Here is a 56,168-nt window from a genome sequence, read left to right on the forward strand (position 1 = left end):
GGCCGAATCGCGCTCCGATCGCCCCTCGGTAAGCTGACGGCATGACAGGACAAGTGCGTACCGTCGACGGCCGCGTGGCCGGCCGACGAGGGCAGGCGACCCGGCAGAAGCTGCTCGACTGCCTCAGCGAGATGCTCAGCTCGTCGCCCTACCGGGACGTCAAAGTCATTGATGTCGCCCGGAAGGCGGGGACTTCACCCGCGACCTTCTACCAGTACTTCCCGGACGTCGAGGGCGCCGTCCTGGAGATCGCCGAGCAAATGGCCAGCGAGGGCGCCACATTGACGCGCCTCCTCGAAGGCCGCTCCTGGGTCGGCAAGGCCGGCTGGCAGACCGCCCAGGAACTCGTCGACGGCTTCCTGGACTTCTGGCGCAAGAACGACGCCATCCTCCGCGTCGTCGACCTGGGTGCCGCCGAAGGCGACAAACGCTTCTACAAGATCCGTATGAAGATCCTGAACTCGGTCACCAACTCCCTGTCGGAGACGGTCTCCGAGCTGCAGGCCAAGGGCCGCGTCGACAAGGACGTGAACCCGGCGGCCCTCGCCGGTTCCCTCGTCGCGATGCTCGCCTCGGTCTCCGGGCACCAGAAGGGCTTCCAGACCTGGGGCGTCAAGCAGGCCGAACTGCGCCCCAACCTGGCACTGTTGGTCCACCTGGGCATCACCGGCAAGAAACCCATGAAGTAACCAGGAGCACCCGGGCACGCCCCCGGACGCGATTCCTGTCACGCAGACGGCACCCTCGGCCGAGGAGTGCCGCCTGCCGCGTTCAGGGGGACTCGAGGGCCGGGGAGATCACCGGGGCCAGGGGAGATCACCCGGGGGGCAGGCCGCGCCGCCGAACAGCCGCGCACGAGCGCGGGCCGCGGGCGCGGGCGCGGGCGCGATTCACCGCCGTACGATCCTGAACACCCGTATCTCGCGGTCCACCCGCGCCTGATACGTCGAGTACGGCGGCCAGAACCGCAGCAACTCCTTCCAGACGGCCGCCCGTTCCTCCCCCGCCAGCAGGTGGGCGGTGACGGGGATGTCCTGCCCCTTCCAGTTGATCTCGGCGTCGGGATGGGCCAGCAGGTTGGCACTCCAGGCCGGGTGGCCGGGGCGGCCGAAGTTCGACCCGATGAGCACCCAGCTGTCGCGCCCCTCCTCGGGCATACAGGCCAGCGGGGTACGGCGCGGCTCCCCGCTGCGTGCGCCGGTCGCGGTCAGTACGACACCGGGCAGCAGCTGCGCGCTGAGCAGGACCCGCCCCCGGGTGGCCCGGTGCACGGCCCGGTCCAGCACCGGTATGACGTGCGGCGCGACCCGGGCGAACGCCGGAGCCGAGGACACCTTCTGCACCAGCCGCACACCCATGTCCTTCACGGCCGTCACGCCCTTCCTGTTCTTCCCGCCTTTCACGCCCTTCGCCGCCCCTGCCGTCGACCCGGCCGCCCTCTTCGAAGCCATCAGCCCCGCACCACCCTCCGCTCGCCCGGCCCGTCGGCCGTGAAGATCCCCGCCATGTCGGCCGCCCGCCCCCGCAGCCGGTGCACCGGCCCGAAGAGCGCCTCGTCCCCCGCCGCCCGCTTGAAGTACAGGTGCGCCTCGTGTTCCCAGGTGAACCCGATGCCCCCGTGCAGCTGGATCCCTTCCCCGGCCGCCACCCGCAACGCCTCCAGCGCCTGCGCGAGCGCCAGCCCGCCGACCCGCTCGCCGCCGCCCGCACCGCCCTGACCGCCGGGCCGCGCGGCGGCGGCGGCCCAGGCGGCGTAGTACGCCGCCGACCGGGCCGCCCGCACCCGCACATACACATCGGCGAGCCGGTGCTTCACCGCCTGGAACGACCCGATCGGCCGCCCGAACTGCTCCCGCTGCCGCGCGTAGGCGACCGTCCGCTCCAGCACCCGGTCGGCGGCGCCCACGGCCTCCGCCGCGAGCACCGCGGCGGCCGCGTCCCCGACCCCGGCCAGGGCCGACAGCACGCGGACGTCGGCGCCCGCGCCGGCTCCGGCCGCCTCCCCCAACAACTCGGCCTCCACGTCACGGAGTTCGAGCCGGGCCACCGGACGCGTCTCGTCGATGGAGGTCTGCCGCACCCGCCCGAGGCCCCCGGCAGACCCCGCCTCCCCGCGCGGCACCCGTACGAGAAACAGCAGCGTCCGCGACCGGGCGTAGCCCCCGGTGTGCGCGGCCACGAGCAGCAGCCCCGCGCTGTGCCCGTCGAGAACCTGCCCGACCTCCCCGTAGAGCCGCCACCCGTCCCCGACGCGTCGGGCCTGGACTCCGCCGGCCCGGCCGCCCCCGGCCCACGTACCCCCGTTGTCGCAGGTCAGCGCCAGCGCGGCGGCGAGGGCGGTGCCCGGTACGGCGAGGGCGGCGGTGAGCCGGCCCGCGGCGAGGCGGGGCAGCAGTGCGGCGCGCTGCGGCTCGGTGCCGAGGGCGAGGATCAGGGGAGCGACGAGGACGGCGGTGGACAGCAGTGGCGAGGGAGCCAGGACACGTCCCAACTCCTCGCTCGCCAAGGCCAGTTCGGTCGCGGAGCAGCCGACACCGCCGTACGTCTCGGGGAGTGCGAGCCCCGGCAGCCCGAGCTGTTCGGAGAAGGCGAGCCAGAGGCCGGCGTCGTACCCCTCACCCGTCCGCACGGCGGACCGGACCTCCTCCGGACCACAGCGCTTGAGCAGCAACTCCCGTACCGTGCGCCGGATCTCCTCCTGCTCGGCGGTGAAGCGGGTGTCCATGGCGGTCCCCCTTCCACTCCCCATCGTCATGCTGATCTGACGGTCCGTCATATTAGGCCGGAAGACCGTCGAAGCACAGGGTTGCCGACCCGCTCATCTGATGTACCGTCAGATCCATGACCGCTGTGCCTGCTCCACCCGGATCCGGTGGCCCTCGTGACGCGGCACGGCGAGGCGGCGGCCGGAAGGTCGCGATCGTCGGCGCCGCGCTGTCCGACTGCGGCCGGGTGGACGACGCCACCCCGTACGCGCTCCACGCACAGGCCGCCCGCCGGGCCCTCGCCGACGCGGGACTGGAGCACACGGCCGTCGACGGCCTCGCCTCCGCGGGCCTCGGCACGCTGGCGCCGGTCGAGGTGGCCGAGTATCTGGGCCTGCGGCCCACCTGGGTGGACTCCACCTCGGTCGGGGGCGCGACCTGGGAGGTCATGGCGGCGCACGCGGCGGACGCGATCGCCGCCGGGCACGCGAACATCGTCCTCCTCGTCTACGGCTCCACCGCCCGCGCGGACATCCGGGCGGGCCGCCGCACCGGCGACCTCTCCTTCGGGGCGCGCGGCCCCCTGCAGTTCGAGGTCCCGTACGGGCACACCCTGATCTCCAAGTACGCCATGGCCGCACGCCGCCACATGCACGAGTACGGGACCACCCTGGAACAGCTGGCCTCCGTCGCCGTACAGGCCCGGTCGAACGCGGCGGCCAACCCCGAGGCCATGTTCCGCACGCCGATCACCGTCGACGACGTCCTCTCCTCCACGCCGATCGCCGACCCGTTCACCAAGCTCCACTGCTGCATACGTTCCGACGGCGGCGCGGCGGTCCTGCTGGTGGCCGAGGAGTACGTACGGGACTGCCGGCCGGCCACGCCCGTCTGGATCCTCGGCACCGGCGAGTACACCTCCCACACGACCATGTCCGAGTGGCCCGACTTCACGGTCTCCCCGGCCGCGGTCAGCGGCCGCCTCGCCTTCGAACGAGCGGGCGTGCGCCCCTGCGAGATCGACTTCGCCGAGATCTACGACGCCTTCACCTACATGACCCTCGTGACCCTGGAGGACCTCGGATTCTGCGCGAAGGGCGAGGGCGGGGCCTTCGTGGAGAAGGGCCGCCTGACCCTGACGGGCGACCTCCCCGTCAACACCGACGGCGGCGGCCTCTCCGCCCAGCACCCCGGCATGCGCGGCCTGTTCCTCCTCGTGGAGGCCGTACGCCAGCTGCGGGGCGAGGCGGGCCCCCACCAGATCCCCACCTCCGACGGCACCCCGCCCCGCCTGGCCGTCGCGTCGGGCACGGGCGGCTGGTTCTGCTCGTCGGGAACGGTGGTGCTGGGGCGGGAGTGAGGCCGGTCCGAGGGTCTTCGCCCGGTGCATGCGCCCCGACGTGGGTCTCGTCCGACCCGGGCACGGTGTGAGACCGTCCCACCCATGATCGAACCTCCCGCCCAGCCGCGGCCCGCGTCCCCGGCCCCCGCCCCGCCGTCCGGTCTCGTCCAGGCCCTGCGGGGGCTGCGGGTCTGGGATCCGCAGGTCAGCGCACTGCCGTTGTTCGACCCGGCGGCGGCACCCGCCGAGCCCGTGCCGCTCTTCGCCGCCTGGTTCGGCGAGGTCGTGGCGGCCGGGGAGGTGGAGCCGCACACGATGTCGCTGGCCACGGCGGACGCGGAGGGCCGGCCGGACGTCCGTACGGTGATGCTGCACGACGTGGACGCGCGGGGCTGGCACTTCGCCTCCCACGCCGGCAGCCGCAAGGGACGCCACCTCGCGGCCCGCCCGTACGCGTCCCTCGGCTTCTACTGGCCCCTCCTCGGCCGCCAGGTCCGGGTGCGGGGCAGCGTCACGGTCCAGCCCGCCGAGGTCGCCCACGCCGACCTGCACGCCCGTTCGACGGGCGCGCTGGCCGCCGCCCTCGTGGGCCACCAGAGCGAGGTGCTGCCCTCGTACGAGGAGTTGGAACGCGCCTCGCGGGCCGCCTGGGAACGCGCCGAACGCGAGCCGGACGTGGCCGTGCCCTCCTGGACGGCGTACGTCGTGGAGCCGGACGAGGTGGAGTTCTTCCAGGGGGACGCGCGACGACGGCACGTACGGCTGAACTACCGGCGGGAGGGCGACGGCTGGGTAACGGAGTTGCTCTGGCCGTGACGGATGGACGGGCGGACGGACGGGCGGGCGGACTCGAGGACGGCTAGGCAGACGGGCGGACGGACGGACAGGCGGGCAGGCGGACGGGAAGGCGGGCGGCCGGGAAGAGGCAGCGGAGGCCCTGGGGAGCCGCGGAGGCTGTGGGGAGCCGCGGAGGCTGTGGGGAGCCGCGGAGGCTGTGGGGAGCCGCGGAGGCTGTGGGGAGCCGCGGAGGCTGTGGGGAGCCGCGGGAGCCCTGGGGAACCAGGGGAGCCCAGGGGGAACCGCGGGGGCGGGGCAGCCCCCTCAGACCTTCTCCCACACGGACACGTGCCTGGTGCTGTCGTTCGTGAACGGCTCGCCCTTCCATCCCGCCCAGCGGTTCCGCAGCCGCATGCCGGCCAGCCGGGCCATCAGGTCCAGTTCGGCCGGCCAGACGTACCGGAAGGGGATCGACCGGTACACCGGCCGCCCCTCGACGAGGACCATGTGGTGCGACCGCATTCCCTGCGTCGCCACGTCGTACGTGTCGAACCCCAGCCGCGTCGGCCCGACATGGAACGGCACCGCGTTCTGCCCCGGCGGCAGCCGCCGCAGGTCCGGCACCCCGACCTCGATCACGAAGCGGCCGCCGGGCAGGAGATGCGCGGCGGCGTTGCGGAAGCAGTCCACCTGGGCGTCCTGCGTGGTGAGGTTGTTGATCGTGTTGAAGACGAGGTAGGCGACGGTGAAGCCGGGACCGTCCACCCGGGTCGTGGCGAAGTCCCCGATGGTGACGCCGATGTCCGCGCCCCCCGGCTTGGCCCGCAGCCGCTCCACCATGGCCCGTGACAGGTCGATGCCGTGGACCGGCACACCGCGCCGGGCGAGCGGCAGGGCGATCCGCCCGGTGCCGATCCCGAACTCCAGCGCCCGCGCGTCCCCTCCGGGACCGTCCGCGAGCCCGGCGATCAGCTCCACGGCCGGGTCGACGGCCTCCGCGCCGAACCTGGCGGAGGAAGGGTCGTCGTAATGCGCGGCGACGGCTTCACCGAAGTAGCCGTCGGGGTCGTCGACGTTCTCGTACTCGAAGTGGTCGTCCGTGCTCATGAGATCCCTTCCGGTGCCGGGTCGGTGGCCAGTCGTGCGTGCAGGTGAGCGTCCCGGAAGGCGTCGTGGCGCCCCTCCTCGAACGACGCCCCGCGCATGGTCCCCTCGTACGGGAACCCGCACAGCTCGGCGACACGGCAGGACGCGGCATGGCCGACGACGTGGTCGAGTTCGAGCCGGTGGATGCCGAAGTCGGTGAGGGTCCAGCGGGCGGCGAGGTCGAGGGCGCGGGTGGCGACCCGGCGGCCGCGGGCCTCGGGCAGCACCCAGTAGCCGACGACGGCCCTGCGCATGGACATGTCGATCCCGCTCAGCCCGACCAACCCGAGCGTCACACCGCTCTCCGCGTCCGCGACCCGGAAGGAGACGGTCTTCCCCTCCGCGTCGGACTCCGCCCGCAGGCGCAGGGACTCCCGGGCCCCGTCGAGATCCTCGTCCACCGTCATGGGTGTGTTCCACCGCCGGTAGTCGGGGTCGGCCCGCCCCCGGAACCACGCCTCCACATCCGCGTCGGACTCCGCGTCCCACGCACACAGCCGCAGGCCGTGCCCGTGCGGCAGCTCGCCGGAGGACGGCGGGGACGGATCGGGGTACGGATCGGGGTACGGATCGGCGGATCGCTCATCAGTACGGCTCACGCCCCCATTGAAACGCGCACCCCCTCACGGACGCGCGCGAAATACGGGGACCACCACACCTCCGCCCTCCCGGAAGACGACCTCCAACGCCATCCCCATCCGCAGCCCTCCTTCCGGCGCCCCCGCCTCCCGCACCACCTCGGTCATCATCCGCGGCCCCTCGGCGAGATCGACGACCGCGGGCACGTACGGCGTCCGCTCCCCGAAGGGCGGCAGGTCGTTCCGGTGGACGACGGACCAGGTGTAGAGCGTGGCGCGCCCGGACGCCTCCTCCCACCGCACGTCCTCGCTCCAGCAGTACGGGCAGAACTCCCGCGGATAGTGATGAGCGCGCCCGCATCCCGCCGCCCCGCAGCGCCGCAGGAGCAGCCGCCCGTCGGCGGCGGCGTCCCAGTACGTACGGGTGAAGTCGTCCGCCTCGGGCAGATCGAACCGTGCGCCACCGCCCCCGCCACCGCCACCGCCACCGCCACCGCCGCCACCGTCACTCATCCGTCGCACCCTCCCTGCGCCCCCCTTCTGACCTCAGAACAACCCCAGCGCACTGTCGACCGACCACGTCTGCCAGGACATCCCGAACAGCCCCACCACCGAGATGAGCGCCATCATCGAGTTCTGCCCCTGCTCGGCCCAGTCGTGGATCATCAGGACGAGATAGAGAAGGTTGAGCAGCAGCCCGCCCACGAGCGCGACCGGCGTGAGGAACCCGAGGATCAGCCCCAGCCCGAGGGCGAGTTCGGCGTAGGCGACGACGTACGCCATCGCCTTGGGCCGCGGCTTGACGACCACGTCGAACCCGCCGCGCACCGCACCCCATCGATGCTTCTCCGCCACCCCCGCGGCCCACTCGATCCCGGCGCCCTCGAACCACGTCCTCTTGTCCTTGTGCCGCCAGCTCTCCAGCCACCACAGCCCGAGCCCGATACGAAGAACGGCCAGCCATTCGGCGCCGCCGAGCCAGATCGTCTCCATGCACATCGCCACCCTTCCGCGCCCGCGCGGGGTTTCTGACGGTACGTCAGTTCAGCGGATGGGGCGAGAATGCACAAGAGACCCGGGCGGGCCGACGGCGCCCAGGGCACGAAGCCGATCGGCAAGGCCCGCCCGTGGAGTCAGCCGGGACCGATCAACAGCACGCCGCCTTCCTCCCACGCCCACGCGTACCGGCCCGAGTTCGCCCTGCCGCTGCCTTCGGCGCTCGCGAAGTGCTGCTCCGGGTCACCGCCGTCGACCGGGGCCTCGGCGGTCACGGCGTCCGACGGCGAGCGGCTCCTGGAGAGCTGCACGCGCCACCTCGCCCGCCCGGGCCCGCCCGCCCGCCGAGGACGTGACGTCATGGCGGCCCGCCGCTCCCGGCGCGGGCGGCCGCGCAACGGGGGTGTGGACGAAACGGTCGGAGGCAAGGAACCGGGGCCGGACCGCGCGCCGTCACCACGCACCTCGCCACCTCACCCCCACATTCCAAGAGACCTACGCCACAGGCCCCACGCACGTCTCCTACACCCGTGATCAATCCGCAACCAATTCCGGGCTTGACCGAGACCCAACAAATGAGGGCGTGAATACGCTCAGGCGCATGGCCGACTCCAGAGCTTCCGTGACTCCCGCCCCCTCCGACCGCCCCGCCTATGTGATCGGCGGCGGCCCGGGTGGGCTGGCCGTCGCGTACGCGTTGCGGGCTCGGGGGGTGCGGGCCGTGGTGCTGGAGAAGGCCGACGGGGTCGGGGCGTCCTGGCGGCGGCACTACGACCGGCTGCACCTGCACACCACCCGCCGTCTGTCGGCGCTTCCCGGGCTGCCCATGCCGCGCAGGTTCGGGCGCTGGGTGTCGCGGGACAACGTGGTGCGCTACCTGGAGAAGTACGCCGAGGTGCACCAGCTGGAGATCGTGACCGGCGTCGAGGTGTCCCGTGTCGAGCGGACCGCCGACGGTACCGGCTGGCTGCTGCACGCCACCGGGGGCCGCGAGCTGACCGGCGGCGCGGTCGTCGTCGCCACCGGCTACAACCACACGCCCCACATCCCCGACTGGCCCGGCCGCGACACGTACACCGGCGACCTCGTGCACGCCTCCGGGTACCGCAACCCCGAGTCCTACGCCGGCCGTGACGTCCTCGTCGTCGGCATCGGCAACACCGGCGCCGAGATCGCCGTCGACCTCGTCGAGGGCGGGGCACGGCGCGTACGGCTCGCGGTGCGCACGGCCCCGCACATCGTGCGCCGGTCGACCGCCGGGTGGGCGGCCCAGTACACGGGCGTCCTCGTACGGCGACTGCCCGTCGCCCTCGTGGACCGGCTGGCCAAGCCGATGGCGAGGCTCAGCGTCCCGGACCTGTCCGCACACGGCCTGGCCCGGCCCGACACCGGCCTCTACTCCCGTGTGCAGGAGGGCGCCGTCCCCGTGCAGGACGTCGGACTCATCGACGCCGTACGGAAGGGCAAGGTCGAGATCGTCGGCTCGGTCGAGGGGTTCGAGGACGGCAAGGTCGCCCTCGCAGACGGCACCCGGATCGAGCCCGACGCCGTGATCGCCGCGACCGGCTACCGCCGCGGCCTGGAAGGGCTCGTCGGACACCTCGACGTGCTCGACGAACGAGGGAAGCCGGTCGTGCAGGGGGCCCGCTCGCCGAGGAACGCCCCCAGCCTCTACTTCACCGGCTTCACCAACCCCATCAGCGGCATGTTCCGCGAACTCGCCCTCGACGCCGAGAAGATCGCCAGGACGATCGCGAAGACGGGTGGCGTCACCATGCGCGACGCGGTCACCGTACAGATCCGCACCACCAACTGAGCGAACGACCGGACGACGGAAGGGCCGCGCGACGGAACGACCGGACGACGGAATGGCCGCGCGACGGAGGGGCCGGGCGACGGAGGGGGCCGGGCGACGGAACGACCGGGCGAGCGGCCGACCCCGCCCCCGTTTCCCCCTCCCCTCCCCCCTCACCCCCCTCCCGCCCCAGACCCACCCCCTCCCACACGTCTGACCGTCCCCCCGCACGGGTACAACCTCCTTACTGCCGCGTAGCTTTGCCCGCACAACCATTCCTGACACAGCGTCAGTTCAGTAGTCTGAAATCTGACGTGTCGTCAGAAACGTGAATGCGTCACGTCACTGAATTGGCTGTCACACAGGAGCGGGCGGACCGATGCTTGGATCAACCCACGGCACCCTCACCACCGACTCCCGCCGGGCCCGGGCCATCGCGTGCGGGGAGCACCCCACGCAGGTCGTGCACGGCAGGCCCGCCGAGGCCGGCGACCTGGACGTCAGCGGGCGTCCGCTGTACGCCGACGTCCCCGATCTCGACCGGCTCTTTCGCCCGGAATCCGTGGCCGTCGTCGGCGCCTCGGACACCGAAGGGCGACCGAACACCGGGATCACCCGGCAGTTGCTCGCCTGGTCCGAACGCGTCGGCGCCCGGCTGCACCCCGTGCACCCCACACGGGAGTCGGTCTTCGGCATCCCCTGCGTCCCCTCCGTCGCCGACCTGCCCGAACAGGTCGACCTCGCCGCCCTGCTCCTCTCCGACCCCCTCCCCGTGATCGGCGAACTGGCCGAGGCCAAGGTGAAGTTCGCCGTCGCCTTCGCCTCCGGCTTCGCCGAGACCGGCGCGGAGGGCGCCGCCGCGCAGGAGCGGCTCGCCGCGGCAGTGGCCCGCGCCGACGGTCTGCGGCTGCTCGGCCCCAACACCAACCTCAACGCCTTCGAGCGCTTCCGGGACGACCTCGACGGCCCGGCGATCGCCCTGATCACCCAGTCGGGCCACCAGGGCCGCCCCGTCTTCTCCCTCCAGGAACTCGGCATCCGCCTCTCCCACTGGGCCCCCACCGGCAACGAGGCCGATCTGGAGACCGCCGACTTCATCTCCTACTTCGCCGAACGCCCCGAGGTCGGCGCCATCGCCGCCTACGTCGAGGGCCTGAAGGACGGCCGCGCCTTCCTGCTCGCCGCCGACCGGGCCGCCCGGCGCGGTGTGCCCGTCGTCGCCGTCAAGGTCGGCCGCACCGAGACCGGCGCCCGCACCGCCGCCTCCCACACCGGCAAGCTGACCGGCGCGGACGCGGTGGTCGACGCGGCGATGCGGCAGTACGGCGTGATCCGCGTCGACGGTCTCGACGAACTGCAGGACACGGCCACACTCCTGGCGCGAGCGCGGCGGCCACGCGTCACCGGGTCGGCCGGCCCCCGGCCGGAGGGTGTCGTCGTCTATTCGATCTCGGGCGGGACGGGCGCCCACTTCGCCGACCTGGCCACCGAGGCCGGGCTCCCCCTCCCCACCCTCTCCGGCGCCAAGCAGGCCGAACTGCACCAGTGGATCCCGGACTACCTGAGCGTGGCCAACCCCGTCGACAACGGCGGCCACCCCGTGGGCGACTGGCGCGGTCCCCGCATCCTCGACGCGATCCTCGACGACCCCGCGGTGGGCGTGCTGATCTGTCCCATCACGGGCCCCTTCCCGCCGATGAGCGACAAGCTGGCCCAGGACCTGGTGGACGCCGCGGAGCGGACGGACAAGCTGGTGTGCGTGGTGTGGGGGTCGCCGGTGGGCACCGAGGCCGCGTACCGCGAGACGCTGCTCGGCTCGTCCCGGGTGGCGACCTTCCGCACCTTCGCGAACTGCATCACGGCCGTCCGCGCCCACCTCGACCACACCCGCTTCACCAGCGCCTACCGCTCTCCCTTCGACGAGGCCCCGCGCTCGCCCTCCCCCTCCTTCCGCAAGGCGAAGGCGCTGATGCGGCCGGGGCAGCAGCTGAGCGAGCACGCCGCCAAGCAGCTGCTGCGCGCCTACGGGATCCGCGTGCCGCGCGAGCAGTTGGTGACCAGCGCGGCGGCGGCCGTACGCGCGGCGAGCCTCGTGGGCTACCCGGTGGTGATGAAGGCGTCCGGCGCCAGCATCGCCCACAAGACGGAACTCGGCCTGGTGAAGATCGGTCTGACCTCCGCGAGCCAGATCCGGGACGCCTATCGCGAACTGACCGACATCGCCCGCTACGAGGACGTCTCCCTCGACGGGGTGCTGGTGTGCCAGATGGTCGAGCGGGGCGTGGAGATGGTCGTGGGCGTCACCCACGACGACCTCTTCGGGCCCACCGTCACGGTCGGTCTCGGCGGTGTCCTCGTGGAGGTCCTGCGCGACTCCGCCGTACGCGTGCCCCCCTTCGCCGAGGACCAGGCGCACGCCATGCTCGCCGAACTGCGCGGGCGGGCCCTGCTGGACGGGGTGCGCGGGGCTCCCCCCGCCGACGTGGACGCCCTCGTGGAGGTCGTGCTCCGGGTGCAGCGCATGGCGCTGGAACTCGGGGACGAGATGGCGGAGCTGGACATCAACCCGCTGATGGTGCTGCCGAGGGGGCAGGGGGCCGTGGCACTGGACGCGCTGGCGGTGTGCCGCTGAGCGCCGCCGCGGCGGCGCACCCAGGACACCCACGACAGCCAGGACAGCCAGGTCAACCAGGACACCCAGGACACGTAGGACACCGAGGACGGCTGTCACTCCGCGTAGGAACAGGAGCACCCACATGTCCGCTTCCCCCCATGAACATCCCGAAAAATCCCGTGACTCATTGATACTTCACGCCACTGACAACGCCGTCTCGTGGATCACTCTCAACCGCCCCGAGGCGATGAACGCCCTCACCCCCGACCAGCGTGACCACCTCATCCGGCTCCTCGCCGACGCCTCCGGGGACCCCGCCGTGCGCGCGGTCGTCATCACCGCGACGGGCCGGGGCTTCTGCACGGGGGCGGATCTGCGCGGCGCGTCGGTCGACGGGGAGCGGGTGGCCGGCGACGTGGCGCGCACCATCCGGCTCGGCGCACAGCGCCTCGTCGCGGCCGTCCTCGACTGCGAGAAGCCGGTGATCGCGGCGGTGAACGGCACGGCCGCCGGTCTCGGGGCGCATCTCGCCCTCGCCTGCGACCTCGTGCTGGCGGCCGAGGAGGCCCGCTTCATCGAGGTGTTCGTGCGGCGCGGCCTCGTCCCCGACGGGGGCGGCGCGTATCTGCTGCCCCGTCTCGTCGGGCTCCACCGGGCGAAGGAGCTGATGTTCTTCGGGGACGCCCTGTCCGCCGTGGACGCGGAACGCCTCGGCCTCGTCAACCGCGTCGTCCCCGCCCCGGACCTGGAGAAGACGGCCCGCGAGTGGGCCGAACGCCTCGCCGCCGGCCCGACCCGCGCCCTGGCGCTGACCAAACACCTGATCAACACCTCCCTCGACACCGACCGAGCCGCCGCCTTCGCCGCCGAGGCCGCCGCGCAGGAGATCAACATGACGACGGCGGACGCCCTGGAGGGCGTGGCGAGCTTCGTGGAACGACGGACGCCGCGTTACGAGGGCCGCTGAGGACCTCTCCGCGCGCCACGGAGGAACCGGTGCGGGACTTTACCGAACCTCCCTTCACTTCTGACGGACCGTCAGTTTCAATGGGGAGGTGATGGGACATGCGGGAATGGCGGCCGCCGCCGTCCGCTATCTGAGGGCGGACCCGGCGGACAGTGGCCGTAGGACGGCGCATCCGGAACCGGTCGTCGAGGCGCTGCCGCGCCCCGAGCTGCGCTGCGTCGGCGAGAACGAGCGCGCACCGGTCGACCAGGCGGAGTTCCGCCGTGTCCTGGGCGCCTTCGCGACGGGCGTCACGGTGATCACCGCCCCGGCACCGGCACTGCCACCGGCGCTCACCGCGCCGGCCTCCGCCGAACCCCCCGCCGGCTTCGCCTGTCAGTCGTTCTCGTCCCTCTCGCTCGATCCGCCGCTGGTGGCGTTCATGGTCGGCCGTACGTCGACGACCTGGCCCCGCATCGCCCGCGCGGGCGTCTTCTGCGTGAACGTACTCGGCGCGGACCAGGGCGAGTTGTGCCGGCGGTTCGCGGTCAGCGGGGCGGACAAGTTCGCCGGAGTCGCCCACACCCCGGCCCCCGTCACGGGCTCCCCCCGCCTCGCCGGCGCCGCCGCCTGGATCGACTGCGCGATCCACGCCGTGCACACCGGCGGCGACCACCTGATCGTGGTGGGCCGGGTGGAGGCGCTGGCCACGGACGACGAGACGATGCCGCTGCTGTTCCACCGGGGCCGGTTCGGAGAACTCAGGACCTGACGGCAGGCACGGTCGCCCCTCAGGCCGCCAACCCCACCCGCCCCACCGGTGGCCTCCGTATCACCAACGCCATCAGTGCCGCCGCCGCGCACAGCGCGCCCGAGGCGTACCAGACGACGTCGTACGAGCCGAAGACGTCGCGGGCCAGGCCGCCGAGGAAGGCGACGAGGGCGGCGCCGAGCTGGTGGGAGGCGAGGACCCAGCCGAAGACGATGGCGCTGTCGGCACCGTAGTCCTCGCGGCACAGGGCCATGGTCGGCGGGACGGTGGCGACCCGGTCGAGGCCGTAGAAGACGATGAAGAAGATCATCGGCAGGTGGACGGCGGGCGCCGGCAGGATGGGGAGGAAGAGGAGCGAGACGCCGCGGAACGCGTGGTACACCGCCAGCAGCCGCCGCGAGTCGAAGCGGTCCGTGCACCAGCCCGAGGCGATCGTGCCGAGGACGTCGAAGATCCCGATGACGGCCAGCAGGGAGGCCGCCGCCGTGATCGGCATGCCGTGGTCGTGGGCGGCGGGAACGACGTGGGTCTGGACGAGGCCGTTGGTCGAGGCACCGCAGATCGCGAACGTGCCGGCCAGCAGCCAGAACGGCCCCGTCCGCATGGCCGAGAAGAGCACGCGCAACGCCGCTGCCCGAGCCTCGCTCGTCGACGACCACCGGATGCGGCAGCATCTGCAGGGCGCGCCGGGGGTGACCCCGACGGCGTACCGACAGACGTTCAAGGCGCGGGGGGCGACACGTACGGCGGGGCCCGGCCGCGCGGAGCGGACCGGGCAGGAGCCGAGGCCGGTGGCCTAGAAGGTGAGCACCGCCCGCGCCACCCGCCCCTCCCCCGCGTCCTGCGCCGCCTTCGCGAACTCCTCCACCGGGTAGGTGGCCGTGACCAGTTCGTCCAGGAGCAGGCGGCCCTCCCGGTAGAGGTCGGCGTAGAGCGCGATGTCCCGTTGCGGGCGCGAGGAGCCGTACCGGCAGCCGAGGATCGACTTGTCCAGGTAGAGGGAGGAGACGAGGAAGGACGCCTCGGCGGTCGCGGCCGGCACACCGAGCAGCACGGCCTGGCCGTGCCGGTCCAGCAGATCGATCGCCTGACGGATGAGCTCCACTCGGCCGACGCACTCGAAGGCATGGTCGGCGCCCGTGGGGAGGATGTCCCGTACGCCCGCGGCGGAGGTCAGGAAGTGGGTGGCACCGAACAGCCGCGCCACCTCCTCCTTCTCCGGATTGGCGTCCACGGCGACGATCCGTGTCGCCCCCGCGATCCGCGCGCCCTGTACGACGTTGAGCCCGATGCCCCCGGCTCCGATCACGACGACACTGTCCCCGCGGTCGACGCGCGCCCGGTTGAGCACCGCGCCGACCCCGGTCAGCACTCCGCAGCCGATCAGCGCGGCGGAGGTGAGCGGAATGCCGTCCGGTATCCGCACGGCCTGCACGGCCTTGACCACCGTCCGCTCCGCGAAGGCGGAGTTCGCGGCGAACTGGAACACCTCCCGCCCGTCGCGCGAGAACGGCCGGGCGGGCCGTCCGATCGCCCTGCGGCACATGGTCGGCCGCCCCCGGTCGCAGTCGGCGCAGGTCCCGCAGTTGGCGAGGGTGGACAGGGCCACATGGTCCCCGGGCCGGACGTGCCGGACACCCGCCCCCACCGCCTCGACGACCCCCGCCCCCTCATGTCCCAGCACCACCGGGACCGGGAACGGAATGGTCCCGTCCACCACCGACAGGTCGCTGTGGCAGAGCCCGGCGGCGGAGACCGCCACCAGTACCTCCCCGGGACCCGGGTCCCGCACGACCAGATCGTCGACGACCTCGGCCCGCTTCCCGTCGAACACCACTCCGCGCATGGCCTTCACCCCTCAGCTCAGCCTCTCGGCTCCCTCGGCAGACCGAGCACCCGCTCGGCGATGATCGTGCGCTGCACCTCGTCGGAACCGCCGTAGACGGTGTCGGCCCGGCTGAACAGGAACAGGTACTGGAAGGGGTCCAGGGCGTACGGCTCCGGCGCCGACCAGTCCCGCGGCCCCAGCACCGCGTCCGCGCCCCGCACCTCCATCGCCAGCTCGCCGAGCCGCTGGTGCCACCGCCCCCACAGCAGCTTGGCCACGCTCGGCGCGCCCGGCTCCGCCCCGCCGCCGCCCGGTCCGGACGCCTGGCCCCTGGCGTCGCCCTCCGGTCCCTCCGAACCGCCCAGCGTCCGCAGGGCGTTCCACCGCATCACCCGCAACTCGGCCCACTGCCGTACGAGCCGGTCGCGGACGACGGGATCGTCCGCCGCCCCGCTCGCCACGGCCGCCCGTACGACGTCCCCCAACTCCCGCTCGAAGCCGATCTGCTGGGCGAGGGTCGACACCCCCCGCTCGAAACCGAGGAGGCCCATGGCGACCCGCCAGCCGTTCCCCTCGCCCCCGACGACGTGCTCCGCGCGGGCGTGCGCCCCGTCGAAGAACACCTCGTTGAACTCGCTCGTCCCGGTCATCTGGCGGATCGGCCGCACCTCGACGCGCCCCGGCTGGTCCATGGGCACGAGCAGCAGCGACAGCCCGTGGTGGCGCTTCGACCCCGCCTCGGTACGGGCGAGCACGAAGCACCAGTCGGCCTCGTGGGCGAGCGAGGTCCAGATCTTCTGCCCGGTGATCCGGTACGAACCGTCGTCCGCGCGCTCCGCCCTGGTCCGTACCCCGGCGAGATCCGATCCGGCGCCGGGTTCGCTGTACCCCTGGCACCAGAGCTCCTCACCGCGCGCGACCGGCGGCAGGAACCGCCGCTTCTGCTCCGGGCTGCCGAACGCGATCAGGGTCGGCGCCAGCAGCTTCTCCCCGATGTGCCCCGACCGCGCGGGCAGCCCGGCCCGCGCGTACTCCTCGGCCCACACCACCTGTCGGACGAGCGTGGCCGTCCGGTTCCCGTAGCCGCCCTCGCTCCAGCCGAGCCCGATCCACCCGGCGGCGCCCAGCGTCCGTTCCCAGGCCCGCCGGTCCTCGCCCGCCCCGGCGTGCGCCCCCAGCCAGGCCCGCACCTCCGCCCGGAACGCCTCGTCCTCGTCACTGAACCCGAAGTCCATGCCACCTCCCGATGAGCGCCGCGCGGATGTTGGAGTGGAGTGTTCCGGCTGCGGGTGAGGGCTTCTGCGCAAAGCGCGGGGCGCAGCCCTGCTTTTCAGAGGCCCGGGGAACCGCGCGAGAACCCCCACCGGGCCCCCACCGGGCCCCCACCGAGCCCCCAGCCGCCCGCGCACTCACGCCCCTCACGCCCCCGTGCCCCACGCCCCTCACGCGTTCGGCCGCTCCCCGGCCGCCGCCGCCCGGGCCATCGCCTCCACCCGCTCCAGCAGCGGCATCGGATCCACCCCCACCGCCCCCGGCAGCACCTCCGCGATCCGTTCCGGGGTCCACCCCTGCGCTTCGTACGCCGAGCGCAGCTCCCGCGGCTGCGCCCATACGGCGATCTTCGGCCCGGCGACCGTGTAGACCTGCCCGGTGATCCGCTCCTCCCGGGCCCGGTCCGACAGCAGGTACACCACGAACGCGGCCACGTCCTCCGGCTCACCGATCTCGGTCAGCTCCGTCGGCACACCCGCGGACATCCGCGTACGCGCCACCGGTGCCACCGCGTTGGCGGTGACCCCGTACCGGTGCAGGCCCAGTGCCGCGCTGCGGACCAGGGAGATGATCCCGCCCTTGGCCGCGCTGTAGTTGGCCTGCGACACGGACCCCTGGTGGTTGCCGCTCGTGAACCCGATCAGGGTGCCGGACCGCTGCTTGCGCATGACGGCGGACGCGGCCCGGAACACCGTGAACGTGCCCTTCAGATGGGTGGCGATCACCGGGTCCCACTCGTCCTCGGCCATGTTGAACAGCATCCGCTCCCGCAGGATCCCGGCGACGCAGACGACCCCGTCGATGCGCCCGTACGTCCGCACCGCCGTGTCCACCAGCCGCTGTCCGCCGGCCATCGTGGAGATGTCGTCGGCGACGGCGACGGCCTGGCCGCCGGCCGCCTCGATCTCCTTGACGACCGTCTCGGCGACGGAGCTGGTGGGTTCGGAGCCGTCGACGGAGACGCCGTAGTCGTTGACGACGACCCGCGCGCCCTCGGCGGCCGCGCCGAGGGCGACCGCCCGGCCGATCCCCCGCCCCGCTCCGGTGACGGCGACGACCTTGCCTGCCAAGAAGTTTCCCACCCCGGCCCCTTCCCCTCATCGCGGTGTCTGACGGACCGTTATCTGATGCACCATTATCTGACAGGCCGTCAGATCTGCTCGTACGGCGATTCTACGGCCCGCCGGACACACCCACACAAGCCCCGGGGAGGGCCGATGTCATTGCCCGTGGAGTTCCACGACATCGCCAAGCGCGTGAACAACTGGGGGCGTTGGGGGGTGGACGACGAGATCGGCACCCTCAACCTGATCACCGACGAGGTCGTCCGGAAGGCCGCCGCCTCGGTCCGTTCCGGGCGCCGGGTACCGCTCGCGCTGCCCCTCCAGCAGGACGGCGTGCAGACGGGGATGATGCCGGGCCGGGTGAACCCGCTGCACGCGATGGTGCAGATCAACCAGGAGATCTTCGGGCCGGGCACGGTCGCGTGCAGCGACGACGCCGTGACCATGGGGCTCCAGGCGGCGACCCACTGGGACGCGCTCACCCATGTCTCGCACTCGGGCCGGATCTACAACGGCCGCCCGGCGGACACCATCACCCCGCACGGCGGCGCGGCCTTCGCCGGCATCGACAAGGCCCGGCACATCGTCTCGCGCGGGGTGCTGCTGGACGTCCCGCGAGCCCTGGGACGCGACGACGACCGCCTGTCCGGCGACCACGCGGTCACCCCCGAAGACCTGGACGCCGCCGAGGAGTTGGCGGGCACCCGGGTCTGCGCGGGGGACATCGTGCTGGTCCGCACCGGGCAGATCCGGACCTACCTCACCGGCGACAAGCACGCCTACGCGTTCCCCTCACCAGGACTCTCCCTGCGCACGCCGGAGTGGTTCCACGCGCGCGACGTCGCCGCCGTCGCCAATGACACGCTGACGTTCGAGATCTTCCCGCCCGAGATCGAGGACCTGTGGCTGCCGGTGCACGCGCTCGACCTGGTCGAGATGGGCATGCCACAGGGGCAGAACTGGAATCTCGAAGAGTTGTCCACAGCCTGTGGACAAGTTGGGCGGTACGAATTCCTGCTCTCGGCGATGCCCGAGCCGTTCGTCGGCGCCACGGGTACGCCGGTGGCGCCGATCGCCATCCTCTAGGCGCGCCGCGCCACGGGGACCTGAGACGTGGAGACCGCTGAGCCGGCTGGCGGCGCGCCGCTGCCCACCCCGAGCACGGCGCCGCGCGCCGCCATCCGGCTTCGGCGGGCCCGCTCCGCCCCCGGACCCCTGCGCGAGCCGACGCCGAACACGACCCACGCTCGTCGAGGACCTCCGTCACCGAAACCCTCGTCGTCCCCTCGCGGCGAATCGCTGGACACAAGCGTGATCAAACGGACACGGCACGTCAACACCCGTTCGGGCGCCGACCGCGCGGAACCGGCATCGCGGCGGTGCGTACGGAAGCACATCCCGGCGCGCGGACCGGCCCCCGCCGGTCGACCGCCCCGCGCCGCGCGCTCGCGCGCAGGCGCGTGCGACGCACAGCCGGGCGACCGCGCGCGCCTGACGGACCGAAGGCCGGGCCCGGCGTGCCGTCGCAGCCGGCACGCGGCCGATCACACGCCTCCCCGCACCCCGGCGGCGGACCAGTCGCGCCCACGAGCCCCCGCCTAGACCACCTCGTACGCCATCCCCTCGCGCGCCCGGCTCTCCCGGGCCACCGCCGCGACCCCGGTCACCGCGCTGCACGCCGGATAGACCGCCGGCGCCGGCACGCCACCGCCCGCCGTCGGCGCGCCACCCGACGCCCCCGAGAAGCCGACCGCTCCGGCGAGCCCCGGCACCACCCGGTCCAGCTCGCACCAGATGCGCTTGCCGACGCCCTCGTATGACCAGCCCCACCGGTCCGCGAGGACCTCGACGAGGGCGAGGCCGCGTCCACCCGTCTCGTCGCCGTCGGCGCACCTCGGAGCCGGCGGGCACGCGCTGGTGTCGGCGACCTCCAGGCGAACCTTGCCGACCGCGCCGTCACGCAGGCCGGACAGCACCAGCCGCAGCACGGCCGGACGGCCGGTGTGGACCACCGCGTTGGTGACCAGCTCGGAGACGAGGAGGATCAGCGTCTCGGCGAGCGGCTCGTCGTCCCCTATCCCGGACCCGGCGAGCCGTGAACGGGCCCATCTCCGTGCGCGACCCACCTCTGCGGGGTCGGGCCGGATCTCCAGCTGCACTTGAAGCACCTGCACCGCTCACACCATCCGAACCGGCGGACACATCGCCGCACGCCCCTCGGGGGCCACGATCGTGGTCATCTGCTGTCTGGCCGACGCCACCGCCATCGACACCGTCGGCACCGGGATCACGGAACGTGATCCCCTTACAGGACAGCATGGTTGACGTACAGTCACCCCAACAAGCGCTTCGGGCATATTCCAGCGCGAAGGAGTACGCGTACGGCATACTGTGCGACGCTCGTCGCGGGGAGTCGAACAGACCGGGGCCGCGAGACTCCGGCCCACTTCACGAGTGCCGCGCACCGCCGGATCCGGGGCCGCCACAGGGGCAACACCGGCTCGGCTCGACCTCGGAACCACTCGCATCCCCCAGAAGGTACCGGAGCGGGACTCCGACTCCAGGCCGTGACAAGTCACACCTAGGACACAACCCGGTATCAACGCTCGGTAATTCCGGTATGCCACGTTCCGCGACATTCGCGGACCCCGGTGCCACACCTTTCCGCTCCGCACCTGGTCAGCGCGGTCAGATCGCCTCGATCAGCAGTTCCCCCGCCAACAACTCTTCACTCTCCGTGATCGATCCGCCACGTTCCGCCCGCACCCATGCCCGCTTCAGACACAGGTGTACGTCGGCCTCCCAGGTGAACCCCATGCCGCCGTGCACCTGGAGACAGTCCCGGGCCCCGCGCACCGCGGCCTCGTCGGCCAGCAGCCGGGCCGCCGCGATGTCCACCGGATCGACGGTCACGGCCGCCGCGTACACCGCCGCCCGCGCCACCTCCACCCGCACCAGCAGTTCGGCACAGAGATGCTTGACCGCCTGGAACGCCCCGACCGGCCGCCCGAACTGCTCCCGGGTCCGGGCGTGTTGCACCGCGGCCTCACAGGCCCGGACCGCCGTCCCCAACTGCTCGGCGGCGCTGAGCAGTACGAACAGATCATCGGGGCGGGCGGCCGAACCGCCCCCCGGGACCCGGTGCAGCGGCGTCAGCGGATCGACGGACCGCACCTCCACCGCCTCCCGAAGATCTCCGGCCTGCCGCAGGTCTCCGGACCCTCGCAGGTCTCCGGACCCTCGCACGTCCCCGGTCTCCCGCATCTCTCCGGACCCTCGCACGTCCCCGGTCTCCCGCATCTCTCCGGACCCTCGCACGTCCCCGGTCTCCCGCAGGTCTCCCGCCTCCCGCACCTCTCCGGCCTCTCGCCCGTCTCCCGCCGCGCCCACGACGACGTCCGCCTCCGCCAGCCACTCCACCAGCCCCCCGCCCCCGACGGCGGTCACGACGGCCTCCCCGGTCGCCGCTCCCGGCACCGTGCCCGCCGCGAGATGCGTGGCCACGAGGGGTCCCGGCAGCAGGGCCCGCCCCGCCTCCTCGAACACCAACACGGCCTCCGGCAGCCCCAGACCGACCCCGCCCTCCGCCTCCGGCAGCCGCAACGCGAAGAAACCGGCCGTCCCCAGCTCCCGCCAGAGCCCCCGGTCCAGGCCGGGCCGGCCGACGGCCGCCCGAAGCGCCTCCTGTCCGAAACGCCGCGCCAGAAGCTCCCGAACGCCGTCCCGCAACGCCCGTTGATCCTCCGTGAGTCGAAACCGCACAGCCGACCGCCCCTCATCGACACCGAGTACGAGACAGCACGCGCCCGTCACCCCTTGGGCAGCCCCAGAATCCGCTCCCCCACGATGTTCCGCTGGATCTCGGAGGTCCCCGCGGCGATCGTGTACGACAACGAGCTGAGCCGATCGAGGACCCACGGCCGCCCGAGGTCGACCGCCCCCGCCCCCAGCACCTCCCCCGCCGCGTCGAACAACTCCTGCCGCGCGCGCGAGTACCTGAGTTTGAAAACCGAGCCTCCCGGCCCCGGCACCCCTCCGGACGCCTCCGCCGCGCTCACGTTCCACTGCGTGAGCCGCCACAGGGCCCGGAACTCCGCGTTCAGCCGCCCCAGCCGCCGCCGCACCGAGGAGTCGTCCCAGCGCCCGTTCGCCCGCGCCTCCCGCGCGACCTCCCCCAACACCCGTCGGCAGGCGACCACTTCGCCCACGAAGGCCGTCCCGCGCTCGAACGACAGCGTCACCATCGTCACGCGCCACCCGTCGTTCTCCTCGCCCACCCGGTTGGCGACCGGCACCCGCACCTCGTCGAGGAAGACCTCGGCGAACTCGGTGGAGCCGGCGAGGGTACGCAACGGCCGTACCGTCACCCCGGGCGCGTCCATGGGCATCGCCAGCCAGGTGATGCCCCGGTGCTTCGGCGCGTCCGGGTCGGTGCGCACCAACAGCTCGCACCAGTCGGCGACTTCGGCGTGCGAGGTCCAGATCTTCGACCCGCTCACCACGTAGGTGTCGCCGTCCCGGCGCGCGCGGGTGCGCAGCGCCGCGAGGTCGGACCCGGCGTCCGGTTCGCTGAACCCCTGGCACCAGACCTCCTCGCCCCGCAGGATCGGCGGGAGCCAGCGCGCCCGCTGGCCGGGGGTGCCCTCGGCGGCGATCGTGGGCCCCGCGTGCAGCAGCCCCACGAAGTTGGCGCCCACGTACGGGGCGCCCGCCCGCTCGGTCTCCTCCAGGAAGATCAGCCGGGTGGTCGGCGAGGCGTCCCAGTGGACGTCGGCGTACCCGGCGTCGTACAGCGTCCGCTGCCAGCCGAGGTCGTAGGCACGCCGCCCGGGCCAGTCGTCGGGGGACGGCTTCGGCGGCAGCGCGGGAAGCGTCTTCGCCAGCCACTCCCGCAGCCGTGCGCGGAACTCCTCCTGCGCCGGGCTGTACGCGAGGTCCATCGCCCGGGGTCCCTACTTGCCGAGGTGGCGGTCGAAGTCCAGGCCGAGCATGCGGATCGCGTTGCCGCGCATGAGCTTGTAGACGGTCTCGTCGTCGAGGCCCTTCACATGGTCGAGGGCGACCTCCTTGGTGTGCGGGAAGGTCGAGTCGACGTGCGGGTAGTCGGTCTCGAAGGTCGCGTTGTCGCGGCCGACCACGTCCAGCGAGGCGATCCCGTGCTTGTCGCGGAAGAAGCAGCAGAACATCTGCCGGTAGTAGTACGTCGACGGCGGCTCGGGGATCAGGTCGCGCACGCCGCCCCAGGCGCGGTGCTCCTCCCAGACGTCGTCGGCGCGTTCCAGGGCGTAGGGGATCCAGCCCATCTGGCCCTCGCTGTAGGCGAGTTTGAGGCGGGGGAACTTCACCAGGACCCCGCTGAACAGGAAGTCCATCATCGAGGCCATCGCGTTGTTGAAGGAGAGCGAGGCCTGCACGGCGGGGGGTGCGTCGGGGGAGGCGGCCGGCATCTGGGAGCTGGAGCCGATGTGCATGTTGACGACCGTGCCGGTGTCCTGGCAGACCGCGAAGAAGGGGTCCCAGTAGCCGGAGTGGATGGAGGGCAGGCCGAGGTAGGTGGGGATCTCGGAGAAGGTGACGGCCCGGACGCCCCGGGCGGCGTTGCGCCTGATCTCCTCGACGGCTAGGTCGATGTCCCACAGGGGGATCAGGCAGAGCGGGATGAGCCGGCCGCCGCTGTCGCCGCACCACTCCTCGACCATCCAGTCGTTGTACGCGCGCACGCAGGCGAGGGCGACCTCCTTGTCGTGCGCCTCGGCGAAGGTCTGGCCGCAGAAGCGCGGGAAGGTCGGGAAGCAGAGCGAGGCCTCGACATGGTTGAGGTCCATGTCCGCCAGCCGGGCCTTCGGGTCCCAGCAGCCGCGCCGCATCTCCTCGCGGGTGATGCCCTCCAGGGTCATCTCGTCCCGGTCGAAGCCGACGGCCGCGATGTTCCGTTTGTACGGGAACTTCAGGTCCTCGTAGATCCACCAGTCCGTCGGCTGCCCCTGCGGGTCCATCGTGATCTGGTACTTGCCGGCGACGTACGCCAGCTCGCCGATCCCGGCGGTGAGGGGCTTAGGGCCCCGGTCGCGGTACTTCTCCGGCAGCCAGGTGTCGAAGAGGTGCGCGGGCTCGATCACATGGTCGTCGACGCTGATGATGCGGGGCAGTTCGGTCATGGATCCCCCACTCAGTTATCTGATGGACCGTCAGATCCTCGTGAGCAGGTTAGTGGCACACCCCTGGACCGACAAGGCGCCCCGGCCTACGCTCTGGCCACGATCTGACAGTTCGTCAGCTTCTTTCGGCAGGGGGCCCGCGCTGTGAATGACACCGCCCACGCACTCGGCACGTCCCGCACGCTGTGGGAACTCCTCGTCCGCCGCGCCGGCCTCACCCCCGACCGGCCCGTCCTGCTCCAGGACGACCGCACCCTGAGCTTCGGCGAACTGCGCGCCCGCGCCGAACGGGTGGCGGCCGGGCTGTACGACAGGGGCGTACGCCCGGGCACGGTCGTCGCCTGGCAGCTGCCCACCCGCATCGAGACGGTCCTGCTCTCCCTGGCCCTGGCCCGCCTCGGCGCCGTCCAGTCCCCCGTCATCCCCTTCTACCGCGACCGCGAGGTCGGCTTCGCGCTGCGGGAGTCGAAGGCGGAGTTCTTCGCGGTGCCGGGCGAATGGCGGGGCTTCGACCACACGGAGATGGCCCGGCGGCTGGCGGCGCGCGGCGTCTTCGAGGCGTACGACCGGCTCCCGGAGGGCGACCCCTCGGTGCTCCCCGCCCCGCCGGCCGACGGCACCACCGTCCGCTGGATCTACTGGACCTCGGGCACCACCTCCGACCCCAAGGGAGTCCTGCACACGGACCGCTCGCTGATCGCGGGCGGCTCCTGCCTCGCCCACGCGCTGCGGCTCACCCAGGACGACATCGGCTCGATCGCCTTCCCGTACGCGCACATAGGCGGCCCCGACTACCTGGTGATGCTCCTGCTGTACGGCTTCCCGGCGGTGCTGTTCGAGCACTTCGCGCTGCCGGACGCGCTGGAGGGCTACCGCCGGCACGGGGTGACGGTGGCGGGCGGGTCGACGGCGTTCTACTCGATGTTCCTGGCCGAGCAGCGCAAACAGCCGGGCGTGCCCGTCGTGCCCACCCTGCGGCTGCTCGCGGGCGGCGGGGCGCCGAAGCCGCCCGAGGTCTACCGCGCGGTCGTCCGGGAGATGGGCGTACAGCTCACCCACGGGTACGGCATGACGGAGGTGCCGATGATCACGATGGGGGCGCCGGACGACTCGGCGGAGAACCTGGCGAAGACGGAGGGGCGGGCACCGGCCGGGATGGAGATCCGGATCGCGGCGGACGGGGAGGTGCGGTTGCGGGGGGAGGCCGTCTGCCGGGGCTATCTGGATCCGGCGCAGTCGGCTGCGGCCTTCGACGCGGACGGGTTCTTCGTGACGGGCGACCTCGGGTACCTGACCGGCAGCGGCCACCTGGTGCTGACCGGCCGTTCGAAGGACGTCATCATCCGCAAGGGCGAGAACATCTCGGCGAAGGAGATCGAGGACCTGCTGCACGGCCACCCCGAGGTCCGGGACGTGGCGGTGATCGGACTCCCCGACGACGAACGCGGCGAACGGGTCTGCGCGGTGCTGGAACAGCCTCCGGCGGCCGAGCCGCTGACGCTGGAGGCGGTGGTGGCGTACCTGCGCGCGGAAGGGCTCTCGGTCCACAAGCTGCCGGAGCAGGTGGAGGTGGTGGACGCCCTTCCGCGCAACGAGACCCTGCGGAAGGTCCTCAAGTACAAGCTGCGCGAGCGCTACTCGGGCACGGTGAAGTAGCGGGCGAACGCGGTCACGACCTCCACCTCGTCCACCTTGCCGTCGGCGTCGGTGTCGAGCGTGGCGGCGGCCGCGGCGGCCACCTCCTCGGGGGCGCCGAGGGCCTTGAGGACCCGGGCGGTCTCCTCGACCGTCGCCCTGCCGTCCCCGTCGGTGTCCGCGACGGCCAGGGCCGCGTGCAGGAAGGGGCGGGCGATCTCGGCGAAACGGTCGGGGTTGTCCCGCAGCCGCTTCACCGCGCCGTTCACGAACTCGTCCCGGGTGATGCGCTGGTCGCCGTCCCGGTCCGCTATGCCGGCCATGCCCTGCCAGAAGGCCTCGGCGCCGCCGTACAGGGCCTGGCCCTTGTCCGAACGGGCGGTGGTGCCGAACTCGTTGAGAACCGCCTTGCTCGCCGCGCTGAAGTCCTCGCGGTCGATCCAGCCGTTGCCGTCCTGGTCGAAGGTGGCGAACCGGGCGGCGATCCTGCGCTCGTACTCGCTGCTGACCATGTTTCTTCGGGCCCGCCTTACGTCATGTGGGGTGCTTCTCGGACGGAGCGTACGACGTCAGAGGCCCGGACGGTGCGGGAAAACAGCGCTTGTACCAAGACTGCGGGAATTCCGGGACACCTGTGTGGCCGCCGATGCACCACCGTGTGCGACGGCTCCTCCGCGCGTGCCGCTCATCGGGAGGGTGCAGGAGGTCAGGCCGACAGGGGGCCGGCCTCGTCGTCGGGCTCCGGCGCGACCGCCGAGGCGACGTCCGGGTGGACGTCGAAGAGGCGACGGACGCCGAGGGCGGCAAGGACGCGGTTGACGTGGGCGCCCTCGGACGGGCCGCCGCCCGCGTGGCCGTCGGCGGGGAGGATCAGCCGCAGCCGTCCCCGGCAGGACCGCATGAGCCGGCGGGTGGCGACGAGGACCCCGACGCCGCTGGAGTCGCAGAAGACGACGTCCGTGAGATCGAGGACGAGACTGCGGCGGCCGTCGGCCACCGCCTGGTGCACCCGGTGACGCAGCTGCGGCGAGGTGACCAGGTCCATCTCACCGGACACGTGCACCACGACCCACTCGCCTGCCACGCCTTCGCCCTGTACGCCTTGCCCGCCTTGCCCGTCCTGATCGCCGTCGGTCACCTGGAACGTCACCGCGATGCCTCTCAGTCGCCGAACCGGAAGCCACTGCACCGCTTCCTGCTGCGCGGCTGCCCCGCCGTCGTTCCATGAAACACCCCCGGCCCGCCGAAAGCGCGGGGTAAGCGAGCCAATTCAGGGGCCTTTTCGGTGCGATTTCTATCGAGTACGGTCACATGTGATCGACTATTGATCGCGAATAGATGCGGATCGGACATCTACCGGCCAGAGACAAGCAGATCCGGCCACTCGGAGAGTCGTACAAGCATACGAAAGGCGGGCGGACGCCCACGTGGGCGGCATGGAAACGGCTTGCGTCGGCGGTCATACCACCTCCGGCCCCAGGAGGGGCGCACATTGCCATAAAGGGGCGTGCGCGGTCAGCGGTGCCGACTACATTCGGGACGGCAGTGCACGGAGGCCGGAAAGCAGGACCGGGGACGAGACGGGCGGACACCGCGTCCGCGGTCCCGTGATCCGGCGGCCATCAGGAACGGCGCAGGTACGAGCAGGGTTAGGGGGGTCGTATGGCGACGAAGGACGCACCGCCCCGCTGGGACCGCAAGATGCAGCAGCGGCTGGCACGCGGCGAGGCGGCGGCGCTCGGTGAGCTGTACGACCGGTTCGCGTCCCTCGTGCACGGGCTCGCCCACCGCGTCCTCGGCGACGAGCGGGGCGCCGACGGCATCACCCGCGAGGTGTTCCTCCAGCTCTGGGAGAACCCCGAGGCGTACGACCCCAAGCACGGCCCCCTGCGCTCCTGGGTGGCGGCGCTGACCCACCGCCTGGCGGTCCAGCGGCTGCGCGCCACCGAGACCGCCGCGCTCGGCCGGGGCGACGGCGGCACCGCGGAGGACCTGGAGCGCAAGGTCCACCACGCCTCGGTCGCCGCCCGCGCCGACTACATAGTGCAGGCGATGCCCACACCCTTGCGGGCCGCCCTGGAGCTGGCGTACTTCCAGCGCCGCGACTACCGCCAGACCGCCGCCGACCTCGGCGTCACCGAGGACGAGGCCCGCCGCCGCCTCCGCCTCGGCCTCCAGCTCCTGTCCACCGCCCACGACACCCGCCCCTCCGGCACCCCGCCCGAACCCGGGGCCACGGCGTGACGGGCGGGCCGACCCCGTTCGAGGGGCCCGGCGGCCGGGGGAACGGCTCCGGCGGACCGTCCGGACCCGACGGCCCCCGCGAAGGTGACGGCGACGAGCCGGTCGGACCGCCGCGCATACCGCTGCCGCGCTCCTCCGTCGAGGACACCGGACTGCCGCTGCCGGACCCCGCGCCGCCTGCGGTGCCCGCGGCGCCCCTGGCGCCCCCGGCGGCCCTCGTGCTGGAGCACCATGTGCTCAAGGCCCTCCTCGGGGCCTGGGCGCTGGCCGCGTGCTCGGCGCAGGAGGCGCTGGCCGTCGAGGAGCACCTCGGAACGTGCGGGGCGTGCGCGGACGAGGCCCGGCGGCTGCGGGAGGCCGTGGGCCTGCTGCATCCCCCGGAGAGCCTCGACCTGGACCCGGCGCTGCGCACCCAGGTGCTGGACGTCTGTCTGGGCCGCCGCCCGCCGCGCATCCCCGTACCGCGCTGGGCCGCCCCGTACGACGCGGAGACGGCCCGGCTGGACGCGCTGCTGCAGGACATCGGGGCCGCCGACTGGCACGCGCCCGTACGGCTGCGCTGGTTCGAGGGCGCCGGGCCGGTGAGCCGGCGTACGACCGTCGCCGGGGTCATCGCGCATCTGCTGAGCGTCGACGGACTGGTCGCGGCGGCGCTGGGCCTGGACGACCCGCTCGACCAGGCGGCCTCCGAGGACGACAAGCCCGTCGACGGTACGCCCGCGGCGCGCACCGAGGCGTACTGGAAGGCGTCCCACTTCCCGCCCGGCCGCGCCCTGCGCGCGCCCTGGCGGCAGCAGAGCCACGACATCGTCCGCACGACGTCGTTCACGGGCGGCGGCGGACGGGACGGCTCCGACGACTCGGGGCGCCTGGCGGTCTCGTACGGCGGCTTCGAACTGCCCCTGCGGGACGCGATGCTGGACCGGGCCTTCGAGTGCTGGATCCACGCGGAGGACATCGCGGAGGCCGTGGACTACCCGTACGAGCCGCCCTCCGGCCGCCATCTGCACGGGATGATCGACCTGGCGGCGCGCATGCTGCCCGTGTCCCTGGCCGAGCGCCGCCGGACCGGGCTGGCGTCCCCGCCCGCGCCCGGCCGCCACCTCGTACCCGCCGGCACGCCCGGCCGCAGCCTCCGCCTGGAGATCGAGGGCGCCGGCGGCGGCGAGTGGCTCATCCCCCTGGACTCCCCCGCGGCCCTCGGCTCCGCCGACCACGAGGTCGCCCACGTGGCCCTGGACGGCGTCGAGTTCTGCCGCCTCGCCGCCGGCCACGTCCCCCCGGAGGAGGCGGCCGCGGGCCAGGCCGGCGACCGCGAGGCCATCAGAGACGTCCTGTTCGCTGCAGCGGCCCTGAGCCGCATGTAGGGAGACACGCGTCCGGTGTCAGGGGCGCCTCCCCGCCAGGGGCGCAACCCGTCCAGGCGCGCGGGGAACTGCGCGAGCAACCACCCACGGCCCGCACCCGCCACACCACAGTCGCCCCGGCCGATGAGGCGCCCTCGCCCGGCGGAGCCCCTACGCGAAGACGACCGTCCGGCGCCCGTTCATCAGGATCCGCCGCTCGGCGTGCCACTTGACCGCCCGCGCCAGCGCCTGGCACTCCACGTCCCGCCCGACCGCGACCAGCCCCTCGGGCGTCACCCCGTGCCCCACCCGCTCGACCTCCTGCTCGATGATCGGCCCCTCGTCGAGGTCGGCGGTGACATAGTGCGCCGTCGCCCCGATCAGCTTCACACCCCGCGCATGCGCCTGGTGGTACGGCTTCGCGCCCTTGAAGCTCGGCAGGAAGGAGTGGTGGATGTTGATGATGCGGCCGCTCAGCTGCTTGCACAGGTCGTCGGAGAGGACCTGCATGTAGCGGGCCAGCACGACCAGCTCGACGTTCTCCTCGCGCACGATCTCCAGCACCCGCGCCTCGGCCTGCGCCTTGGTGTCCTTGGTGACCGGAACGTGGTGGAACGGAATCTCGTACGACCTCACCAGCTCGGCGAAGTCGGTGTGGTTGGAGATCACGGCCGCGATCTCCACCGGCAGCGCACCGATGCTGGCCCGGAAGAGCAGGTCGTTCAGGCAGTGGCCGAACTTGCTGACCATCAGGACGACGCGCATCTTCTCGTCGGCGCGGTTGATCTGCCAGTCCATCTGGAAGGAGTCACCGATCGCCGCGAAGCTGGCCCGCAGCTTCTCCACGTTCACCGGCGCCTCCGCCGAGAAGTGGACGCGCATGAAGAACAGTCCCGTGTCGTGGTCGCCGAACTGCTGGCTGTCCTCGATGTTGCCGCCGGTCATGAAGAGGTAGCTCGACACGGCGTGCACGATGCCCGGCTTGTCCGGGCAGGCGAGGGTGAGGACGTACTGGTCGGCGGAGGCCGCGGCTCGGGTGGACTGCTCGTTCATGCCCGACAGGGTCCCATATGGCGTACCTGCGCCGGCAACCGTCCCGAGGACCGGACCCCCGCCCGCGACGCCCCGCCGGCCCTAGGCCGCCCGCGTCATGATCCGCAGCACCTCAAGGGTGCGCGGCGCAGTGTCCGGGTCCTCCCCGTCGCTCGCCGAGAGGCGTACGTGGGCCTCACGGGCGGCGCGCACGGCCTCGGGCCAGGCTTCGTGGTCGAGGTAGGCGGAGACGGGCGCGTCCGGGCCGACCTGGTGCATGATCCGCAGCACGCGCAGCACGGCGGTGTCGACGAGGGCCGCCTCCTGGGCGTCACGGAAGATCGTGCCGACGTACTTCTCGGCGGACCAGTTGTCCAGCCAGGTGTCCTCGACCAGGCGGTACACGGCGTCTGTGACGTCCCCGTACCCGTCGACGCCGGCCAGCCAGACGTTCTGCTGGAACGCGGGGTCGGAGAGCATGTGCAGCGCGGAGCGCACATTGCTGCGCCAGCGCCACCACGGCATGTCGTTCAGTGGCATGTCGCCCATGGTGGATGAGCGACGCCCGCGACGGGAAGGGGTCTCCGAGCCTTGGACGGTCATCGATCCTGCGTTCCTCTCTGCGACCTCAGGAAAATACGATCGTAGCTCTTCGCAATTCACCTCCCGGTCACCTCACGTTGCCCCTCCGTGACGCCCGGGTTGGCGATGTGGCGGAATCGTGCGGGGTCATGACTGGCTTCCGGGCACGACGGACCCCTCATCTCACCCACCTGCCCCAAGGGCTCGCCAAACGCCTGGTCAGGGCCACCGCGCTGGCGGCGTGCGCGTCGCTCGTCGCCGGGTGCGGGGTCGTCCCTGGTACCACGGGGGGTACCGGGGACGACTCTGTCACCGTCATGACCTGGGCCCCCGAGAAGACGGCCGCCACCAACAAGCCCGGGATGCCCGCGATGGCGAAGGCGTACGCCCGCTGGGTCAACGCCAACGGCGGCATCAACGGCCGCGAGCTGAAGGTCCTCACCTGCAACGACCACAACGAGACCGTGACCGCCGCGAAGTGCGCCCGCCGTGCCGCCGACGCGAACGTCGTCGCGGTCGTCGGGTCCTACAGTCAGCACGGCCGTTCCTACCTCGCCCCGCTGGAGTCCGCGGGCATCCCCTACATCGGCGGCTACGGCGTCACCGACGACGAGTTCGCCAGCGCGCTGTCCTACCCGGTCAACGGCGGCCAGGCCGCCCTCATGGCGGGCCTCGGCGAGCAGCTCGCCAAGGCGTGCGGCCCGGTCGCCCTCGTACGCCCCGACTCGATCGCCGGCGACCAGCTGCCGCTGCTGCTGAACTCGGGGCTGCGCTCCGGGGGCCACAAGGGGTCCGAGGACCAGCTGGCGGCCGAGGACGCCACCGAGTACGGCGGGCACGCGCGGGAGGCCCTGCGGCGGGCCGCCGCCGATCCGGCCGAGCAGGGGTGTGTGGTCCCGGCGCTGGGCGATCGCACCTTCACCTTCATGGACTCCTTCCGCCGGGACCGCGCGGACTACCCGTCCGTCCGCACCGGGACGGTGCTCGGCAGCGTCGACCAGACGGTGATCGACGCCACCGGTGGCAGGTCGGGGCCGTACGAGGGGGCGTACGTCACCGGCTGGTACCCGGTGGAGACCGACAAGCGGTGGGACCGGATGAAGCGGGTGATCCGGGAGCACGCGTTCGACGACAACCGGATCGACCCGGCGGACCCGGGTGTGCAGACCACGTGGATCGCGTACACCGTCCTGCGGACCGCCCTGGAGAAGATCGGCGACAGCGAGGTCACCTCACAGGCGGTGCGCCACGTCCTCGACGACGGCCTGAAGGTCAGCACGGGCGGCCTCACCCCGCCCCTGAGCTGGCGCTTCGAGGACCTCATCGCCTCCGCCGGCTTCCCCCGCCTCATCAACCCCGACGTCACCTTCCAGGTGGTCCGCAAGGGCCGGCTGGTCGCCGCCCGCCAGGACTTCGTGAACGTGGAGAAGACCCTGGTGGAGGCGGAAGGCTGAGCGGACCGGCCGGGGCGGGCCGGCGAACGGAACACCGGCCGGACCGCCGGCCGGCCTCGTCGCGTCGCTACAGCTGGACCGCCTGGCGCTGGGTCAGGCCGTACTTCGTGGCGATCGTGTTCCAGAGTTTCGCGGCCTTGGCCTTCTCGGCGCTGGCGGTGCCGCTGGCCGCGTTGCCGGCCTGCGTCTGGCCGGTGGGGCGGGCCTGGCCCTTCCGGCAGCCCTTCCTGCCGGCGGTCTGGTCCGCCCACGCGGCGTAGTGGTCGTCGGCGGAGGCGGACGCCTGCCAGGCCTTGGTGAGCGAGGCGGTCAGGGCCTCGTGGCCGGGCAGCTTGTCGACGGACAGCTCACCGAGCCGGGTGACCAGCTCGTTGCGCTGCTTGGCCGCGTCCCGCAGATCCGTGGCGGCCTGCCCCAGGTTCGTGCAGGTCTTGATGGCGGCGACCGCCTTGATCACGCTGTTGCGGCTGTTGCCGCTGTCCGCCAGCAGCTTGTCCAGCGCGACCGCCTGTTCCTTCGCCGGGTCGGCCGGCGCCTTCGACTCCTCGGGCTCCCCGGTCGCCGCCACCGGCGTGTTGGCGCTCGACGACGACTTGTCCGACGGCCCGGCCATCAGCGCGCCCGCCCCGATGCCGAGCGCGGCGATCCCCACCCCGACGAGCGCGATGAGCGGCACCCGGGACTTCGTGCGGCCGGCCCCTCCGCCCCCGCTCTCCCGTCTCGCGGAGGACGACCGCCCGGTGTGGCCACCGTGACCGCCGTGGCCACCGCGACCACCGTGACCGCCCGGGCCGTGCGGCGGCTGCGGGGCCTGCGCGGGGTCGATCTTCGGCATCTGCTGCGTGGCCCCGGAGACACCCGCGGACCCCGCGTCGCTGCGGAAGAGACTGTCGAACACGTCCGGCTGCTGCTGGGGCTGCCGGCGCTGCTGCGCCCGCTGCTGCCCCGGTGCGCCGTAAGGCTGCGGCGGGGCGGGCGTCTGCGCGGCCACCGGCGGTATGAACTGCGTCGGCTGGGCGTCCGGATTCCCGCCCGGCATCGCGTGCGGGGGCTGTCCGGGGTGGCCGGTGGACGGCATCGGCCCGGCACCGTGGTCCGGCACCCGCCCGAGGTACGCCGTCGCGTCGGCCGACGCCTCGGGCGGCAGCGCGCCCGGCCCGACCGGCGGCAGGAACTGCGTGGCGGCCTCCGCGGCGGGCGCCTGCGCGGCCACCGGCGGTATGTACTGCGTGGCCCCTTCGTCCATCGGCATGGCCCCGGCGGCCGGCACCGGGGGGATGTACTGGGTGGCCCCCTCGTCCATGGGTGCCTGCGGCATCGCCACCTCACCCGCGACCGGGGGCAGGGCCTCGCCCGAGCCCACGCCGCCGTACCCTCCGAGGCCGTACGCCTGCCCCTGGGAACCCTCGGGCGGCAACGGCGTCCCGCTGCCCTGGGTGCCGTACGCGGCCTGGGCGCCGTACTCGTCGTACGCGCCCTGACCGCCCTGGCCGCCCCACTCCGGAGCGGGCGGCGCCGACGGCGTGCCGTTCCAGTGGTCGGCGGGCGCGGCGGCCTCCTCGGAGCCCCACGGCCCGCGCCGGTCCCACGGCTGGGACGGGGCCGGCGGCAGCGGCGCCGGTGGCAGATCGCTCGGATGGAGCGGCGCCCCACCGTCCGAGGGCAGCACGATGCCTTCGCGCGCGGTACGCGCCGAGGGCTCCTCGCCCTGTCCACTCTGCGTCACCGGGACTCCTACGAATGGGGGACTTGCGGAATCGTCGGCTCACGCTACCGGTTCCGGATGACAGCCCTTGCACCACCCGCGCCCCCACGAGGGGCCGAAGCCCTCCTCGGGGCGCGGGAAAAGCCGCGCGAGCCGTCCCAGTACCCCATCCGCGGCGCTCTACGCCGCCTGCAGGTCCATCCGCGCCCCGAATTCCCTGACCACCGCCTCCTCCCGGAACGGCTCCAGCCGCTGCTGGAATTCGTCCAGGTACTCGGCCCCGCGGTTCGAGCGCAGCGACCCCAGCAGTTCCACGGCCTTCATCCCCGTGTGACAGGCCTGTTCGATCTCCCGTTGCTGCACCTGCGCCGTGGCGAGGAGCACATACCCGATCGCCCGCCGCCGAGCCCGTGACTCCGGATGCCTGGCCAACGACTCCTCGGCCCGCCGGGCCGCCGCCTCCGCCTGCCCCAGATCCCGGTGGCAGTGCGCCAACTCGTCGGCGAGGTATGCCTCGTCGAAGTGCCGGATCCACACCGGGTCGTCCCCCGCAGAGGGGTCCGCGCTCTCCAGCGCCTCGACGGCCCGCCCCGCCGCGGCCTGGGCGGCGCGCGCGTCGCCCATCAGCGCGTGCCCGCGCGCCTCCGCGGCGTGGAACATCGACTCCGCGCGCGGAGTGGCCCGCCCCCGTGTCCCCTCCTGCGCCGCGCGCGCCAACTGCGCGATCTCCCGCGGGTTTCCGAGCTGTGCGGCGAGGTGGCTCATGGAGGCGGCGAGGACGTATCCGCCGTACGCGCGGTCGCCCGCGGCCTGGGCGAGGCGGAGCGCCTGGATGTAGTACCGCTGGGCGAGGCCGGGTTGCCCGGTGTCGACGGCCATGTACCCCGCGAGTTCGGTCAGCCGGGCGACCGCCGCGAACAACTCCCGTCCCACCGCCTCCCGGTAGGAGCCGGCGAGCAGCCCCGAGACGACGCTGTTCAGGTAGTGCACGACGACCGGCCGTACATGCCCGCTGCCGTACTGGTGGTCGAGGTCGACGAGCGCCTGTGTCATCGCGCGCACGGCGTCCACGTCGGCCGGGCCCACGCGCGGTCCCGCCGTGCGGGCGACCTGGGCGTCCGGGGTGGAGATCAGCCAGTCCCGGCTGGGCTCGACGAGCGCGGAGGCGGCGACGGACGAGCCGGACAGGAAGTCCCGCCGCCCCACGTCGCTGCGCCACAGCTCACAGACCTGCTCGATCGCCCCGAGCACCGTCGGCGAGAACTGCAGGCCGACCCCGGACGCGAGGTTCTTGCCGTTGGCCATGCCGATCTCGTCGATCGTGACCGTCCGGCCCAGTTTGCGGCCGAGGGCCTCGGCGATGATCGCGGGCGCCCGGCCCCTCGGCTGCTGTCCCCGAAGCCAGCGGGCCACGGACGTCTTGTCGTAGCGGAGATCGAGGCCGTGCTCCGCGCCGCACATGTTGACCCGCCGGGCCAGCCCGGCGTTGGAACAGCCCGCTTCCTGGATGAGCGCCTGCAGTCGTTCGTTCGGCTGCCTGGCGACGAGCGGCCTTGCGGCCATGGCGTACCCCCTGTGGCTGTGGTGCCTTGCCCACGCACCGAGTTGACGTGTCCTCAGCGGCCGCCCCCTCTCGCATACGTGTACCCACATATCGAAAGGATCCGGCCTCGAAGATCAATGCCCCGCCGACATACCGAAGATGCGAGACATACCAGGATTGCCGGGGTAAACACGGATGCTGTACCCCACACGTGGCTACCCGGCTCACTCCGTGATCCCGCCCGCGCGCCCCCGCCCGTGCGCCGATGCGCCCCGGGCCGATCGGTGATGCTCTCCCCCGCGCATGTGACTTCCGTAACCCCTGATGACCGCTAGAGTTGTGTTCATCGTGGAAGAGACCATCGCGGGCCCTGAAGCTGCCCAAATCCCGAAGCAGCGCGGCGAGTCGCTGCTGGACACCGCCGTTCGATACGCCGAAGAGCGCCACTGGGACGTGTTCCCCGGTACGTGGCTGGAAGCCGTCGACGGGGTGCAGCAATGCTCCTGTGGCAGCGCACTGTGCGCCACCCCCGGCGCGCACCCGGCGCGCGAGGACTGGGCGACCCAGGCGACAGGCAGTGCGACCGTCGCACGCCGTCTGTGGTCGAAGCAGCCCACGGCGTCCATCCTGCTGCCGACCGGCCATACGTTCGACACGATCGACGTTCCCGAGACGGCCGGTCTGCTGGCACTGGCCCGCATGGAGCGCATGGAGCTGACCCTCGGCCCGGTGACCTGGACGCCGGACCGCCGGATGCACTTCTTCGTGCTGCCCGGTGCCTCCGTCAAGGTCCCCGATCTCGTACGGAAGTTGGGCTGGTCGCCGCTGGCGCTCGACCTCAAGGCGCTGGGCGAGGGCGAGTACGTGGCGGCTCCGCCCACGCGGTACGGGTCGCGGGGGGCCGTGCAGTGGGCCCGGCGCCCCACGCCGGCGAACCGGTGGCTGCCGGACGCGGAGGAACTGATCTCGCCGCTCGCCTACGCGTGCGGCCGGGACGGACGTCGCTGACTCTCCACGTCGACGGGGGAGGTGCGGTCCGTGATGGCCGCCTTCGGGATCGGTGCGGGGGGAAGCAGGGGGAGCAAGGCTGCGCCCGTCACGTCCGGTCCAGGCGTTCCGGGAGTCAAGTCGCTCGCGTGAGAGTCCTGTTGGGGTCACGGTGGTGCCTGCCTGGGTGCCGGCGCCGCGCGGACCACGAGGAAGGGCCCCGGAGCGATGCGGGGCCCTTTCGCTTCGTCAGGGGTCAGTCCGTGAAGCCGTCCAGGAACGGCTCTATCGCCGCGCGCCACGCGTCCGGCTGGTCGTAGTGGACGAGGTGGCCCGCGTCGGCGACCTCGGCGTACTGGCCGTGGGGCAGCACGCGGACCATCTCCTGGGACTCGGCGCGGCCCAGCTCGCCGTCGAGACCGCGGACGACGAGGGCGGGGCAGCGGACCTGGGTCAACTCCTCCCAGTGCGCGTCGTACACCCACGTCTCGCGGGTCTTCAGCATCTGCTCGGGGTCGAAGACGGGCCGCCAGCCGTCGGGGCCCTCGTGCATGACCTCGGCGTAGAACTCACCGCGGGACGGGCTCGGGCGCTCCACCCAGGGGTCGTCCTCGCCGAACCACTTGCGGACGTCGGCGAGCGTGGCGAAGGGCAGCGGCCATGCCTTGAACCAGTTCTCCCACTCGCGCTGCGAGGCGGCGCCCAGCGCCGAGGCCCGCATGTCACAGATGATCAGGCCGCGCACCAGGTCCGGGCGGCGGGCGGCCAGTTGCCAGGCGGTCAGCGCGCCCATGGCGTGGCCGATGAGGACGACCGGGCCGAGGCCCAGCTGTTCGACGGCGGCCTCGGCGTCCTCGACGTAGGCCTCTCTGGTGTAAGCAGCCTGTTCCGGCTTCGCGCTCTGGCCGTGGCCGCGCTGGTCCAGTGCGACGGCGCGGTGCCGTTCGGAGAGCCAGCGGGCGGTGGGGGCCCAGTGGGAGGCGCGGCCCATGAGGCCGTGCAGTAACAGCACCCCCGGCCGGGGCTCGTGTTCACCGGACTTGGGCGGTTCGTCGAACTCCCAGGCGGCGAGACTCACGCCGTCCGCTCCCGTCACGTCGATGCGCCGCACCATTGGCACCCCCCAGACTCCCGCCCGGACCGCTCGCTCCCGCCTCGTGTACCCATTTCGAGCCGGTCGGTCCACTCGTCCCAACTGCTGTCGTTCCGCTGTTCCGCTGCTGCTCCTACTGCTTCCCCGCCGCATCCGCCGTCGCTCCCGCCGCTGTCGCCCTGTGCGCGCCGCTCGGACGACGGGCACTTGTGTTACAGCGTGCATATCGGTTGACACGTTACGTGTGGGGTGTGCGCATCAGTTATGGCACGAGTCACGCGACGCCACGCCGCACACGTTATCGAATACACATTCGAAGATGCCGCCCTGGGCGCCAACACCCCTCGTTCGAGTGACCCCCCTCAAGGATTGCCCGCCGCCGCCGAGGGGAGATCTTCAACGGGAGGCGGACCGCTCGGGGACAACGGTCCGAGGGGAATGACCCTGGGAGCTCGGGGCTCCGGGTCAGCACAGGGGAGGACAGGCCCCGGCGCCGTGTGGCGCCGGGGCCCTCCTCACGTCCACGGCACATCACGCCCTGCCCCCTCCCCTGCCACCGGAGATCCGCCGTCTCGGGCGGCCAAGAGCCCCTCAGGTCATATGCCTCACGCGCAAGCCTCGCATGCGAACGGGCCGCGCGCTGCGATTCGGCGCACTGAATCTTCGATTCGCCGGGATCTCGGACACGGACCTCGGCAGCGCACAACTTCCCCTCCAGTACCGGGAGTTGGTGGCCGATACGGACATCCGCCGGCACACCCCGAACAACGACGGCCAGAAGCCGCCACGACCCGACACCGGCGGCCGGAATCGTCCGGCACGCGACACCGGCGGGGGAGGGGAATCCGTCGGGCACGACACCGGCGGGGGAATCCGTCGGGCTCGACGTCCGTCGCCGCGGGCCCGGCATCGTCGGTGGCGAGGGCCGCCGCCACACATGACGCGTCGGCGGAATCGACATCGGCATCGGCCGGCGCCGGCGGCCGGGATCGGTCGGGGGCGGCATCGGGCCGCGCGGGCACCGGCACCCCGCGATGACGAGGACCGAAGCCCGGAGCCGCACATCGGCGCGGCAGCACGGCAGGACAGAAGGCGACAACGGCCGGCCACCGAGACCGGAACCCACCGGTGCGCCACCGGTCGACACGGGCCCCTGTCCCCTCCCCGGCCGAAGCGGAGGCCCGGCGCCGCACGGCAGCACCGGAGGCAGAGGCAGCATCGGTCGGCGGCCGGGATCGGCCGGTAGGGCGGCATCGGGCGACGCCCGACCCTGCCCCCGCCGCCCGTCGGCGGTGGGGGCGAAGGACCGGCGCCGCGCGTGGAGGGCGCCGCTACCGCCGCCGGGGCGGCAGCGGCGGCGGTTCCAGCGGGAGTGTCAGCGCTTGGCGACGAAGACGTGGGAGGCCACGTCCGCCTCCAGCTCCGCCGCCTCACCGCCGCTGCCCACGAGGACACCGCCGGCCGCCTCCGTCACGCTCACCACGGAACCGGGCTGCACGCCCGCGCGGCGCAGCGTGTACATCAGCTGGGCGTCCGTCTGGATGGGCTCGCCGATCCGGCGTACGACCACGGTCTTGCCCTCGGTGCCCGGGTCGAGGTCGGCCAGCGACACCATGCCCTCGTCCAGGAAGGGGTCGGCGCCGTCCTTCTCGCCCAGCTCCTCCAGACCCGGGATCGGGTTGCCGTACGGCGACTCGGTGGGGTGGCGCAGCAGCTCCAGGACGCGGCGCTCGACCGCCTCGCTCATCACGTGCTCCCAGCGACACGCCTCCGCGTGCACCTGCTCCCACTCCAGGCCGATCACGTCGACGAGCAGACACTCCGCGAGGCGGTGCTTGCGCATCACGCGCGTCGCCAGCCGGCGGCCCTCCTCGGTCAGCTCCAGGTGACGGTCCGCGGCGACGCCCACCAGGCCGTCGCGCTCCATGCGCGCGACCGTCTGGCTCACCGTCGGGCCGCTCTGGTCGAGCCTCTCGGCGATCCGGGCACGCATGGGGACCACACCTTCCTCCTCCAGCTCGAGGATGGTGCGGAGATACATCTCCGTCGTATCGATCAGTCCGGACATACGTGCCCCTCGATGAGATCCAGCCGGAGGCTTCGACGGCCGTACCGGCTTGCTGCGGCTTGCTGCGCTGGCCCTGGACCCAATTCTTACGCATCCGACCGACAACCGGGTGGTGCCGGGGGAACGACGGCGGTATGACTCGCGCCGAGTGGCCGATTTGTGACCTGGCACCCCTTTCCGGCGGAGGCCGGAGAGGTCGGGCCCGGACCGCGACCGCCCGTGCCCGGACCGCGACCGCGACCGCGGCCGCGGATCGCACGCGACCGGCCACCACCGCTCACCCGCAGCCGCATTGACACCTCACTGGTCCAGACCTTTAACGTGATCCGCGACACTCGGGACTCGGCAGAAGGTGAAGGGGTCGGCGCATGGGGCTGGACGGCGGCACGACGGGTGGGCGGTTCCTCGACGCGGCGATCGGGCTGCTGGAACGCGTGCGGGACGAGGAGGGGGAAGCGGTCGTCGCGGCCGGCGAACTGATCGCGGACACCGTGGCCGAGGGCGGCCGCCTCTTCGCGTTCGGGGCCGGGCACTCCTCCCTCGCCGCCCAGGACCTCGTCTACCGGGCCGGCGGTCTCGCCCTGATGAACCTGCTGGCCGTCCCCGGCACGGTCGGCGTCGACGTGCTGCCCGCGACGCTCGGCTCCGCGCTGGAACGGGTCGACGGACTGGCGACCGCCGTTCTCGACAACAGCCCCCTGCGCGCGGGCGACCTGCTGGTCGTGATCTCCCTCTCCGGCCGCAACGCCCTGCCCGTGGAGATGGCGGCGCACGCACGGGAACGTGGAGTGAAGGTCATCGGCCTCACCTCCGTCGCATACGCCACGGCGACGACTTCACGCCACTCCTCCGGCACCTTCCTCAAGGACCACTGCGACCTCGTCCTCGACTCGAAGATCGCGGTCGGCGACGCCGAACTCACCCTCGACACCATCCCCGCCCCCTTCGCCCCGGCCTCCACCGTCGTCACCTCCGCCATCCTCCAGTCGGTCATGGCCACCGCCGCCGCCTCCCTCGCGGACCGGGGCATCGAGCCGCCCCTGCTCCGCTCCGGGAACGTCGACGGCGGTCTCGACTGGAACGACCGGATCATGCGGGAGTACGGAGACCGCATCTTCTACCTGCGCTGACTGAGCACCCGGGTTCGTGGGAACGTTGAGAAGGGTGAGGAGGAAATCCCGCGAACAACGATTTCGTCCAAATCTTGCGTGAACCAGATGTGGGCTGGGTCACGTTCGAGTTGAATGATGGCCAGTGAGCGAACCGACGCGCCGTACACGCCGTACACGCGGACGTAACGCAGCCTGCAGGGGGTTCAGGTGAGTGCTTCCCGGCGTCGTGGGACCACCGACGAGCTCGGACCCGACGAGCCCGAGCGGAACGGTCCGACGGACGAGAACACGAAGGACGCCAAGAACACCAAGGACGCCGAGGACATCGAGGACACGGTGAACACCGAGGACACCGACGGCACCGGAGGATTCACGGACTCCGGTGGCTCGGATCTCCTCGCCGCCCTGCTGGACGGGATGGACGCCGCCCTCTGCGCCTTCGACGCCGACGGCGTCGTCACCCACTGGAACCGCGAGGCCGAACGCATCCTGGGCTGGAGCGCGGAGGAGGCGGTGGGCCGCCGAGGCTTCGCCGGGTGGGCCGTGCGGACCGCCGACGCCGAGGAGATCGAGGGGCGGCTGATGGCCGCCATGCACGCCGTCGGCCGGCAGGTCCACGAGTTCGCCCTGGTCACCAAGGACGGCGGACGCGTCCTCGTCCGCACCCAGTCCGCCGCCGTACCCGGGCCCGACGGCAAGCCCGCCGGTCTGTACTGCGCCTTCAGCGAGGTCCACGCGCAGATCGACCTCGAACGGTCCATCGCCCTCAGCGAGGCCCTCTTCGAGGACGCGTCCTGGGGTGTCGTCCTCGTCGACGCCGACCTGCGCCCCGCCGTCGTCAACGCCCACGCGGCCCGCTCCCTCGGCGTGGGCCGCACGGCCGTCCTCGGGCGCCCCCTCGGCGAACTCCTCGCCCAGGGCGTCGAGGAACTGGAGAGCGCCCTCACCCACGTCCTCGCCGAGGGCGCCCCGCCCGCGCCCGCCGAGATCTGGGTGGGCGTGCGCACCCCTGACGGCGAGAAGCGCAGGTGCTGGCGCAGCGGCTTCCTGCGCCTCGCCTCACCGCTGGCCGAGGAACCGGTTCCCCTGGGCGTCGGCTGGCTCTTCCAGGACGTCACCGAGTCGAAACAGACCGAGCAGGAGGCCGCGCAGCTCCGCTTCCGCGTCAACCAGCTGCACCGGGCCGCGCGGGCCGCCGCCGAGTGCGAGGACCCCGGCGAGGCCGCCACCGTCCACCTCGACTTCGCCCTCGCCGGCTTCGCCGACCACGCCCTCATCGACCGGGTCTCCGGCGGCTCCCTCACCGACGGCGAAGGTCCCGCCCGACTGGTACGCGCCGCCGCCACCCCCTCCGGCCGGCCCGGCCCCAGCCATCTCGCCGGTCACGCCGGCATCCCGGTCCGCTACGGCCCCGGCCACCCGGCCCTTCAATGCGTCGACCGGGCGGGCTCGGTCCGCGCCAGCGCCGGTACGGCCACCCCGGAAGCGGCCCGCGAGTGGGCCACCGGACGCCAGTGGCCCCCGGAGACCGTCCACGCCCTCTGCGCGGTCCTGCGCAGCCGGGGCCGCACCCTCGGTGTGGTCACCTTCCTGCGCACCGCCGGCCGCACCCCCTTCGAACGCTCCGACGCGACCTACGCCGAGGGCGTCGCCCTGCGCATCGCCACGGCCCTGGACCTCGAAGCCCTGGAGAGGTCGTCGGAGTAGCGGGTGTGGGTGGTTTCGCGGAAGGGGAATCGAGGACTCGCGTCCGCTGATCGTCCCGGCGGAGAATCCCCGTATGGCTGTCATCCACCACACCACGCTGAAGCCCACCAAGCTCGAACTCCTGGCCTCCTGGCTGCCCACCCGCCCCTGGTACGCCGGCGGCCCGGACGCCCCGGTACTGGCCAGGGCCGGCGGCTTCCGGCTCGACGACCCCGAGGGCGAGGTCGGCATCGAGTTCATGGTCGCCACCGACACCTCCGGCCCGGCCCCGGTCCACTACCTGGTCCCCCTCACCTACCGGGGCGCCCCTCTCCCCGATGCCGGCCATGCCCTCGTCGGGACGATGGAACACGGCGTCCTGGGCAGGCGCTGGGCCTACGACGGCTGCCACGACCCGGTGCTGGTCGCCCAGCTCCTCGCGCTGTTCGAGGGCCGCGCCGAACCCCAGGCCCAGAGCCTCACCGACACCCCGGACCACGAGGTCACCCGCTCCTACGAGGGCGACGGGCCCCTGCCCGCGCCCGCCTCGCCCGCCACCGACACCGCCGAGGGCACCGAACTGAAGCTCGGCCCCGGCGCCCCCGTCCTCCACCTGAACCGCGTCCTCCAGCCAGGCCCTTCCGACCTCCCGTCCCCCGTGAAGGGCCAGGTCACCGGCCATTGGACGCTGCCGGACGACACCCGGGCACGCGGGATCTTCGCCGTCCTGCGGTAATTCCTCGGCAATCCCCTCGGAAAATCACTTGAGCGTCCTCGGAGCGCTTCCTAGGGTGTGCGGTACACGAGAGAGGAGGTGGTTCGGCAGATGTATTGCAACCGGACGCGTGAGGTGGCTGCGGGCTAGCGGCCCTGCACCACACACAGTGCGGTGCCGGACCAGCACACATCGAGCGTGCAGCCGGCCCAATCTCAAGCAGTCACCCGACCCGCAGACTCGCCGGTACGTCCGGCCGGCTTCTCCGCCCCTGGGCGGAGGGACCCAGAGTCTGCGGGTCGTCTGCGTTTCGTAGGGCGCAGTATGCTTTCACCATGCTTCCGATACTCGTTCGACGCCGGCACGTGGACTTCGTGCGCGTCACGAGCATGGGCTGTCGGCCTTCCGTCTGAACTCGGAACCCGGCCCCAGCACTCCCCTCTCCCTCTCGGACGCATCTCATGACGAACTCGGCGACGACATCGTCGTCCCTCCAGCTGCCCATCATCGATCTCTCCGCCGCCGATCGCGGACCCGAGGCGCGGGCGCTGTTGCACGCGCAGCTGCACAGTGCCGCGCACGACGTGGGTTTCTTCCAGCTCGTCGGCCACGGGGTGCGTGAGGAGGAGACCCGCCGGCTCACCGGAGCCATGCGGCGGTTCTTCGCCCTGCCCGAGGCCGAGCGGCTCGCCATCGACAACGTCAACTCGCCGCATTTCCGGGGGTACACGCGCACCGGCGACGAGCGGACGGGCGGCAGCCGGGACTGGCGGGACCAGCTGGACATCGGGGCCGAGCGGACCGCGCGCCCGCCGGGCGACGGCGAGCCCGCCTACTGGTGGCTGCAGGGGCCCAACCAGTGGCCCGACTCCCTGCCGGAACTACGGGACGCCGCCCTCGCGTGGATCGACCGGCTCGGCTCCGTGGCGCAGCGGCTGCTGCGTGAGCTGCTGGTGTCCATCGGGGCGCCCGCCGATTTCTACGACCCGGTCTTCGGGGAGCGGGCGCATCCGCATCTGAAGCTCGTGCGGTACCCGGGAAGCTCGGGCGACGGCGCCGGTCAGGGGGTGGGGACCCACAAGGACTACGGGTTCCTGACGCTGCTGCTGCAGGACCAGGTCGGTGGGCTGCAGGTGGAGCGCGCGGACGGGCTGTTCCATGACGTGCCGCCCATGCCGGGGGCGTTCGTGGTCAACCTCGGGGAGTTGCTGGAGGTGGCGACGAACGGCTATCTGCTCGCCACCCGGCACCGGGTCGTCAGTCCGGCCGGGGCGACCGAGCGTTTCTCGGTGCCGTTCTTCTACAACCCCCGCCTCGACGCGCGGGTCGAGCCGCTCGTCTTCCCGTACGCGTCCGTCGCGCCCGGGGTCACCGACGATCCGGGTAATCCGCTGTTCGCCGAGTACGGGTTCAACGAGCTGAAGGGGAAGCTGCGGGCGCATCCGCTGGTCGCGGAGCGGCATCACGCGGGGCTGCTCAGCCCCGCGTGATGCCCTCGGGGCCGAGCTGCTCCGCGGGGCCGGGCTAGCTCGCGATGTCCTCGAACCCGGCGATCTCCTGCGGGCTGCGCGCGGGCGGGCCCACGTAGCGGGCGGACGGGCGGACGAGGCGGCCGGTGCGCTTCTGTTCGAGGATGTGCGCGGACCAGCCGGCCGTGCGGGCGCAGGTGAACATCGACGTGAACATATGGGCCGGGACCTCGGCGAAGTCGAGGACGATCGCGGCCCAGAACTCGACGTTCGTGGCGAGGACACGGTCGGGGCGGCGGGCGTGGAGTTCGGCCAGGGCCGCCTTCTCCAGGGCCTCGGCGACCTCGAAGCGCGGGGCGCCGAGGTCGCGGGCGGTGCGGCGCAGGACGCGGGCGCGGGGGTCCTCGGCGCGGTAGACGCGGTGACCGAAGCCCATGAGGCGTTCGCCCTTGTCGAGGGCCTGTTTGACGTAGGCGTCGGCGTCGCCCGTGCGTTCGATCTCCTCGATCATGCCGAGGACACGGGAGGGGGCGCCGCCGTGCAGGGGGCCGGACATGGCGCCCACCGCGCCGGAGAGTGCCGCCGCCACGTCCGCGCCGGTCGAGGCGATGACGCGGGCGGTGAAGGTGGAGGCGTTCATGCCGTGCTCGGCCGCCGAGGTCCAGTAGGCGTCGACCGCCGCGACGTGCTTGGGGTCGGGTTCGCCGCGCCAGCGGATCATGAAGCGTTCGACGACGGACTGGGCCTTGTCGATCTCGCGCTGCGGAACCATGGGGTGGCCCTGGCCGCGGGCGGACTGGGCCACGTAGGAGAGGGCCATGACGGCGGCGCGGGCGAGGTCGGCGCGGGCCTGCTGCTCGTCGATGTCCAGAAGGGGCTTGAGGCCCCAGACCGGGGCGAGCATGGCCAGCGCGGACTGGACGTCGACGCGGATGTCGCCCGAGTGGACGGGGATGGGGAACGGCTCGGCGGGCGGCAGGCCGGGGCGGAAGGCTCCGTCGACGAGCAGGCCCCAGACATTGCCGAAGGAGACGTGGCCGACCAGGTCCTCGATGTCGACGCCGCGGTACCGGAGCGCGCCGCCCTCCTTGTCCGGTTCGGCGATCTCCGTCTCGAACGCGACGACTCCTTCGAGCCCGGGTACGAAGTCGGACATCAGGCGGCTCCTCTTGATGTGTGCGACAGGGGTTCCAAAACCATACGCCTGAGTGCCACGTTTGGGGAGAGTCTGTGGCACTCAGTGCCACTTCTCCTCCGGTGAACCGCTGATACGGCAGGATGACCATGTGAACGATCACGACCCCGCTGTCATGCGCAAGCAGTACCGCGCCGACGGCCTCGACGAGAGCGAGCTGGCCGGCGACCCGATGGAACAGTTCGCGCGGTGGTTCGGGCAGGCCGCGCGGGAGGGCGCGGTGTTCGAACCCAACGCCATGGTCGTGTCGACGGCGGACGCCGAGGGACGCCCGAGTTCCCGTACGGTGCTGATGAAGGCGTACGACGCGCGGGGCTTCGTCTTCTACACGAACTACGGCTCCCGCAAGGCCCGTGACCTGGACCAGAACCCGTATGTCTCCCTGCTCTTCCCCTGGCACGGGATCGCCCGGCAGGTGATCGTGACGGGTACCGCGGTGCGGACCGGGCGGGACGAGACGGCGGCGTACTTCCGGACCCGTCCGCATGGTTCGCAGCTGGGGGCATGGGCCAGCGCGCAGTCCTCGGTGATCTCCTCGCGGGCCGAACTGGACGCCGCGTACGAGGAGTTGCACGCTCGCTACCCGGAGGGCGAGCAGGTTCCGGTGCCGCCGGACTGGGGCGGTTTCCGGGTGACGCCGCGGACGGTGGAGTTCTGGCAGGGGCGGGGGAACCGGCTGCACGACCGGCTGCGGTACGCGGCGGAGGCGGACGGGTCGTGGCGGGTGGAGCGGCTGAGTCCGTAGGGCCCGAGTCCCTGGCGGCACCCCCGTGACCCCTCAGCCCAGGGCCTCGTCCAGCAGGGCCGCCCACTGGGCCACCACCCTGTCCCGGCGGCCGGAGTCGTCGGTGAGGAGGTTGGCGAGGCCGAGCCCGCGGGCCATGTCGAGCAGGCCCTGCACGGTTTCGCGGACGCCGGGGACGGTCTCGTCGGCGCGCAGCAGGTCGACGGCGATGCGGTGGGTCTCGCGGCCGACCCGGGCTTCGAGTTCCGTGACGCGGCAGCGGAGCTGCTCCTCGTCGGACGCGGCGACCCAGAGGTGGAGGGCGGCCCGGAAGAGGGGGCCGGTGAAGAGGTCCACGACGGCGGCGACGACGGCCCGGCGGTCGGCGGTGCCCTCGGGGAAGAGGGCGCGCAGGGCGAGGGAGCGTTCCTCGGCGACGTATTCGACGGCGGCGGTGAACAGGTCCTCGCGGGTGCGGAAGTGGTGCTGGGCGGCGCCCCGGGAGACGCCGGCGCGTTCGGCGACGACGGAGACGGTGGAGCCGGCCCAGCCGTGTTCGGCGAGGCAGGACACGGCGGCTTCCAGCAGCCGCTTGCGGGTGACCCGGCTGCGGTCCTGCTTGGGCCCCCGGTCCGCCACCGGACCGGCACCGGCGTCGGTGCCGGTCTCGGTCTCGGTGCCGGTCTCGGTCTCGGTCTCGGTCCCGCCGGACGCGCCCATCGCGTTCACAGCACCCATCCCGGTTCCCGTCTTTCGAGGAAGGCCGTCATGCCCTCGCGGGCGTCGGCGGAGGCGAACAGCCGGGACGAGAGCCGGGTCAGTTCGCCCGCGTCCAGGTCGAAGTTCTCCAGCACCTTAGCCGTGAGCAGGTGTTTCGTCTCCGCCAGGGCACTCGGTGAAGCCCTGCGCAGTCCGTCGAGGACGGGTTCGAGCACATCGTCGACCTCGGCGCCGGCATCGGTGATCAGCCCGATACGGGCGGCTTCGGCCGGGCCGAACCGCTCCCCGGTGAGGTAGTAGCGCGCGAGGGCGCGCGGGTCGGTACGGGGGCGCAGGGTGAGGGAGATGACGGCGGGTGCGACCCCGATGCGGACCTCGGTGAGGGCGAAGGTGGCCTCGGGGCCGGCGGCGGCGATGTCGCAGGCCCCGAGCAGGCCGAGGCCGCCCGCGCGGACGTGCCCGGTCACACGGGCGACGACGGGCTTGGGCAGTTCGAGGAGCAGGCGCAGGAGAGCGACCAGGGCCGCCGGGTCGGGCGGGTCGCGCAGGTCGGCGCCGGCGCAGAAGGTGGTGCCGGTGTGGGTGAGGACGACGGCTCGTACGGTGTCGTCCTTGCCGCACCCGTCGAGGGCGTCGCGGAGTTCGGCGACGAGGGCGGCCGAGAGCGCGTTGCGATTGGCCGGGGAGTCGAGGGTGAGGGTGGTGACGCCCCGGTGGTGCGCGGTGCGTACGAGGGGTTCGGGGTCCGTCACAGGCGCTCCCTGAGTTCGCGGCGGAGGATCTTCCCGGAGGCCGCGCGGGGCACGGCGTCGATGAAGGTGACGTGGCGGACGCGTTTGTAGGGGGCGACGCGCTCGGCGACGTACATCATGATCTCGCCCTCGGAGAGTTCGCGGGCCGTGGGGCGGCGGACGACGAAGGCGTGCGGTACCTCGTTGCCGTCGGCGTCGCAGTGGCCGATGACGGCGGCGTCGGCGATGCCGGGGTGGGTGACGAGCAGCGCTTCCAGTTCGGCGGGGGCGACCTGGAAGCCCTTGTACTTGATCAGTTCCTTGACGCGGTCGACGACGTACAGCCAGCCGTCGGCGTCGGTGTGGCCGATGTCGCCGGTGGAGAGCCAGCCGTCGGCGTCGATCATGTCGGTGGTGGCCTCGGGGCGGCCCAGGTAGCCCTTCATGACCTGGGGGCCCCGGATGACGATCTCGCCCCGTTCGCCGGGGCCGAGGTCCTTGCCGGGGTCGTCGAGGGAGACGATCCGCATCTCGGTGCCGGCGATGAGTCTGCCGACGGTGCCGGGGGGCGCCGAGGCGGCCCGGTCGAGGGGCACGATGTGGGAGCAGGGGGAGAGTTCGGTCATGCCGTAGCCCTGGACGACCGGGGGCAGACCGAGGCGGGCGGAGCAGGCGGCGGCCAGGCGGGCGTCCAGGGGCGCGGCGGCGGAGAGGATGTGCCGGACCGAGGAGAGGTCGTGGCGCTCGGCCGCCGGGTGCTTGGCGAGGGCGAGGACGATCGGCGGGGCCACGTAGAGGTGGGTGATGCGGTGGCGGGCGATCGCCGCGAGATAGGTCTCCAGATCGAAGCGGGGCAGGACGACGACCGTGGCGCCGAGCCGCAGCGGGGCGTTCATCAAGGCGGTGAGCCCGTAGATGTGGAAGAACGGCAGGACGGCGAGGATCCGGTCGCCGGGGGCGGCCGGCATGACCGTTTCGAGCTGGGCGAGGTTGGTGGCGATGGACCGGTGGGTGAGCATGACGCCCTTGGGGACGCCGGTCGTGCCGGAGGAGTACGGCAGGGCCGCCACGTCCGTGACCGGGTCGATGGCGACGGCCGGTTCGGGTGCGGTGGAGGCGAGCATGTCGATCAGCGAGCGGTGCCCGGGGGCGCTGTCGCAGACGAAGATCTCCCGTATGCCGCCGACGCGTTCGGCGGCGGCTCGGGCGGTCTCCAGGAGCGGGGAGACCGTGACGATCCAGGTCGCCCCCGAGTCCCGGAGCTGGGTGGCCAGCTCGCCCGGGGTGGCCAGCGGGTGCACGGTGGTGACCGTGGCGCCCGCACGGGCGGCCGCGTAGAACGCCGTCGGGTAGGCGATCGTGTTGGGGCTGTGCAGGGCGAGTACGTCCCCCTTGCGGACGCCCGCCTCGGCGAAGGAGGCGGCCAGCCGCCGGTGGAAGCGGTCCACCTGCTCGTAGGTGAGGGTGGTGCCGTCGACGCCGTCGATCAGCGCGGGCAGCGCGCCGAACTCCGGGGCACGGGCCAGTACGGCGTCGTGGATGGGGAGTTCGAGGGGCGGGACGTCTGCGTACTCGCTGCGGAACATGGTTCCTCCAGGGCGACCGGATGCGGGCCTAGTACGACTTGGGCAGGCCCAGGGTCTGGTGGGAGACGTAGTTGAGAATCATCTCCCGGCTCACCGGCGCGATACGAGACACGCGTGCGGCCGTTATCAGCGAGGCGAGGCCGAACTCGGCCGTGAGGCCGTTGCCGCCGAGGGTGTGCACGGCCTGGTCGACGGCCTTCACACACGCCTCCCCCGCCGCGTACTTGGCCATGTTGGCGGCCTCGCCGGCGGCCGCGTCGTCGCCGGCGTCGTAGAGGTGGGCCGCCTTGCGCATCATCAGGCCGGCCAGTTCGAGTTCGATGTGGGACTGGGCCAGCGGATGGGCGATGGCCTGGTGGGCGCCGATGGGCTGCCCCCACACGGTGCGTTCGCGGGCGTAGTCGACGGCCTTCGCGAGGGCGTACCTGGCCATGCCGATGGCGAAGGCTGCCGTCATGATCCGCTCGGGGTTGAGGCCGGCGAAGAGCTGGAGCAGTCCGGCGTTCTCGTCGCCGACGAGGGCGTCGGCGGGGAGCCGGATGTCGTCGAAGGTCAGCTCGAACTGCTTCTCGGCGGCCCGGAGCTCCATGTCGATCGGGCGGTACGCGAAGCCGGGGGTGTCCGTGGGCACGATGAAGAGGCAGGGCTTGAGGGTGCCGGTGCGGGCGTCCTCGGTGCGGCCCACGATGAGGACGGCGTCCGCCCTGTCGACGCCGGAGATGAAGACCTTGCGGCCCGTGAGCAGCCAGTCCCCGGTCTCGTCCCGGCGGGCCGTGGTGGTGATGCGGTGGCTGTTGGAGCCGGCGTCGGGTTCGGTGATGCCGAAGGCCATGAGACGGGTGCCGTTCGCCAGCGCGGGGAGCCAGGTCCGCCGCTGGGCCTCGGTGCCGAAGCGGGCGATGACGGTGCCGCAGATGGCCGGCGACACGATCATCATCAGCAGGGGGCAGCCTGCGGCGCCGAGTTCCTCCAGGACGATGGAGAGTTCGGTTATGCCGCCGCCTCCGCCGTCGTACTCCTCGGGGAGGTTGACGCCCAGGTAGCCGAGTTCGGCGGCCTCGGCCCAGAGTTCGTCGGGGTGGCGGCCCTCTTTGCCGATCGTGGCGATGTAGTCGCGGCCGTAGCGTTTCCCGAGGGCGGAGACGGCGGCTCGTAGGGCTTTGTGTTCTTCGGTTTCCAGCACGGGGGACACGGGGGCTCCTATGGGGGAGAGTACGTCTGCCGTTCGGAGGGCGCGAGTGGGGCGTGGCTCGTCGGCCTAGGCAGGTGCGTCCTGGACCACGGCCAGGAGGGCGCCCATCTCCACCTGTTGGCCCGCGGTCGCGTGCAGGGCTGTCAGCGTGCCGGTCGCCGGGGCCGTGATCCGGTGTTCCATCTTCATCGCCTCCAGCCAGAGCAGGGGTTGGCCCGCCTGTACGGCCGACCCCGGTTTCAGGTCCTCCGCCACCCGGACGACTGTGCCCGGCATGGGGGCCAGGAGGGAGCCGGGGGCGTGTGCGGCGGTGGGGTCGGGGAAGCGCGGGAGGGCCGTGAGGGTGGTGGCGTTGACGTGGAAGCGGTCGCCGTACCGCGCGACCTCGAACGTCCGCCGCACACCGGCCACTTCGAGGACGACGAGGCGGGCGTCCGCGTGGACGACCCGGACGCCGTCCGCCTCCGGGCCGGTCCGGGTGTGCCGGTAGCGGACCTCGTGCTCCTCCCCTGCCATGACGTACCGCTTGACCTGCGGCTGGGACGGCAGGTTGCGCCAGCCGCCGAAGCGGGGGTCGCCCCCGGAGGCGGCGTCGGCCAGGGCGGCGGCCAGCGGGGCGTGCGGGTCGGGGGCGGGGGCCGTGAGGTCGGTGAGGTGGCGGTCGTAGAAGCCGGTGTCCATACGGGCCGACGTGAACTCCGTGTGGCGCAGGGAGTTCACCAGCAGGGCCCGGTTCGTGGCCGGGCCGTGGATCGTCGCCCGCTCCAGGGCGCCCGCCAGGGTACGGATCGCCTCCGCGCGGGTGGGGGCGTGGACGACGGCCTTGGCGAGCATGGGGTCGTAGTGCACGCCGATCGCGTCGGCGTCCTCGTAGCCGGTGTCCAGGCGGACCCCGGGCACGGACAGGCGGTGCAGGGTGCCCGTCTGCGGGGCCCAGTCGCGGGCCGGGTCCTCGGCGTACAGACGGGCCTCGATCGCGTGGCCGCGGGCGGGCGGGGGGTCGGCCGGGAGGGCGTGGCCCTCGGCGACGCGGATCTGTTCGGCGACCAGGTCGAGTCCGAAGACGGCCTCCGTGACCGGGTGTTCGACCTGGAGGCGGGTGTTCATCTCCAGGAAGTGGGCCCTGCCGTCGGCGACGAGGAACTCGACCGTGCCCGCGCCGGTGTAGGAGACGGCCCGGGCGGCGCGTACGGCCAGGGTGTGGAGTTCCTCGGTGAGTTCCCCGGAGAGGGCGGGGGCAGGGGCCTCCTCGACGACCTTCTGGTGGCGGCGCTGCAGGGAGCAGTCGCGGGTGCCCAGGGGCCAGATCGTGCCGTGGGTGTCGGCGAGGATCTGGACCTCGACGTGGCGGCCGTTCTCGATGTAGGGCTCGACGAAGACCTCGCCGTCGCCGAAGGCGCTCGCGGCCTCGGCGCGGGCGCTCTCCAGCGCGGCGTCCAGGTCGTCGAGGTGGCGGACCACGCGCATGCCGCGTCCGCCGCCGCCCGCCGCCGCCTTCACCAGGACCGGCAGGTCGTCCTCGGTGACCTTGGTCAGCGGGGCGAGCCCCATCAGCTCCTTGGCCCGCGTCTTGGAGGCCATCGCCTCGATCGCCTCCGGGGCCGGACCGATCCAGGTGAGGCCGGCGTCGAGGACCTGGCGGGCGAAGCCGGGGTTCTCGGAGAGGAAGCCGTAGCCGGGGTGGACCGCGTCGGCGCCGGCCGCGAGGGCGGCCTTCACTACCAGGTCGCCACGCAGATAGGTGTCGGCGGGGGCCGCGCCCGGCAGTCGTACGGCCGTGTCGGCCGTGCGCGTGTGGAGGGCGGTCTCGTCGGCGTCGGAGTGCACGGCGACCGTCCGGATGCCCAGCTCACGGCAGGTGCGGAAGATCCGGCAGGCGATCTCGCCCCGGTTGGCCACCAGGAGGGAAGTGATCAGGGAAGTATGCACGAGCCTCACATCCGGAAGACGCCGAAGCCACCGCGCGCGCCCTCGTAGGGCGCCGTGTGGATCGCGGACAGGCACAGGCCGAGGACGGTACGGGTGTCGCGGGGGTCGATGACCCCGTCGTCGTACAGCCGCCCGGACAGGAACATCGGCAGGGACTCGGACTCGATCTGCTGCTCCACCATGGCGCGCAGCGCGGCGTCCGCGTCCTCGTCGTACGGCTGGCCCTTCGCCGTGGCCGACTGGCGGGCCACGATCGACAGGACGCCGGCGAGCTGCTGCGGGCCCATCACCGCCGACTTGGCGCTGGGCCAGGCGAAGAGGAAGCGGGGGTCGTAGGCCCGCCCGCACATGCCGTAGTGGCCGGCGCCGTACGAGGCGCCCATCAGGACGGACAGGTGGGGCACCCGGCTGTTGCTCACGGCGTTGATCATCATCGCGCCGTGCTTGATGATGCCGCCCTGCTCGTACTCCCTGCCGACCATGTAGCCGGTGGTGTTGTGGAGGAAGAGGAGGGGGATGTCGCGCTGGTTGGCGAGCTGGATGAACTGGGCCGCCTTCTGCGACTCCTCGCTGAAGAGGACCCCTTGGGCGTTGGCGAGGACGCCGACCGGGTAGCCGTGGAGCGCGGCCCAGCCGGTGACGAGGCTGGTGCCGTAGAGGGGCTTGAACTCGTCGAAGTCGGAGGCGTCCACGATCCGGGCGATCACCTCGCGGGGGTCGAAGGGCGTCCGGAGATCGCCGGGGACGATCCCCAGCAGCTCCTCCGGGTCGTACTTCGGCGGCGCGGCCGGGGCCGGATCGGCGTACGCCTTGCGGTGGTTGAGGCGGGCGACGACCCGGCGGGCCTGGCGCAGGGCGTCCTGCTCGTCGACGGCGAAGTGGTCGGCGAGGCCCGACACGCGCGCGTGCATCTCGGCGCCGCCCAGGGACTCGTCGTCGCTCTCCTCACCGGTGGCCATCTTCACCAGCGGCGGCCCGCCGAGGAACACCTTCGCCCGCTCCTTGACCATGATCACGTGGTCGGACATGCCAGGGACGTAGGCCCCGCCGGCGGTGGAGTTGCCGAAGACGACGGCGACGGTGGGGATGCCGGCGGCGGACAGCCGGGTGAGGTCGCGGAAGATCGCGCCCCCGGGGATGAAGATCTCCTTCTGGGAGGGGAGGTCGGCCCCGCCGGACTCCACCAGGCTGATGCAGGGCAGACGGTTGGCGAGGGCGATGTCGTTGGCCCGAAGCGCCTTCTTCAGGCTCCACGGGTTGCTCGCGCCGCCGCGCACGGTCGGGTCGTTGGCGGTGATCAGGCACTCGACGCCCTCGACGGTCCCGATGCCGGTGACGAGGGAGGCGCCGACCGCGTACTCGCTGCCCCAGGCGGCGAGCGGGGACAGCTCCAGGAAGGGCGTGTCGGGGTCCAGCAGCAGTTCGATGCGTTCGCGGGCGAGCAGCTTGCCGCGCCCCCGGTGTCTGGCGGTGTACTTCTCGCCGCCGCCCGCGAGGGCTTTCGCGTGCTCGGCGTCGAGTGCGGCGAGCCGGGTGAGCATGGCCTCGCGGTTCGCGGTGTGTTCGGGGGCGCCCGGGTCGAGGGCGGAGCTGAGGACGGTCACGGGTGTACCTCCGCGGGGTCCGGGCGGTCGGCGGCGGGCGCTCGCAGGAGCGTCTCCGGGATGTCCAGGTGGCGGGAGCGCAGCCACTCGCCGAGGGCCTTCGCCTGGGGGTCGAACCGGGCCTGCGCGGCGACGCCCTCGCCGAGGATGCCCTCGATCACGAAGTTGAGGGCGCGCAGGCCGGGCAGGGTGTGCCGGGTCACCTCCAGGGTGCGGCTCTCCGGGATCAGCTGCCGGAACCGGTCCACGGTCAGCTCGTGGGCGAGCCAGCGCCAGGCCGCGTCCGTCCGGGCCCACACACCGACGTTGGCGTCCCCGCCCTTGTCCCCGCTGCGGGCCCCGGCGACCAGCCCCAGCGGGGCGCGCCGGGTGGGCCCGGCCGGCGGCGGCTCCGGCAGGGGCGGCTCGGGCACGTCGTCGAGTACGGCGGTGTCGGGGGCCGGGGGCACGGGGACCCGGCGGCCGTCGTCGAGGACGGCCGTGTGGGCGGCTTCGCCCTGCGGGACGTACGCCGCCTCGAAGACGCCGTAGGGCGTGCCCTTCCCCGGTGGGGCCAGCACATGGAATCCGGGGTAGCTGGCGAGCGCCAGCTCCACGGCGGCCGCGCCGAGCGCCCGTCCGGCCTTCTCCGGGTCCGGGTCCCGTACGACCAGCCGCAGCAGCGCGCTCGCGGTCTCCTCGGTCGGGGCGTCGGGCCGGTCGGTGCGGACGAGACTCCAACGGGCCTCGGCGGGCCGGGACTTGGCGAGCGCGTCCGCCATCTGCCGGCGGACGAGGGCGGCCTTGGCGTCGATGTCCAGCCCGGTCAGCACGAAGACGATCTCGTTGCGGAAGCCGCCGAGCCGGTTGACGCCGACCTTGAGGGTGGGGGGCGGGGCCTCGCCGCGCACGCCGTCGACGCGGACGCGGTCGGGCCCGTCCTGGGTGAGCCTGACCGTGTCGAGCCGGGCTGTGACGTCGGGCCCCGCGTAGCGCGCGCCGGCGGTCTCGTAGAGCAGCTGGGCGGTGACGGTGCCGATGTCGACGAGGCCGCCGGTGCCGGGGTGTTTGGTGATGACGGCCGTGCCGTCGGCGTGGATCTCGGCGAGCGGGAAGCCGGGGCGGGTGGCGCCGCCCTCGCCGAAGAAGGCGTAGTTGCCGCCGGTGGCCTGCGCGCCGCACTCCAGCACGTGCCCGGCGACGACCGCGCCCGCGAGGCGGTCGTACTCCCCGGTGCCCCAGCCGAAGTGGGCGGCGGCGGGCCCGGTGACCAGGGCCGCGTCCGTCACGCGGCCGGTGACCACGATGTCCGCGCCCTCGCGCAGACAGGCCGCGATGCCGAAGCCCCCGAGATAGGCGTGGGCGGCGAGGCTGCCGGGGTGCAGGGCGGTGCGGTCGTCGCCCTCGACGTGCGCGACACGGACGGGGACACCGAGCCGGCCGGCCAGCTCCCGTACGGCGTCGGCGAGTCCGGCGGGGTTGAGCCCGCCGGCGTTGGCGACGATCCGCACGCCCCGCTCCCGCGCCAGTCCGAGGCACTCCTCCAGCTGGCGCAGGAAGGTGCGCGCGTACCCGGCGGTGGGGTCCTTCAGGCGGTCGCGGCCGAGGATGAGCATGGTCAGTTCGGCGAGGTAGTCGCCGGTGAGGACGTCGAGTTCGCCGCCGGTGAGCATCTCGCGCATGGCGTCGAAGCGGTCGCCGTAGAAGCCGGAGGCGTTGCCGATGCGGAGGGGGGCGGCCGGCGTCCGCGCCGCTGCCGTCACCGGGTGGCCCCCTTCGGCTCGCGTCCCGCGCCCGGCGGGCCGGCGAACGCCTGGGCGATGTCCAGCCAGCGGTCGGCGTCG

General features: G+C 72.7%; 50 protein-coding genes and 1 pseudogene (1 of these 51 running past the window's edge). 19 read left to right on the plus strand and 32 right to left on the minus strand.

What is annotated here, in order from left to right; genetic code table 11:
• The first annotated feature begins 41 nt into the window (after window positions 1-41).
• Window positions 42-689: a TetR family transcriptional regulator gene (locus ACZ6BB_RS25510; protein WP_471617486.1), complete on the plus strand. Its 648-nt coding sequence runs from the start codon at window positions 42-44 to the stop codon at window positions 687-689.
• Between the two features lie 201 nt (window positions 690-890).
• Here ACZ6BB_RS25510 and ACZ6BB_RS25515 read toward each other — a convergent pair whose 3' ends face one another.
• Window positions 891-1,358, minus strand: coding sequence for a nitroreductase/quinone reductase family protein (locus tag ACZ6BB_RS25515; protein WP_471617631.1), 468 nt, complete (start codon window positions 1,356-1,358; stop codon window positions 891-893).
• Between the two features lie 92 nt (window positions 1,359-1,450).
• On the minus strand, window positions 1,451-2,725 hold the full coding sequence (locus ACZ6BB_RS25520) for an acyl-CoA dehydrogenase family protein (RefSeq protein ID WP_471617487.1): 1,275 nt from the start codon (window positions 2,723-2,725) through the stop codon (window positions 1,451-1,453).
• A 116-nt stretch (window positions 2,726-2,841) separates the two neighbouring features.
• Between ACZ6BB_RS25520 and ACZ6BB_RS25525 the strand changes: the two genes are divergently transcribed.
• Together ACZ6BB_RS25525 and ACZ6BB_RS25530 are read left to right on the plus strand one after the other, a co-directional pair.
• Window positions 2,842-4,065 (plus strand): thiolase C-terminal domain-containing protein, encoded by a 1,224-nt coding sequence (locus ACZ6BB_RS25525; RefSeq protein ID WP_471617488.1) that lies wholly within the window; start codon window positions 2,842-2,844, stop codon window positions 4,063-4,065.
• An 84-nt stretch (window positions 4,066-4,149) separates the two neighbouring features.
• The gene (locus ACZ6BB_RS25530; protein ID WP_471617489.1) at window positions 4,150-4,863 is read left to right on the plus strand and encodes a pyridoxine/pyridoxamine 5'-phosphate oxidase; all 714 of its coding nucleotides are present in this window, start codon (window positions 4,150-4,152) and stop codon (window positions 4,861-4,863) included.
• A gap of 285 nt (window positions 4,864-5,148) precedes the next feature.
• Here ACZ6BB_RS25530 and ACZ6BB_RS25535 read toward each other — a convergent pair whose 3' ends face one another.
• The 5 genes from ACZ6BB_RS25535 to ACZ6BB_RS25555 all read right to left on the minus strand — a co-directional run bounded on the left by ACZ6BB_RS25535 (window position 5,149) and on the right by ACZ6BB_RS25555 (window position 7,855).
• On the minus strand, window positions 5,149-5,931 hold the full coding sequence (locus tag ACZ6BB_RS25535) for a class I SAM-dependent DNA methyltransferase (protein ID WP_471617490.1): 783 nt from the start codon (window positions 5,929-5,931) through the stop codon (window positions 5,149-5,151).
• Complete coding sequence (locus tag ACZ6BB_RS25540) at window positions 5,928-6,569, minus strand: GNAT family N-acetyltransferase (protein ID WP_471617491.1); 642 nt, start codon at window positions 6,567-6,569, stop codon at window positions 5,928-5,930. Before ACZ6BB_RS25540 ends, ACZ6BB_RS25535 begins: the two co-directional genes overlap by 4 nt.
• 24 nt (window positions 6,570-6,593) lie before the next feature.
• A complete protein-coding gene (locus tag ACZ6BB_RS25545; RefSeq protein ID WP_471617492.1) occupies window positions 6,594-7,061 on the minus strand; it encodes a Zn-ribbon domain-containing OB-fold protein in 468 nt (155 codons plus the stop codon).
• 33 nt (window positions 7,062-7,094) lie between these two features.
• Complete coding sequence (locus tag ACZ6BB_RS25550) at window positions 7,095-7,541, minus strand: DoxX family protein (protein WP_471617493.1); 447 nt, start codon at window positions 7,539-7,541, stop codon at window positions 7,095-7,097.
• Window positions 7,542-7,681: 140 nt separating this feature from the next.
• On the minus strand, window positions 7,682-7,855 hold the full coding sequence (locus ACZ6BB_RS25555) for a hypothetical protein (RefSeq protein WP_471617494.1): 174 nt from the start codon (window positions 7,853-7,855) through the stop codon (window positions 7,682-7,684).
• A gap of 290 nt (window positions 7,856-8,145) precedes the next feature.
• On the opposite strand from ACZ6BB_RS25555, the gene ACZ6BB_RS25560 reads away from it, so the two are divergent.
• From ACZ6BB_RS25560 to ACZ6BB_RS25575, 4 genes are all read left to right on the plus strand, one after another.
• Window positions 8,146-9,360 carry a flavin-containing monooxygenase gene (locus ACZ6BB_RS25560; RefSeq protein ID WP_471617495.1) on the plus strand — a complete coding sequence of 405 codons (1,215 nt, stop codon included), beginning with the start codon at window positions 8,146-8,148 and terminating at the stop codon, window positions 9,358-9,360.
• 358 nt (window positions 9,361-9,718) lie between these two features.
• Window positions 9,719-11,971, plus strand: coding sequence for an acetate--CoA ligase family protein (locus ACZ6BB_RS25565; RefSeq protein WP_471617496.1), 2,253 nt, complete (start codon window positions 9,719-9,721; stop codon window positions 11,969-11,971).
• Window positions 11,972-12,095: 124 nt separating this feature from the next.
• Window positions 12,096-12,920, plus strand: a complete 825-nt coding sequence (locus ACZ6BB_RS25570) for an enoyl-CoA hydratase/isomerase family protein (RefSeq protein WP_471617497.1) — start codon at window positions 12,096-12,098, stop codon at window positions 12,918-12,920.
• A 91-nt stretch (window positions 12,921-13,011) separates the two neighbouring features.
• Window positions 13,012-13,671 carry a flavin reductase family protein gene (locus ACZ6BB_RS25575; protein ID WP_471617498.1) on the plus strand — a complete coding sequence of 220 codons (660 nt, stop codon included), beginning with the start codon at window positions 13,012-13,014 and terminating at the stop codon, window positions 13,669-13,671.
• Between the two features lie 19 nt (window positions 13,672-13,690).
• Here ACZ6BB_RS25575 and ACZ6BB_RS25580 read toward each other — a convergent pair.
• A pseudogene (locus ACZ6BB_RS25580) lies at window positions 13,691-14,311 on the minus strand (MFS transporter); the annotation flags it as partial.
• Between ACZ6BB_RS25580 and ACZ6BB_RS25585 the strand changes: the two are divergent.
• Entirely contained in the window at window positions 14,274-14,471 is a 198-nt protein-coding gene (locus ACZ6BB_RS25585; RefSeq protein ID WP_471617644.1) for a hypothetical protein, read from the plus strand. The pseudogene ACZ6BB_RS25580 and the gene ACZ6BB_RS25585 overlap by 38 nt on opposite strands.
• Here ACZ6BB_RS25585 and ACZ6BB_RS25590 read toward each other — a convergent pair.
• The 3 genes from ACZ6BB_RS25590 to ACZ6BB_RS25600 all read right to left on the minus strand — a co-directional run bounded on the left by ACZ6BB_RS25590 (window position 14,468) and on the right by ACZ6BB_RS25600 (window position 17,853).
• A complete protein-coding gene (locus tag ACZ6BB_RS25590; RefSeq protein WP_471617499.1) occupies window positions 14,468-15,517 on the minus strand; it encodes a Zn-dependent alcohol dehydrogenase in 1,050 nt (349 codons plus the stop codon). The two genes, ACZ6BB_RS25585 and ACZ6BB_RS25590, sit on opposite strands and share 4 nt — an antisense overlap.
• A gap of 17 nt (window positions 15,518-15,534) precedes the next feature.
• Window positions 15,535-16,734, minus strand: coding sequence for an acyl-CoA dehydrogenase family protein (locus ACZ6BB_RS25595; RefSeq protein WP_471617500.1), 1,200 nt, complete (start codon window positions 16,732-16,734; stop codon window positions 15,535-15,537).
• A gap of 207 nt (window positions 16,735-16,941) precedes the next feature.
• Window positions 16,942-17,853, minus strand: a complete 912-nt coding sequence (locus ACZ6BB_RS25600; RefSeq protein WP_471617501.1) for an SDR family NAD(P)-dependent oxidoreductase — start codon at window positions 17,851-17,853, stop codon at window positions 16,942-16,944.
• Window positions 17,854-17,988: 135 nt separating this feature from the next.
• On the opposite strand from ACZ6BB_RS25600, the gene ACZ6BB_RS25605 reads away from it, so the two are divergent.
• Entirely contained in the window at window positions 17,989-18,921 is a 933-nt protein-coding gene (locus ACZ6BB_RS25605) for a cyclase family protein (RefSeq protein WP_471617502.1), read from the plus strand.
• Window positions 18,922-19,433: 512 nt separating this feature from the next.
• Here the strand turns inward: ACZ6BB_RS25605 and ACZ6BB_RS25610 are convergent.
• From ACZ6BB_RS25610 to ACZ6BB_RS25625, 4 genes are all read right to left on the minus strand, one after another.
• On the minus strand, window positions 19,434-19,994 hold the full coding sequence (locus tag ACZ6BB_RS25610; RefSeq protein ID WP_471617632.1) for an ATP-binding protein: 561 nt from the start codon (window positions 19,992-19,994) through the stop codon (window positions 19,434-19,436).
• Window positions 19,995-20,523: 529 nt separating this feature from the next.
• Window positions 20,524-21,597 (minus strand): acyl-CoA dehydrogenase family protein, encoded by a 1,074-nt coding sequence (locus ACZ6BB_RS25615; RefSeq protein WP_471617503.1) that lies wholly within the window; start codon window positions 21,595-21,597, stop codon window positions 20,524-20,526.
• Between the two features lie 47 nt (window positions 21,598-21,644).
• Entirely contained in the window at window positions 21,645-22,775 is a 1,131-nt protein-coding gene (locus ACZ6BB_RS25620) for an acyl-CoA dehydrogenase family protein (protein ID WP_471617504.1), read from the minus strand.
• Between the two features lie 12 nt (window positions 22,776-22,787).
• Complete coding sequence (locus ACZ6BB_RS25625) at window positions 22,788-23,993, minus strand: amidohydrolase family protein (protein WP_471617505.1); 1,206 nt, start codon at window positions 23,991-23,993, stop codon at window positions 22,788-22,790.
• Window positions 23,994-24,137: 144 nt separating this feature from the next.
• Here ACZ6BB_RS25625 and ACZ6BB_RS25630 point away from each other — a divergent pair, with 144 nt between their 5' ends.
• Window positions 24,138-25,649, plus strand: coding sequence for a class I adenylate-forming enzyme family protein (locus ACZ6BB_RS25630; RefSeq protein ID WP_471617506.1), 1,512 nt, complete (start codon window positions 24,138-24,140; stop codon window positions 25,647-25,649).
• On the opposite strand, the gene ACZ6BB_RS25635 is transcribed toward ACZ6BB_RS25630, so the two are convergent.
• Window positions 25,628-26,140, minus strand: coding sequence for an EF-hand domain-containing protein (locus ACZ6BB_RS25635; protein WP_319054702.1), 513 nt, complete (start codon window positions 26,138-26,140; stop codon window positions 25,628-25,630). The genes ACZ6BB_RS25630 and ACZ6BB_RS25635 overlap by 22 nt on opposite strands.
• Window positions 26,141-26,334: 194 nt before the next feature.
• The gene (locus ACZ6BB_RS25640) at window positions 26,335-26,784 is read right to left on the minus strand and encodes an STAS domain-containing protein (RefSeq protein WP_471617633.1); all 450 of its coding nucleotides are present in this window, start codon (window positions 26,782-26,784) and stop codon (window positions 26,335-26,337) included.
• 506 nt (window positions 26,785-27,290) lie between these two features.
• Between ACZ6BB_RS25640 and ACZ6BB_RS25645 the strand changes: the two genes are divergently transcribed.
• Complete coding sequence (locus ACZ6BB_RS25645) at window positions 27,291-27,872, plus strand: sigma-70 family RNA polymerase sigma factor (protein ID WP_471617507.1); 582 nt, start codon at window positions 27,291-27,293, stop codon at window positions 27,870-27,872.
• On the plus strand, window positions 27,869-29,239 hold the full coding sequence (locus ACZ6BB_RS25650) for an MDMPI N domain containing protein (RefSeq protein WP_471617508.1): 1,371 nt from the start codon (window positions 27,869-27,871) through the stop codon (window positions 29,237-29,239). Before ACZ6BB_RS25645 ends, ACZ6BB_RS25650 begins: the two co-directional genes overlap by 4 nt.
• A gap of 150 nt (window positions 29,240-29,389) precedes the next feature.
• On the opposite strand, the gene purU is transcribed toward ACZ6BB_RS25650, so the two are convergent.
• Together purU and ACZ6BB_RS25660 are read right to left on the minus strand one after the other, a co-directional pair.
• Complete coding sequence (purU, locus tag ACZ6BB_RS25655; protein ID WP_471617509.1) at window positions 29,390-30,271, minus strand: formyltetrahydrofolate deformylase; 882 nt, start codon at window positions 30,269-30,271, stop codon at window positions 29,390-29,392.
• Between the two features lie 81 nt (window positions 30,272-30,352).
• Window positions 30,353-30,853 carry an SCO4402 family protein gene (locus tag ACZ6BB_RS25660; protein WP_471617510.1) on the minus strand — a complete coding sequence of 167 codons (501 nt, stop codon included), beginning with the start codon at window positions 30,851-30,853 and terminating at the stop codon, window positions 30,353-30,355.
• Between the two features lie 128 nt (window positions 30,854-30,981).
• On the opposite strand from ACZ6BB_RS25660, the gene ACZ6BB_RS25665 reads away from it, so the two are divergent.
• Window positions 30,982-32,286: an ABC transporter substrate-binding protein gene (locus tag ACZ6BB_RS25665; RefSeq protein WP_471617511.1), complete on the plus strand. Its 1,305-nt coding sequence runs from the start codon at window positions 30,982-30,984 to the stop codon at window positions 32,284-32,286.
• 67 nt (window positions 32,287-32,353) lie between these two features.
• Here ACZ6BB_RS25665 and ACZ6BB_RS25670 read toward each other — a convergent pair whose 3' ends face one another.
• Together ACZ6BB_RS25670 and ACZ6BB_RS25675 are read right to left on the minus strand one after the other, a co-directional pair.
• Window positions 32,354-34,012: a hypothetical protein gene (locus ACZ6BB_RS25670; protein ID WP_471617512.1), complete on the minus strand. Its 1,659-nt coding sequence runs from the start codon at window positions 34,010-34,012 to the stop codon at window positions 32,354-32,356.
• 159 nt (window positions 34,013-34,171) lie between these two features.
• Entirely contained in the window at window positions 34,172-35,554 is a 1,383-nt protein-coding gene (locus tag ACZ6BB_RS25675) for a transcriptional regulator (RefSeq protein ID WP_471617513.1), read from the minus strand.
• A gap of 304 nt (window positions 35,555-35,858) precedes the next feature.
• On the opposite strand from ACZ6BB_RS25675, the gene ACZ6BB_RS25680 reads away from it, so the two are divergent.
• Window positions 35,859-36,542, plus strand: coding sequence for a bifunctional DNA primase/polymerase (locus tag ACZ6BB_RS25680; RefSeq protein WP_471617514.1), 684 nt, complete (start codon window positions 35,859-35,861; stop codon window positions 36,540-36,542).
• 235 nt (window positions 36,543-36,777) lie between these two features.
• Here the strand turns inward: ACZ6BB_RS25680 and ACZ6BB_RS25685 are convergent, their stop codons facing one another.
• Together ACZ6BB_RS25685 and ACZ6BB_RS25690 are read right to left on the minus strand one after the other, a co-directional pair.
• Window positions 36,778-37,635, minus strand: coding sequence for an alpha/beta fold hydrolase (locus ACZ6BB_RS25685; RefSeq protein WP_471617515.1), 858 nt, complete (start codon window positions 37,633-37,635; stop codon window positions 36,778-36,780).
• 1,354 nt (window positions 37,636-38,989) lie between these two features.
• Window positions 38,990-39,682, minus strand: coding sequence for a metal-dependent transcriptional regulator (locus ACZ6BB_RS25690; RefSeq protein WP_013002761.1), 693 nt, complete (start codon window positions 39,680-39,682; stop codon window positions 38,990-38,992).
• A gap of 368 nt (window positions 39,683-40,050) precedes the next feature.
• On the opposite strand from ACZ6BB_RS25690, the gene ACZ6BB_RS25695 reads away from it, so the two are divergent.
• The 4 genes from ACZ6BB_RS25695 (at window position 40,051) to ACZ6BB_RS25710 (ending at window position 44,685) form a co-directional block, all read left to right on the plus strand.
• On the plus strand, window positions 40,051-40,812 hold the full coding sequence (locus tag ACZ6BB_RS25695; RefSeq protein ID WP_471617516.1) for an SIS domain-containing protein: 762 nt from the start codon (window positions 40,051-40,053) through the stop codon (window positions 40,810-40,812).
• 189 nt (window positions 40,813-41,001) lie between these two features.
• Window positions 41,002-42,501 (plus strand): PAS domain-containing protein, encoded by a 1,500-nt coding sequence (locus ACZ6BB_RS25700; RefSeq protein WP_471617517.1) that lies wholly within the window; start codon window positions 41,002-41,004, stop codon window positions 42,499-42,501.
• A 73-nt stretch (window positions 42,502-42,574) separates the two neighbouring features.
• Window positions 42,575-43,216 carry a maltokinase N-terminal cap-like domain-containing protein gene (locus ACZ6BB_RS25705; protein WP_471617518.1) on the plus strand — a complete coding sequence of 214 codons (642 nt, stop codon included), beginning with the start codon at window positions 42,575-42,577 and terminating at the stop codon, window positions 43,214-43,216.
• A 440-nt stretch (window positions 43,217-43,656) separates the two neighbouring features.
• Window positions 43,657-44,685, plus strand: a complete 1,029-nt coding sequence (locus ACZ6BB_RS25710; RefSeq protein WP_471617519.1) for an isopenicillin N synthase family dioxygenase — start codon at window positions 43,657-43,659, stop codon at window positions 44,683-44,685.
• 34 nt (window positions 44,686-44,719) lie between these two features.
• Here the strand turns inward: ACZ6BB_RS25710 and ACZ6BB_RS25715 are convergent, their stop codons facing one another.
• Window positions 44,720-45,820 (minus strand): citrate synthase 2, encoded by a 1,101-nt coding sequence (locus tag ACZ6BB_RS25715; RefSeq protein ID WP_471617520.1) that lies wholly within the window; start codon window positions 45,818-45,820, stop codon window positions 44,720-44,722.
• Between the two features lie 154 nt (window positions 45,821-45,974).
• Here ACZ6BB_RS25715 and pdxH point away from each other — a divergent pair, with 154 nt between their 5' ends.
• Window positions 45,975-46,604: a pyridoxamine 5'-phosphate oxidase gene (gene pdxH, locus ACZ6BB_RS25720; protein WP_471617634.1), complete on the plus strand. Its 630-nt coding sequence runs from the start codon at window positions 45,975-45,977 to the stop codon at window positions 46,602-46,604.
• Between the two features lie 33 nt (window positions 46,605-46,637).
• On the opposite strand, the gene ACZ6BB_RS25725 is transcribed toward pdxH, so the two are convergent.
• The 8 genes from ACZ6BB_RS25725 to ACZ6BB_RS25760 all read right to left on the minus strand — a co-directional run.
• Window positions 46,638-47,321 (minus strand): TetR/AcrR family transcriptional regulator, encoded by a 684-nt coding sequence (locus tag ACZ6BB_RS25725; RefSeq protein ID WP_471617521.1) that lies wholly within the window; start codon window positions 47,319-47,321, stop codon window positions 46,638-46,640.
• Complete coding sequence (locus ACZ6BB_RS25730) at window positions 47,309-48,055, minus strand: enoyl-CoA hydratase family protein (protein ID WP_471617522.1); 747 nt, start codon at window positions 48,053-48,055, stop codon at window positions 47,309-47,311. The genes ACZ6BB_RS25725 and ACZ6BB_RS25730 overlap by 13 nt, the downstream gene beginning before the upstream one ends.
• Window positions 48,052-49,620 (minus strand): 4-coumarate--CoA ligase family protein, encoded by a 1,569-nt coding sequence (locus tag ACZ6BB_RS25735; protein ID WP_471617523.1) that lies wholly within the window; start codon window positions 49,618-49,620, stop codon window positions 48,052-48,054. Before ACZ6BB_RS25735 ends, ACZ6BB_RS25730 begins: the two co-directional genes overlap by 4 nt.
• A 28-nt stretch (window positions 49,621-49,648) precedes the next feature.
• Window positions 49,649-50,812: an acyl-CoA dehydrogenase family protein gene (locus tag ACZ6BB_RS25740; protein ID WP_471617524.1), complete on the minus strand. Its 1,164-nt coding sequence runs from the start codon at window positions 50,810-50,812 to the stop codon at window positions 49,649-49,651.
• A gap of 66 nt (window positions 50,813-50,878) precedes the next feature.
• The gene (locus tag ACZ6BB_RS25745; protein ID WP_471617635.1) at window positions 50,879-52,729 is read right to left on the minus strand and encodes an acetyl/propionyl/methylcrotonyl-CoA carboxylase subunit alpha; all 1,851 of its coding nucleotides are present in this window, start codon (window positions 52,727-52,729) and stop codon (window positions 50,879-50,881) included.
• A 17-nt stretch (window positions 52,730-52,746) separates the two neighbouring features.
• A complete protein-coding gene (locus tag ACZ6BB_RS25750) occupies window positions 52,747-54,345 on the minus strand; it encodes an acyl-CoA carboxylase subunit beta (RefSeq protein ID WP_471617525.1) in 1,599 nt (532 codons plus the stop codon).
• Entirely contained in the window at window positions 54,342-56,087 is a 1,746-nt protein-coding gene (locus ACZ6BB_RS25755; RefSeq protein ID WP_471617526.1) for an acyclic terpene utilization AtuA family protein, read from the minus strand. The genes ACZ6BB_RS25750 and ACZ6BB_RS25755 overlap by 4 nt, the downstream gene beginning before the upstream one ends.
• A protein-coding gene (locus ACZ6BB_RS25760; RefSeq protein ID WP_471617527.1) for a TIGR03084 family metal-binding protein crosses the window boundary here: on the minus strand, window positions 56,084-56,168 show its final stretch. 713 nt of this gene lie beyond the right edge of the window; only the last 85 of its 798 coding nucleotides appear in the window; the start codon falls outside the window, past its right edge — the gene reads right to left on this strand; the stop codon is at window positions 56,084-56,086. Before ACZ6BB_RS25760 ends, ACZ6BB_RS25755 begins: the two co-directional genes overlap by 4 nt.

The organism is Streptomyces sp. NPDC041108, from assembly GCF_055592645.1.

Coding starts and splice junctions, on each gene's coding strand:
- ACZ6BB_RS25735 (WP_471617523.1), bottom strand. CDS start 49,620: ATGTTCCGCAGCGAGTACGCAGACGTCCCGCCCCTCGAACTCCCCATC.
- ACZ6BB_RS25635 (WP_319054702.1), bottom strand. CDS start 26,140: ATGGTCAGCAGCGAGTACGAGCGCAGGATCGCCGCCCGGTTCGCCACC.
- ACZ6BB_RS25510 (WP_471617486.1), top strand. CDS start 42: ATGACAGGACAAGTGCGTACCGTCGACGGCCGCGTGGCCGGCCGACGA.
- ACZ6BB_RS25575 (WP_471617498.1), top strand. CDS start 13,012: ATGGGACATGCGGGAATGGCGGCCGCCGCCGTCCGCTATCTGAGGGCG.
- ACZ6BB_RS25515 (WP_471617631.1), bottom strand. CDS start 1,358: ATGGGTGTGCGGCTGGTGCAGAAGGTGTCCTCGGCTCCGGCGTTCGCC.
- ACZ6BB_RS25685 (WP_471617515.1), bottom strand. CDS start 37,635: ATGGTGCGGCGCATCGACGTGACGGGAGCGGACGGCGTGAGTCTCGCC.
- ACZ6BB_RS25725 (WP_471617521.1), bottom strand. CDS start 47,321: ATGGGTGCTGTGAACGCGATGGGCGCGTCCGGCGGGACCGAGACCGAG.
- ACZ6BB_RS25660 (WP_471617510.1), bottom strand. CDS start 30,853: ATGACCGTCCAAGGCTCGGAGACCCCTTCCCGTCGCGGGCGTCGCTCA.
- ACZ6BB_RS25570 (WP_471617497.1), top strand. CDS start 12,096: ATGTCCGCTTCCCCCCATGAACATCCCGAAAAATCCCGTGACTCATTG.
- ACZ6BB_RS25550 (WP_471617493.1), bottom strand. CDS start 7,541: ATGGAGACGATCTGGCTCGGCGGCGCCGAATGGCTGGCCGTTCTTCGT.
- pdxH (WP_471617634.1), top strand. CDS start 45,975: ATGCGCAAGCAGTACCGCGCCGACGGCCTCGACGAGAGCGAGCTGGCC.
- ACZ6BB_RS25680 (WP_471617514.1), top strand. CDS start 35,859: ATGACCGCTAGAGTTGTGTTCATCGTGGAAGAGACCATCGCGGGCCCT.
- ACZ6BB_RS25690 (WP_013002761.1), bottom strand. CDS start 39,682: ATGTCCGGACTGATCGATACGACGGAGATGTATCTCCGCACCATCCTC.
- ACZ6BB_RS25530 (WP_471617489.1), top strand. CDS start 4,150: ATGATCGAACCTCCCGCCCAGCCGCGGCCCGCGTCCCCGGCCCCCGCC.
- ACZ6BB_RS25710 (WP_471617519.1), top strand. CDS start 43,657: ATGACGAACTCGGCGACGACATCGTCGTCCCTCCAGCTGCCCATCATC.
- ACZ6BB_RS25595 (WP_471617500.1), bottom strand. CDS start 16,734: ATGGACTTCGGGTTCAGTGACGAGGACGAGGCGTTCCGGGCGGAGGTG.
- ACZ6BB_RS25715 (WP_471617520.1), bottom strand. CDS start 45,820: ATGTCCGACTTCGTACCCGGGCTCGAAGGAGTCGTCGCGTTCGAGACG.
- ACZ6BB_RS25620 (WP_471617504.1), bottom strand. CDS start 22,775: ATGGACCTCGCGTACAGCCCGGCGCAGGAGGAGTTCCGCGCACGGCTG.
- ACZ6BB_RS25645 (WP_471617507.1), top strand. CDS start 27,291: ATGGCGACGAAGGACGCACCGCCCCGCTGGGACCGCAAGATGCAGCAG.
- ACZ6BB_RS25545 (WP_471617492.1), bottom strand. CDS start 7,061: ATGAGTGACGGTGGCGGCGGTGGCGGTGGCGGTGGCGGTGGCGGGGGC.
- ACZ6BB_RS25560 (WP_471617495.1), top strand. CDS start 8,146: ATGGCCGACTCCAGAGCTTCCGTGACTCCCGCCCCCTCCGACCGCCCC.
- ACZ6BB_RS25675 (WP_471617513.1), bottom strand. CDS start 35,554: ATGGCCGCAAGGCCGCTCGTCGCCAGGCAGCCGAACGAACGACTGCAG.
- ACZ6BB_RS25520 (WP_471617487.1), bottom strand. CDS start 2,725: ATGGACACCCGCTTCACCGCCGAGCAGGAGGAGATCCGGCGCACGGTA.
- ACZ6BB_RS25625 (WP_471617505.1), bottom strand. CDS start 23,993: ATGACCGAACTGCCCCGCATCATCAGCGTCGACGACCATGTGATCGAG.
- ACZ6BB_RS25705 (WP_471617518.1), top strand. CDS start 42,575: ATGGCTGTCATCCACCACACCACGCTGAAGCCCACCAAGCTCGAACTC.
- ACZ6BB_RS25565 (WP_471617496.1), top strand. CDS start 9,719: ATGCTTGGATCAACCCACGGCACCCTCACCACCGACTCCCGCCGGGCC.
- ACZ6BB_RS25605 (WP_471617502.1), top strand. CDS start 17,989: ATGTCATTGCCCGTGGAGTTCCACGACATCGCCAAGCGCGTGAACAAC.
- ACZ6BB_RS25525 (WP_471617488.1), top strand. CDS start 2,842: ATGACCGCTGTGCCTGCTCCACCCGGATCCGGTGGCCCTCGTGACGCG.
- ACZ6BB_RS25695 (WP_471617516.1), top strand. CDS start 40,051: ATGGGGCTGGACGGCGGCACGACGGGTGGGCGGTTCCTCGACGCGGCG.
- ACZ6BB_RS25585 (WP_471617644.1), top strand. CDS start 14,274: ATGGCCGAGAAGAGCACGCGCAACGCCGCTGCCCGAGCCTCGCTCGTC.
- ACZ6BB_RS25665 (WP_471617511.1), top strand. CDS start 30,982: ATGACTGGCTTCCGGGCACGACGGACCCCTCATCTCACCCACCTGCCC.
- ACZ6BB_RS25590 (WP_471617499.1), bottom strand. CDS start 15,517: ATGCGCGGAGTGGTGTTCGACGGGAAGCGGGCCGAGGTCGTCGACGAT.
- purU (WP_471617509.1), bottom strand. CDS start 30,271: ATGAACGAGCAGTCCACCCGAGCCGCGGCCTCCGCCGACCAGTACGTC.
- ACZ6BB_RS25535 (WP_471617490.1), bottom strand. CDS start 5,931: ATGAGCACGGACGACCACTTCGAGTACGAGAACGTCGACGACCCCGAC.